This is a genomic window from Ligilactobacillus faecis, from assembly GCF_029889745.1.
Taxonomy (GTDB): Bacteria; Bacillota; Bacilli; order Lactobacillales; family Lactobacillaceae; genus Ligilactobacillus; species Ligilactobacillus faecis.
Window position 1 is genome coordinate 1,809,453 of the sequence record NZ_CP123639.1, and the last position, 57,671, is coordinate 1,867,123.

Sequence of the window (57,671 nt, forward strand, 5' to 3'; positions counted from 1 at the left end):
AAGGTTCGGGTAAGGCTATTGAGACGTATACCAAAAAAATTCAAAAACATAAAGATAAGATTGTTGAATTGGAAGCAGCAGTCAAAAATGGAACTAAGAGTGGAAAAGCAGCTGCTAGCGCCATCAAGAGCCAACAAGATGCTATTCGGGATCTAGAAGGTGAAGTAGAAACTGCCAAAAATACCAACAATGGATCTGTGTTAGATCAAATTGGTCTTAAACGTTCAGATATCGTTGATTCCAAAGGAAACTTCAGAGATTTGACTACTATCATGAAAAAGCTGAATGAAGTAACTAAAGGAATGGGTAAAGAAAAGAAGGCAGCCGTCTTTAATTCTTTATTTGGTACGACGGGGCAACAATCTGGCGAAATTTTAGCTGAGAATAGTAAGTATTTAGGTGAACTTACCAAAAAGGTTGAAGAGGCCGGCAAAAAAGGCAATTACGTTCAAGAATTAGCCGCTAAGAATGCTAAGACGGCTGAAAACTCAACTAAACGTTTCAAAGAAGCTTGGAGTGCTCTAGAAATTGAATTTGGTGCTAAACTCTTACCATATATGACGGACGCCGCCAACCAGCTGACCAAGCTATTTGATCAAAAGGACTTTCAAAACGGAGTTAAGGTAGCAGCTGAAGGTATTGGCAAAGTTGCCGGTGGTATTTTGCAAGTTGGTAAATTAGCTGTTGAACACACTAAGACTGTTGCTGTTTTTGGTGGTGCCTTGGCTGGTTTATGGGCTGTCAGCAAGGTTGCTATTTTTATCAAAAAAGTAAAAGAACTCAAATCGCTTTTTGGTAAGAATAAAGCTTTGACAGATGAACAACTTGAAGTGGCTACATTGACAAAACAATATCAAAACTTAGCACTTGCAAAAGAACAAGCGAGTGGTGCTTATTCTAATACACCAGTTGCTGGTGGCAGTAGTAAAGCATCTAAAACGTCTAAAGTAGCTAATACAGTCTCACAAGTTGGAAATACTGCGCTGGATGTTGGAGATATAGCAGAAACTGCACTAGGCACGACAACCAAGGGTGGTACTATGTCCAAGGGTGCCAAGATCTTAACTCTTGGTAAATCTATTGGTGCTAAACTGGGTACAGCAATTGGTTTGGGTATTAGTGCGTATGATGTTGGATCATCTATTTATAGTGCTGTAAAGTCTAATAAAGCAGAAGCTAAATATCAAGCTGCCGGTAAAACTGCAGGCACGTTGATCGGTGGCGGGATCGGTTTTGCTTTAGGTGGTCCAGCTGGCGCAGCGATCGGTGCTAGTTTAGGTGATCAGATCGGTGGGTCAAAAGTAGTAAGTAACATAGTTGGTAAGTTCGTAAAATCTTGGAATAAGGCGATCAAAGGAACGAAGATCAAAGCGCCTAAGATGAGTCAAAAAGAAGCGCATAATGAACTTCTAAAAGAGCAAAAAGATTACTATAAGAAAAAACAAAAGCAAGACTTAGATGATCTTAAAACGCTCAAAAAGAACGGGCTGATCAGTAACGAAGAGTATAAAAAGCGTGTTGCTGATGCTAAAAAGCATTACAAAGATCTGGAAAAAACAGCACGGAAGTCAGGATCTGCTCAATCAGCTATCGATAAATATTATGCTATCCAACGGCAAAAGATCGACACGGACTACAACAAGCAAAAGAAAAAGATCCACGATAAATATGATCTTGAAGTGTTAAATGCACAACAAACTTTTGGAAAGCGGTCTGAACAGTATAAGAAAGCTGTAGCTAAGCGTGATAGAGCTTTAGATGAAGCTAGTTCTAAACATAAAAAGAAGATCTATGATCTAAATGTCAAATATGCCACAACTGACATGACAAAAGAAGCTAAAGCGCATGTAACGTTGACTGGTAAGATCAAGACTGAGTCAGATAAACAAGGTAAGATCTTAGAAAAATTGACAACTAAAAAAGGCAAATTGAGCAATAAGCAGCTGCAAGATGCTGTCAATGATGCGCAAAAAGAATATCAAAAGGTCTACGATCTATCGACTAAAAAGTTTAATGGCGTAGCTAAAAATGCAGATAAACAGCTTAATAAAGTTAGGGATGCAGCTGATCGCCAACGCAAGTCAGCTATCAAAGCGGCTGAAGATCAGTATAAAAAAGTCGTTGAAGCTTCTGAGCGTCAATATCAAGGTAATTCTAAGTGGGCCAAGGAACAACGCGCACGTGTCAAAGAAGAAGCAGAAAAGCAAAGAGATGCTGCTAAAAACGCTGCTGAAGATCAATATCGAAAAGTTACAGAAAAAGCTCAAAAGCAACATGATGAGACAGTCGATAAGGCTGATCAACAGTATCAAAAGACTTTAGAATTAGCTAATAAACAACAAAAAGACATTGTCTCACAGGCTAAAGAGCAATCAAAAGGTGTTGTAACGCATGCTGTAAATCAAGCAAATAGCTCGATGGATGCCAACTCAAAGCAAGCTAAAGGATCATCAAATATTTTCAGTAGTTTACACAACTTTTTTAACTCGATCGCTAAGCTTTTTGGCAAGGAAGACAAAAGCTCAGCCAAAAAGCAAGACTATAGTTATACGCCAGTTACGATGCACGGTGGTTATGCGACTGGTGGTCACGTAAATTACCAAGGTAAAGCGCTTGTTGGTGAAGCTGGACCGGAATTGATCTATCGACCATATAGCGGTAAGGTCAGTGTTGCCGGCCAACGTGGACCACAATTCATCGATGTCAACCCAGGCGATCGGATCTTAAACGCCAACGATACAGCCAAGGTCATGTCTGGCTCGTATGTCGGTAGTTTACCAGGATATGCAACGGGCAATTCATCGCTTGGCGACTTCTTTAAAAAAGTCAGAGATGGCGCAGAAGATATCTTTGATGATCTGACAGACGGGGCAACTGAGATCTTAGAAAAGATCACTGATCCTAAAAAGACATTAGAAGATATGACTAAAAAAGTTTTTAATTTGGATAGTGTACCTGACGCCGGTCGACTTCTAGTTGATAGTTCAAAAGGGATGGTCAATCAAGTTACTGACGGCTTTGCTGGCATTATCAAAAAGTTGAAAGATCAGCTTTTTGGAGACGATAGTGGCGGTGGCGGTAGTGCAAGTTCGCCAAACGGTAAGATGAGCAAGAGTGAATTTGCTAAGGTCGCACATCGAGCTGCCGGCTTGATGCATCAAAAATTATCAGCCAGAGACATCGATCATTTATATTGGCAAGCGTTTGTTGAATCAGGCGTAAATCCTGCGACTGGTGGTGGTTATGACGACCATGACGGTACTGGTTTACCAGTTGGGTTGTTTCAGTACAAGTTAGGAACTTGGAATGCTTGGGCTGTCAAAGGTCACAGAAATATTCATTCTGCCTTAGATCAGATCATGGCAGTCTTGAACGATTCGACTTGGCGCCGGGACTTTGCACCTATAGGCGTTCGGCGTGGTTGGGGTCCACTTGGACATAAGATGATGGCAAATGGTGGGCTCGTCACGCAAAATCAGATGGTCGAAGTCGCAGAAGGTAACTTACCTGAAATGGTCGTACCGTTAGATCTCTCTAAGCGTTCAAGGGCTTATCAGTTAATGCAACAGTCACTTGACTATTTTGCGCAAACTGATAACCGAGCGGGGCACTCGCAAAGTAGTAATGACGATATTATCAAGGATCTATCTGCCACTGTTAAAGATCTCAAGAACTTAGTCTCGATGTTATTAAACGTTAACGGTCTACAGCTTGATGCGATCAAGAACGTAAACGGCTACGATAAGAACAAAGTTTATCGAGAAATGGCGAGTGATCAACGTATAGCTAATTTTCAACAACTTGGATTGTAGGTGATAAAGTGGAAATTTATGGCAATCACTTTCGCTATCCTAAGCTTTGGATCAAGCGAGGTGATGAGGACGAGATAGATATTGAATCTATTACACCCAATTTACGGTATCGCGGAGATGACGAAGATCCGATCGTAACTAATAGTTACACAACTAACTTAGGGTCTGACGGTAGCTTTTTTACTGGCAGTACGATCGATAAAAATGTGATCAACGCTAAATTTTATTTTAAATTTGGCGATTGGTGGGACTACAAGCTTGCCAAACACGACATCTATAAATATTTTTCAAGCAAAGATGTTTATCGCTTACGCACTGACGGCGAACCAGGGATCGTTAAGTATGTGCGAGCTGGAAATTTTACGATCGCACCAATGGAGACGTACTCCAATGTGGCGACGTTTACGATCCCGTTTGATAACCCGAGCGGATATAAGTACAGCCTAACGACCTCAGACCAGCTTATGCGCTACGATCAAGAAGCATGGCCATTATATGGTGGGAATATCCCAAACGGTGAAGATCCGGCATACCACTTCATAGACAAACAGTCATTTAGAGTGTATAACGCCAGCGATATCGCAGTTGATCCATACTTTCAACGCCATGAATTGAATATCATTATGCAACACTTTGGGCCTGGCTTTAAGTTGATCAATAATACTAATCAAACAAGTTGGACCTATAAAGGGACGCTTGGAAGTAACGATCGCCTTATTTTGGAAGGTATCAATACCTTTAAAAATGGGCAGTTAGACAACAATAACACTGATTTTGGTTATATCAAGCTTGAACCAGGCTGGAACGAGTTTTCCGTATCTGGTGCTAACGATCTTGATATAACCTTTTCTTTTCCCTTTATTTACGTAGGTTAGGAGCTGAGCTGAGTGGATATTTTAAAAGCTTTACAAAATAATAAATTCGTCTATTTTGGCTTTGATCCAAGTGGTGAGACCAAAAATGATCCGTGGCGTGCGCTACCAAACATCAGCATTTCAAGTGATGCTAAAAATTGGTCAAGTGTGCTCAACTTTCCTAAATTAGAGGGGCTAAGAGACGGCTTTATTTGTCGCGTTGGTGATGTCTATTATCTATTGGGTACTTTAGCGATGTATAAGACGTCTGATTTTAAGGTCTTTGAAGCGCTCAACATCGATCTGATCAAACAAGCAAGTGGGTATACAGATATCTGGGCGCCAGAGATGTTTGTAGATAAAGAGGGTAAATATCACATTGTCTATAGTGCCACCAAGAACGGTCAGCGTGGTATTTATGTTGCCGATTTTGACGTCATAACTGATAAGGTGTCGAATGCCTATCAAACTGTCGATGTTGACGTTAAGAGCTCGATCGACCCTAATGTCACATACTTAGACGGTAAGTATTACCTATGGCTCTCAAGTGCTAGACTTTTTGTTTCGGATAATTATCTAGGACACTATACCGAGGTCGCCACTAATATCATCAATGATCCAAGCGCTAAATGGTACGAAGCCCCTGAGATGTTGGTTGCAGGTGACTACTTATATCTCTATCAAGATAAGATCGATAGCCATGTTGAGGGTGTTTCAGACTCGGGATATATGGTCTATCGACGGGCCAAGCGCATCAATCCGATCATTTGGAGCGATGAACGACCAGTCAAAGGTTCTTTTAATATGCGACACGGTAGTTTTTTGTATAACGATACGATATTTGTTCGTGAACCTACTTATGAGCTACCGACAAGTAATTTTGATGAGGTCGTTACTGTTAAAGCGATCGGCATCGAACAGACGATGCCTTTGAACTGTATCTTGTGGTCGACTTTTGCCGTACAATGGGCTCAAAACAGCACATATCAACTAACATTTACAGCATTTGATGATGGCAGTGCTAGTTTTAAAATGCTGCTGAGTGCTGAGAGTATTGTCACTTTTGACGATCAACAATATGTGGTCAAGCAAGTAGCGCCTAATCTACAAGGTTCAACCAGTCAAGTTCAGATCACGGCGACACACATCTATAATGACATTGCAAGAGTTCGTCAGTACGACACACGCAATGGTACACTGACGTATTTGCCACAGGATATTTTGGAGTTCTATCTGGGAGCTAAGAATAATGACAACGTAGGCTATACGTATTCTGTCTATGGTAGCTTTGACAAGCAACAGATCCAAAACTTAGGTGATTCTAGTGGCAAGGATATGTTAAGCAAGATCTTGAGTACGTGGCCGTCATCGATCATTTACCCAAACAATAAAGAGATCGGCGTTTATAGCCCAGAGGCATTCAAGAAATCATTTGGGCAACGGATCGATTACCGAAACAATACGCAAGACATCAAAATAACGATCGACAGTACTAACTTGAGCAACAAAGTCAAATGCTTTGGTAAGCAAAAAGAAAACAGTACCGACAATGCAAAGGTTGAATATTATTTTCAACCCTTTTTTGTTGAAGACGAGCAATCTATTAAAGTTTGGGGCGTGCATCCCATGGATAACATCTCTGATGAACGCTTCACAGATAAGCAGAACATGGAAAACTACGCCCGATCACAACTGCAAAAAGAGCCGATAATCAGCTTAGAAGTTACAGCAAGTACGAACTTCAAACCGATCGCTGGTGAAGTCAGACATTTAACGATCACTGAAAATGGGTTTGAAACAGATGTAACGCTTATCGGCTATACATGGTACCCGTACAATAAGACACAGGCGACTGTTTTGCAGTATGAGAACTTGCCAGCAAGTATTTTAAATACGCAGTCGCTGATAAATAATCGGATCAATAACATCAACGAGCTAGCGCAAAAAGCTTTAAATAAAGCGACAACAGCGACAACAACGTACTACTCAAAAGACGATCCAACAAAATATAACATGGTGCGTGTTGGTGATATTTGGGTGCGTCCATTAGATGAAGGAGGGTAAAACTTGAATGAAGTAACAAATAAACATATCGATCCAGACCCCAATTTAATGGAGAAAGTACCGGCTCAAATGATGATCTACGATGGTAGTAAATGGCTCGAGATCAGCAATCAACAAACGATCAACTCGCTCAATGATACGACGGTTGATCTGCAACAAGAAGCAAAAGAAGTCAGAACGTATGTTGATAACGTTGATAGTGACTTCAAAAAAGCTCAAAAAGCTATCAACGATACGATCGCAACTGAGACCACTCGCTTAGATAAGTCGATTTCAGATGCAAAACTAGACACTAAGTCAGTTAACGATCGTCTGACTCAGATCAATGCAGATAGTCAAAAGACAATATCTGAGATCCAGACAAATCTGTCTAATATCGATATCAACGTTACAGAGATTGATAAAAAAATAGACAACGCCACGGCTGAAAGTCAAAAGCTGATCGAAGATCTACAAAAACAAGCAAGCGACTTGAAGTTGAATGTTGCTGATCAATTTGACCAGAAGAGCATTGAAATTCAAACGGCAAAACAACAAGCGATCGCTAATGCAGATCAAGCTTTAAAAGAATATCAGACACAAGTTCAAACGCAATTTAGTAGTGTTGACGGTAAGATAAGTCAAACGGTGCGTAAAACTGATTATGATCAACTCTCAAAGCTCGTTACTGCAAATGAAACAAGATCTATTCAAAACCAAAATGCAATAGAGCTAAAAGCAGATAAGACAAGTGTTGATGCTGCAAATACTAAGATCACTGATCTTGAGAGCTCATTAAGTGTTGCAAACGATGCGATCAAAGCAAGAGCAAAACAAACAGATATTGATAAGCTAACCGATCGGGTCAGTTCGGCCGAAGCTTCTTTAACAGTCAACGCCAACAATATTAGTTTGAAAGCAGATAAAGCAAGTGTCGATAACTTAGATCAGCAGGTCAAAAATATTAGTAGCGCGATGCTGACTGTTGATAGTGATCAGATCAAAAGTTTAGTAAATTCAACGAATGCTAACAGTGGTCAAATAGCAGTTTTGAGTACGCAAACACAGCAAAACAAAGATACGATCAAGACGTTAGCTTCTAAAACTGACTTGGATCTTTTGACAAATACTGTAAATCAAGCTAAAAGTGAATGGACACAGTCGTCAGATGGTATCAAAGCCAGTATATCGGCTGTCGGTAGCAAGCTTACTAACTTATCTTTTGGAGGCCGAAACTTACTCAAGCAATCACAACTTGGTTCAAATTATAAACATGATGCGTGGTATGAGACATTTGGCGGAGTCACTTGGAATAGCGACACAGTTGAGCTTAATATTGGTGATAAAGACTGCGTACAAATTGAGCAACGTGTATACGATATTGAACCAGATACCGATTATGTGTTTAGCTTTGATCTAAATTACGCTGATGGACAACATCTTGATAAGCAAGGGTTCATTTTTTGGGAGTTTACCGCTAATGACTTTAAACAAAATACTAAAGTCTATAAAGATAATTGGAATATTGCTAATATGTCAAATTTTCCTAATACTCCTGGACGAGTAGGTAAAAAACTTGTGCTCCATACGCAACCTGATACCCATGCGCTCATATTTATGGTCAGATCAGTAAAGGGCGCAAAACAACCTTTTAGGATCAGTAAAGTCAAGTTTGAAAAAGGTAACGTGGCAACAGATTGGACACCAGCACCTGAAGATATTGATAGTCAATTGAACAGTGTAAATAACACGTTAACGACATACAAAACTGACTTTGATTTACTTAAAGATGGAATGACCTTAAGAGTAGCTGAGATCAGTAAACTCAATGATCAGATAAACGGGCTCAAAGTTGGTGGTCGAAACTATTTGCAAGGATCCTTAGATTTTACGTGGCCAACAGGTATTGGTCAAAATAACGTTACTCCTACATTTGAAATGCAGGGCGAAACTAAGGTAGCGCATCTAAACAGTCAATACTTTGGTGGTATATACACTAAATGGGGTGGCGCATTTCCAAATGGAGAACTGCAAGTCGGTGACGATTACACGTTATCGTTTGATGCCAAAGGAACAGGCGTATTTAAAACTGTAAAAAACGAAAGCGAGGCTAGCGACGGATCTTTATCTGGAACTAGTCTCACTTCAAACTGGAAACGATATAGCGTATCTGGAAAGATCAATAGTCTTAACAAGGCATATGTCATCTATTTTAATGCTGGATATGACGCATACATTAGACATGTAAAAATTGAAAAGGGCAATAAGCCAACCGACTATACACGAGCCCCGGAGGATATTACCAATGATATCAACAGCAAATATGCTAGTTTAAACGTCAGAATAGATAGTATCAACTCGACAGTTGCGACGAAGGCCGATAAATCATATGTTGATCAAACAGCAACAAATATAACTAACGTAGTGGCTAATAAAGCTGATAAAAGTTATGTAGAGCAAACAGCCAAAGCCATTACAAATGTTGTGTCGACTAAGGCAGATACGTCCTACGTAAATCAAAAAGCTGATCAATGGCAATTAGCTTTACAAAATGCTCAAAATGATCTATCTGGAAAAATCACGGCCACTAAAAATGATCTATCGACTTTGTACAACTCAGATACTTACAAAGGGATGCAAAAGATCGTTCAAAATTCTGCTTTTTTACAAAATGCAAATGGATTCACTAGTCAAGTTCAGCAGCTTATCGGCGATCAGCTAAAGCAGGCTAATTTAGTCTATAACTCGGAGTTTATCGCTGGTACAGATAGTGTGATCGATGGTTGGACGACAAATTTTGGGCTGAAACGTGGTACAAATCGGTATGACAATTATAACGGCAGTACAACACTTGGGATGGACGCAAGCGGAAATGCTGATGATCGTTGGGTTAACGGATGGTCATCATTTATCGCTGTCGAGCCGGGTGAAACAGTCTCAGCTAGTGTAGTTGTATTTTACACGGGTAATGTTCCTCATTCGGGTATTTGTGGGCTGGAGTTAGAATTTTGGGCCAATGCAAGCGATCAATATCGTAAATCAAATAAAATGACAACTGTTAATGTGTCAGATGTACCGTATGATCATGCTAAATTACTCAAATTAGAAAATATTACGATACCGAATGGAATCAATCAAGTGAGGGTTAGCCTTATCATTAGAGGTAAAGGTAACGTAATGTTTGCTCATCCGATGTTTGTAAAAGGCTCAAGTGTCGGTGTATATCAAGCGTCTACAGTGGGCCAATTTAGTAAGCTTACTCAAACGATCGCAGGACTTAAAGCAGAAGTGCATGATAACAGTAATAATTCTGTGATCGCTCAAACTGCTAGAATGATCGCCCTTCAAGTTTCAGGTGATAAAAACAAGATTATCTCACAGATCAATGCTTCGACTGAAGGAGTGATGATTGACGGCAAACATGTGATGATCAATGGGAATACACGGATCCAAGGGACGCTCATGGTCAATGATGTCGTGATGCGCTCACAAAACAATGCTGTGAAATTCAGCCCAAGTAGCTTAGATATGGTTGGCGCTAATTCAATGCTAAAGTTGCAAAATGATTCTATTCATCTAGGGTCGACATCTAGCGATCCTAGACAACAGTGGGGAATGAAACTTAGTGATGATGGACTCGAGTTAAGTGTGCCAGCTAAAAAATTAGGTGCTACGACAAATAATCCAAGCGACTATAACCATGAGATCCAAGGTTACATCAAAGGTGGTGGTTGGGATTATCGCAAGATGGATACGGTTGGTAATGGGGCCTCAGGAATAGAAATGGGGTTGATGACTAAGCAAGTCTGGGGCGCGCCTTATGGTGGAGATTACATTGCTATTGGTCAGTACATCCCTTCAAGTAGCGGTGGAAAAATTTTACAACCTGCGATCTCATATTCAGAGACTGGTTTCGGATGGGCTCCTAAAGATTTGCATATCTATAAACCTACGTATTTTGGAAGTGAAGTCCATTTTGGTGCTGGTAGTGCTCAGAATGGAATTAGAACCGCTTGGGTTTCGTGGTCTGATTGGAATAACGAAAAATATCCTTGCTTTGTAAATGATAATGGTAATTGGGGCGGTATTGCATTTCCTCAGAATGGGAATGTTGTTTTATTTAACCATGCTGGTAAACGCTATAATATTTACGAAACAAAAGATAACAAACTTTATAACAATTACGGAGGATATTAACATGGAATTCAATAAGACGATCATTTTATCTGGCGACGTTCAAAACGACGCTGGCAAAACTTTTGCTCAGATGCAAACAGTTTTGAAAGGAGATGGGTCAACACCAGTTGTTATGACGATGGGGACTAATGAGATCCAAGGCTTTGATGACACTGGAAAGCCTATCTTTGCTGAAATCGACGAAGATAAACTTAAACAAGCGCAAAAAGAGATGCAGGCAGAAGCTATCAGGCAACAAAAAGAATTATGTGTTGAGAATGGTGTGGATCCTGAGCTTGTAAATATTATCAATGCAGAAAAGAAGGTGAAGTAAATTGGATAAGATGACAACGATCTTAAGCAAGTTGACAATGAATTTAGCTAATAAAGAATTGCAGATCGCTAGCTTAGAAGCTGATAAAGAAGAACTCGAACAAAAAGTAAAACAACTTGAAGAAGAACAGCAAAAGTTGCAAACAGTAGAAACAAACAAAGAATAAGAGAGGGGTAATAATTATGGCACTGGTAAAAAACAAAGACATCACGTTAACAGCATTTTCAAAAGTTGGAGATGATAAAAAAGATGCTTTGCGCATGACAGCGTCGCTTTCAACAAATGATACAAGTAATGACGCAGTTAACCAATATGTGATCGATAGCGAACTTTACATGGCTCACAAAGCAGAGGTGCGTAAGGATATCGCAGCGTTTCAACAATATGTCTATGAACAAGAAGATCAACTTGCAACAGAAGTCGCTGAAGACGAAAAAACACAAGCATAAATAATTATTGGAAATAAAATAGTAAACAGGATGTGATTTTATGGTAATGACACATATAGACCCACCAAGCCTTGATATTTGGGATGAACCGATGTCGTTTGCAGATCGGAATGCACGTAACCAAAAAAATCATAACTGGTATGTATTACGACAATACGGTGCTGATCTAGGTTTATGGATCAAAGGTTATATGGATGGCTATGATACACGTTTTGATAATTTGATCACGAGTGTAAAGCAACCTGATGAAGTCGTTGATGCTCGTGTAGATCGGTTTAATGTAGTTTATCCTACTCTCAAAAAGAGGCTCGATGCTTTGCAGTTAGATAAAGCAAGTAAGATCGATAGCTTTGATGTTGATGATTTGCGAACAGTGATGTTACGTGATATTTCTAACTCGAGCAGACCACTTCGGATAGGCAATACACAGTCAATTGGGGATAGTGGTACTAATCAAACTAACCAAGGCTTGATAGTTTGTTCCATTGGTCGTTTGTCACTTACGGAGGTGATCAAGATTGACTAAAGCAGTAAAGCTTGTATTTGAAAATGAGTTTGGTGACCAAGTACAAATGTATCCAGAAACGCACGCAGATGCTATTTATGGTCTGCGTGCGTTTTTAGATGAATATTTATCAAGCACCATTCAAGTCAAGGCTGGCACGGATCTAAATACTCTAACATCAGGTAATTATCAAGGATCCAAGACGTTTGTTATTAATGGTGTATCAGTGAAGAATGCTCCAGTCATGTTTAATAACTGGGGATCACTGACAGTCAATGACATTAATGGTAATACGTGTACACAAATTTTGATTTCAAGTAATGGTAAGCGTTGGACAAGGGGCGCCGGTGGCCAAGATAAAATTTTTAATGAATGGAGGGCTTTTTAATGGGAAGTTATATTGCAGATATTAAGGATGGGGCAAACAATAGCATTCGACCACAAACAGTTTGGGAAGCGATCCTTAATGCTCCTGATTTTGCTGGACAGATCCAAGCTGCTAAAGACATCGCAAACGGTAAGATCGATAAGGGACAAGCTTTAGCTTATTTTGGAAATGATATCAATGGGGATACTGATTTAGATACAGTTGTAAAAAATGGGATCCACATGATATATGCAACCGGGGGTAATCGTGCTGGAACACATTTTCCAGGGCGCAATAACCAAGCTTCAACGAACGGAGCTTGGGGCGTATTGCTTGTAATGGGAAATTTTGGTAAAAATGCTGATGGTGGGCTTGGAGTTCAAGTTGCGTTTATGGTGCCAGGTGACATCTATATCAGATCGCATGACGGAGCAGGTACAGGACACTGGGAAGATTGGCGTCACTGTAGCTTTACTGTGACACCGTAAAGTTAAAGTTGCGGTGGGCGGAATTTAAAGAGAAAAGAAGGGGTGTAATGCAATTACACGAAGTTGTAGAGCTACTATGTAGCCTTTTTGGTACTGGTTTTCTTGGCTGGGGGGTCAGGGAATTGGCAATCTACTTAGAACATAAAAAACAGGATCGAGAATTATCGGCAGAAAGTTTGCACGAAACCGACAGACTTTTGAAAAATGGTGTGATAGCAATGCTACATCATGAGTTATACGATAACTGCACCCAATATATCAGTAATGGATATGTTACTCCAGGTCAACTTAATGATCTGGAGTATATTTTTAGCAGTTATAAGGATCTCGGTGGAAATGGTACAGGCGAGATCTTATATAACAAAGTCAAAGCGTTAGATGTAAAGGATGATTAGGAGGGAATATATATGACTTTAACGGATATGATCGTAACGATTTTAACAGCGATCATCACAGCGGTGATTGGATATTGTGGTAGCTATTTTGTCAAAAACAGTCGAGCTTTAAGCATGCTTCGGGCATTAGAATCACTGGCTAAAGATGCAGTGATCGCAGCGCAAAAGTTAGGTGTCACAGAGTATCTAACAGGATCCATGAAGAAAAATCACGCTGTCCAAGCTGTTGTTCAAGCGCTCTTAGACGCAGGGTTAACGGTCAAGGATAAGCAAGTGGTGATCAATGCAGTTGAGAAAGCCTATGCTCAACAAGCAGAGCTACTCAAAAATTACCCACAAGCGCCAAAGCCAACTCCGACAGATGAAGAGTTAGAAAAAGCTAAAGAAGTAGTGGCACAAAAAGAAGCTGAGTTAGTAGAAGCTAAAGCAAAGGTAGCAAATCTAAACGCTTAGGAGGTACACATGAAAAAAAGATATATCGTTGGGGCCGTCTTAGCTACGGCTCTTTGTTGTGCAGTCGTAACCGATCCACATACAACACAAGATGTAGAAGCCGCTCGTACTGATATGGTTGATGTGTCAAATCACAACGACTATATGACAGTGGGTAATTTCACCGCTATGCGTGATCAATATGGTGTTAAGTCAGTCGTGACTAAAATTAGTGAAGGGACATACTATCATGATTGGACAGCGAAAAATAACATCAGCACGGCACAGCAATCAGGCTTGTACATCAATGGCTATCATTTTGCAAGATGGTCCAGTGTTGGCGGGGCGCAAGCCGAAGCTAATTATGCTGTGGCAATGGCTAAAGCAGATGGCTTACCGATCAACGCTGTTTTAGTTGCTGACGTTGAAGCTGATCAACAACAATCGATACCTAAGAATATTAATGATCTAGCAGTGATGGAATTTAAGCGAATCGTTGAACAAGCAGGTTATCGTTATGATATCTATACTTCTCAAAGCTGGAAGAATAACGTTGTCAGTGTACCAGCCGGGACTGGGTGGATCGCACAATATCCATATAATGTGACTGCTGATCGACATACGCAACACCATGCTTGGCAGTGGGCAAGTGACGCGGTATTCAATGGCTCTTACGGACATTTTGATGTTTCGCAACTCTATGATAACTACTATACTGGTGGCCAAGATAAAAATGCTGTGATCAGCAACAGCGATACGCACCACGTAGATAATCAAAGTCAAGCTAAGCAAGAGCAACCAGTACAAACTTCAACCAAAGATGAAGACTATACGCAGACTGGCGTGTTTACAGCTAATACTAAGCTTAACGTGCGTACAGCCCCAAACACTAGCGCACAGATCGTAGCCCAATACGATCCGGGCGAAAGCCTGACGTATGATCACGTCTACATCAAAGGTGGATATGTCTGGGCACGGTATATGAGTTATAGCGGTAGTTATCACTATGTAGCAATGGGGGTGATGGGTGGTCAAGAATACGGTACACGACGTCAAGTTGCACCGAAACAACAAGTGAGAAGTTATCAGGTCAGATCTGGTGATACACTTGGAGCGATCGGGCGAAAATTAGGTACATCAGTATCACACCTACAAAGCGCCAACGGGATCAGAAATGCCAACTTGATCTATCCGGGACAAACATTAAGATATTAGAATAATGCGACAAGCGCCACACTCGAAAAAAATCGGGTGTGGCGCTTTTGTGTTATACTAGCATTGATAGGCTAGTCACCCTCTGGACCGTCTACGGGCGAGGGGGCTTTTTTGTGCAAAAAATTACCCTCTGACAGGAAGTTAGAAGGTGAGACGGTTGTAAGTGACAGGTTGAAAGAGAGGTGCTAGCTGTCAACTTAAATAAAAAGGACGTATCCGAAGTTACTCGAATACATCCTTTTGAAACTTTGTTGTCCAAATGTTGTCCAAAACAGCTGGAAACCTTGCTACATCAAGTATATATAAGGAGAGTACAGGATTTGAACCTGCGCGCCGGTATTAACCGGTTCGCCGGATTTCGAGTCCGGTGCATTACCACTCTGCCAACTCTCCAACAACAAAAAATATTATAGCAATTATCATAAAAAGTTGCAACACTTAATTTAAAAAAGAGACCAGAAAAAGGTCTCTTTTGCTTATTTGATAAGTTGAAACATTAAGATCCCAGCCGCAACAGCGACATTGAGCGATTCGGCTTGACCTTTGATCGGAATATATAAGTTTAAAGATGTTTGAGCGAGTAGTTCTTGACTCATCCCATTACCTTCATTGCCCATGATCAAAGCGAAGTTTTCATGTTGGCCAACTTGATCGTAGCTTCGGGCATCTTGATTCAATTCGCTTCCAAAGACAGGGGCGTTAGCTGCTTTAAAAGCTTGGATCCAAGGTAAGAGGTCGCTAGAAACTAGTTTTAAGTGGAATTGGCTTCCTTGCATTGAACGGACAACTTTAGGGTGGTACATGTCAGCAGTTTTATCTCCAAAGACGACTCCAGAAAAACCAGCTGCATCGGCAGTTCGGACCATTGTACCGATATTACCGGGATCTTGAACACCGTCTAAGAAAAGCCAAGCCCCACGAGCCATAGTTGGCTCAAAGGAGAGCTTGGGGATCTTGACCTCAGCAAAGATCCCTTGAGGTGTCTTTGTTTCACTAAGCTGGGTTGCGATCGCAGGGCTGATCTTGATCAATTCGATATCTGTAAGTTTGGTGAGTTCTTCAAGATATTTGAAATTTGGTGCGATCAAAATGTTATCGATCGCTTCATTCGCTAATAAAGCTTCTTTAACTAAATGCCAGCCTTCAAGCAAATAAGTTTGTGTTTTTTTGCGTCCTTTTTTATCAGCTAATTTTTTCCAAGTTTTAACTTGAGGATTGGCAGTCGATGTAATTTCTTTCATGATAAAATCTTCGTTCCTCTACTTTCAATATGTAATAAAAGTATATCATATCAAGTAAAGCAACTACTGCCAAGAAACGATATTAGTTCAGAAAAATAACTAAAAAAATTTTCAAATACTTTTGTGAATGAAAAGAGTATAATCAAACCAGCAGGATGTCAGTGGGGGCAGAAATTTAATATAATGAGGTCGATAACTTATGGTAGAACTATTAGACAAAGTATATTTAAACGCTCTCGACCAAACGACGCTGATCATCAAGACCCGACGGGATCTACATAAAGCTTCATATGTTGTTGATCAAGATGGTAAAAAGTTTGAGATCGTAAAATTGAAACTTCAAGATTTGTGGTCATATCGCAAAGGGATCATGGCGCTTACTGTTGCTGGAGAATATGTTAGTGATGCGATCACTTTAGTAAAATAATCAGTTGAACTATGCTAAAATATCTCTAAAAGCTAGGCTAGAAAGAATGCACGAAGATTCGTGTTTTGAGGTATATTAGATGATGAAAACTGAACTTGAGACAAGATGGACCGATCTCCGGCGTAAAATGCAAGATGCAAGTGTTGATGCGTACTTGGTGACTGATCCAGATAATATTTATTACTTAAGTGGTTTTACTGGAGATGATGGTCTTTTTTTAGTCACCGAAACTGCGACTTATTTGATTACAGACGCACGTTTTGAAACGCAATTAGCAAAAGAAAATCCAGAATTAACAGCTGTGATCACTCGCCAATATTTAGAAAAAGCCTTGGAGATCTGTCAGCAAGAAAAAATCGTGGCACTTGCATTTGAAGAAAGCATAACATATGCGATGTACGATAAATTAGATGAATTGGCACTCTGTGATATCGTTGCCTTGGGAGGTGTGATCGAAGAATTACGTGAGATCAAGACACCTTCAGAGATCGAAAAGATCAAGCAAGCTTGTAAGCTAGCGGCTTTAGGTTATCGTTTCGTGTTAGAAACAGCAAAAGTCGGGATGAAAGAAACTGATTTAGCTAACGAATTAGACTTTTTTATGAAAAAGAACGGCGCTAGCAATGCATCTTTTGAAACGATCGTCGCTTCGGGGGAACGTTCAGCCTTACCGCATGGTGTTGCCTCGCCAAAGCGTTTAGGGGCAAACGAATTAGTTACATTAGATTATGGTTACTATTTAGATCATTACACGTCTGATGTGACCCGAACTTTTGCATTGGGAAAAGTCAGTCCTGAATTAGAAAAGATCTATGCGCTCGTGTTAGAAGCTAAACAGCGTGTGATCGAGGCGATCAGACCGGGAGCAGATCTAAGAGAACTCGATGCGATCGGACGCCAATATATCACTAAAGCTGGCTACGGAAAATATTTTGAACATGGCACAGGCCACGGGATCGGTCTAAATGTTCATGAAGGTCCATATATCGGGAAAACAGCTCGTGGAGCTTTACAAGCTGGGCAAATCATCACGGTTGAACCTGGGATCTATTTGCCTGGTTTAGGTGGTGTTCGGCTCGAAGATGATATTTTAGTAACAACGACGGGTCATGAAAATCTAACTGATTTTACTACAGAGTATTTAACACTCTAGTTACAGGTAAACGTTCTCGTAAGCTTGCAATGATAGTAATGATTTTGCTATTATTAAATGTATGAATTATATTTGAATAAGTGGGTGTATAAACTAGTTAGCGCCCATGCGATCAATTTAGGAGGACTAATATGATTTCAGTAAATGATTTTAAAAATGGTTTGACGATCACAGTCGACGGAGAATTATGGCGGGTCGTTGAATTCCAACATGTTAAACCAGGTAAAGGTTCTGCTTTTGTGCGTTCTAAATTAAAAAATTTGCGTAACGGTGCTGTGCAAGAAAAGACTTTCCGTGCTGGTGAAAAAGTAGAGCAAGCACAGATCGATCGCAAAAAAATGCAATATCTATATGCTGATGGTAATAACTACGTTTTCATGGATACAGATACTTACGAACAATTAGAGTTGCCAGGTGAAAACTTGACAGAAGAATTGAAGTACTTAAAAGAAAACATGGTCGTTAGTGTGATCATGTATGGTACTGAAACTTTAGGGGTCGAATTGCCAAACACAGTTGATTTGACTGTTGCAGAAACAGAACCAGGGATCAAAGGTGATACAGCTTCTGGTGGTTCAAAACCAGCAACGATGGAAACAGGCGTTGTTGTGCAAGTACCATTCTTTGTTAACGAAGGTGACGTTTTAACGATCAACACCACTGATGGCACATATATCTCACGTGCCTAATTAAGTAGACAGATCGTTTCGCCAAGAACGATCGGATCTGAGATAGTCTGCGTAAGAAAGTCAATATGGAAACGCAGGAGGCAACTATTTAAAAATAGGCTAAACTATCAAGCAAGCATTCCTTATGAGAATATGGGAACTAACTGTTATAATAGCGGTAAGTAGATCTAGGAAAGGAAATATATAATCTTTCTGGGAATGAAGCTTTTCATTTCTCCATATTTTATATAACGGGTTTAAGTATGTCTGAAGATAATAACATTGTTTTAACTAGTCAAGAACCAAGTTTAGGTGAAGTGCGTTTAGCGCCTGAAGTGATCGAAGTGATCATTGGGATCGCTGCTAGCCAAGTTGATGGGGTTTATTCAATGCGGGGCTCGATCGCAAACAGTTTTTCAGAATTGTTAGGACGTCAGATCCGAGGAAAAGGTGTTAAAGTCAATAAAGATGATAACGAGCTTAAAGTCGATGTTTACGTCTTTTTGAACTACGGTGTTTCCGTACCTAACGTAGCTGCTAAGATCCAAGAAAAAGTGCGTCAACAAGTTTTATTCATGACAGGGCTTGAGATCTCAGGTGTTGATGTACATGTTCAAGGCGTTATCCCTGAAAAACAAGAACAAACGATTGATCCAAATAATTTATTTGGTGAAGAGAATGGTGAAGAATAGTGAACATTAGTAGACATGATACGCGCAAACTGGCATTTCAAACACTCTATGCATTGAATAGTAATATTGATGCAACGCCAAGCGACGTGTATGCAACACTTTTAGAAGATAAAGTGCCTGCAGGTGATGATATTGTTCCTCCTTACTTAACTGAATTAGTGGATGGTGTCTTGACTCATCAAGCACAGATCGATGAAAAGATCATGGAACATTTGAGCGCAAATTGGTCACTTGCCCGCTTAAATAAAACTGATCTTTTGATCTTGCGGTTAGCGATCTATGAGATGCTTTATGTAGACGGAGTACCTGCTAAAGTTGCGCTGAATGAGGCATTACAGCTTGCAAAAGAATTTAGCGATGATAAATCACGGCGCTTTATCAACGGTGTTTTATCAAACTTACTCTAATAGAGTTGATACCTGTATCGGGACTTAGTTCTGATACAGGTATTTTTTTGAATATTTGAAAATTTATGGTGTGAATATGCTAAAATACTAGTGAGTATAAATAAACGATAAGGTTGTGATTTTATGACAGTGATGATCGACGGAAAAAAGACTGCCAACCAGATCCAAAGTGAGTTAGTCAACAAGGCTCAAGCTTTAAAAAAAGCGGGTTTGACTCCTTGTTTAGCTGTTGTTTTAGTTGGGGATGATCCTGCAAGTCAAGTTTATGTCAGAAATAAGCATCGCGCTGCCCAAAAGATCGGGATCAAAACAAAGGATATCCACCTACCTAAAGAAACAAGTCAAACGGAATTATTAAAATTGATCACAGAACTGAATAGTGATCCAACTGTGCATGCGATCTTAGTTCAAATGCCATTGCCAGCCCAGATCGATGCAGAAGCTGTGATCAATACGATCGCACCAGAAAAAGATGCTGATGGATTGAATCCTACGAATATCGGACATTTGTTTATGGATGATCCACGAGCACTTGCTTGTACCCCACGAGGGATCATGACGTTATTAGAAAAATATCAGATCGAAGTGGCAGGTAAAGAAGTTGTGATCATTGGCCGTAGCAATTTAGTTGGGCGTCCTTTAGCAGCTTTGATGTTGAATGCTGATGCCACTGTGACCATAGCGCACAGTAAAACAAAAGATCTAAAAAAAATTGCACGTCAGGCAGATATTTTAGTAGTTGCAACAGGGCGGGCAGAAATGATCACCAAAGATCATATCAAAGAAGGAGCTGTTGTGATCGATGTTGGGATCAATCGTTTGGCAGATGGACGTTTAGTAGGAGATGTAGCACAAGGTGATCTAGACGGATATGTCAGTTACTTGACTCCTGTTCCCGGTGGAGTCGGACCGATGACGATCGCGATGTTGATGCAACAAACTTTAGAATTAGCGGAAAAGAGCCGATAAGTGGATGGAAAAAGAACAATATTTGACGGTCAGTGCCCTAACAAAATATCTACACAAAAAGTTCACAGTTGACCCTTATCTCCAGCGAGTTTACCTGACAGGTGAGATCTCAAATTTTCGCTTGCGACCACGTCACCAGTATTTCAGTTTAAAAGACGATGGGGCAAAGATCGATGCTGTTATGTTCCAATCGGCTTTTTCTCGTTTGAAATTTGAAGTAGAAGACGGAATGAAAGTCTTAGTGGTCGGGAGGATCGATCTTTATGAACCATCTGGAAACTATCAGATCACGATCGAAAGAATGGAACCAGATGGAGTCGGGGCTCTTTATCAAGCTTATGAACAGCTCAAAGCCAAATTAGAGGCGGAAGGACTTTTTAGTGCTCCTAAGCAAAACTTGCCACTTTTTCCTAAGCGGATCGCAGTGATCACAAGCCCTTCTGGCGCAGTGATCCGTGATATCATCACGACAACAAGAAGACGCTATCCGATCGCTCAACTCGTGTTATTTCCAGCAGTCGTTCAAGGCGAAAAGGCTGCTGACTCACTTGTAGGACGTTTAAAAGAAGTCAATGCTCGGGGAGATTTTGATACGGTGATCATTGGTCGTGGTGGTGGGTCGATCGAAGATCTGTGGCCATTCAATGAAGAAAAAGTCGCGCGGGCGATCTTTGCAAGCCAGATCCCGATCATCTCTTCGGTCGGGCATGAGACTGATACGACGATCGCTGATCTAGTCGCTGATGTTCGTGCAGCTACGCCAACGGCAGCGGCAGAGTTAGCGACACCTGTTTTGGCTGATGAGATCTTGCGGATCCGCCAAGATCGGTTGCGACTTATTAAAGCTTATCAGGCTAAATTGCGGTTTGAACGGCAACGCTTGAATAAATTGCAAGGCTCATATGTTTTTTTACAACCAGAACGGTTATATGAAGGCTATTTGCAAAAATTAGACAATTTAAATATCAAGTTGCGTCAAGCGTTCCGAGAAGAACAGACAAAAAAACGACGGACTTTACAGTTGTTGACTAAACGTTTGCTAGCAGTCTCACCTAAAGAAAGATTGCAAAGCGTCAGTCAACAACGGACTCAACTTGAAAAAGATCTGACCCATGCGATCACAAATTATCTTGGAAAAAGAGAACAGCAATTATTACAAGCAACGAATGCGCTTGATATGTTGAGCCCTTTACGGGTCATGGGACGAGGCTTTTCGTATGTGACAGTGGCTGAAAAAATCGTGAAAAAAGCAACTGATCTTAAAGTAGGTGAAATAGTCCAATTGCATTTAGCAGATGGAAGTGCACAAGCAAAAGTAACGAAAGTGATGGGAAGTAAGGAAAATGACAGAAAATAATTTAAGCTTTGAACAAGAACTTCAAATGTTAGAAGCGATCGTTTCGAAATTAGAACAAGGGGATGTTCCGCTCGAAGAAGCACTTGATCAATTTCAAAAAGGGGTCGCTTTAAGTAAAAAACTCCAAACGACTTTACAAAACGCAGAAGATACTTTAACAAAAGTTATCAATGAAGAAGGACAAGAAGTTCCTTTTGAAGAAAAAAATGAATAATGGAAGGAAAGAACAGCAGTTTGAACTGTGGTGCAAATGAACGAAAAAAATAGTTTACAAGCTTTTCAAGCTAAGTACCTCCCCCAACTTGAAGAGCAGATGTTAAATAAATTAGAGACTTATGCTAGTCATAAAGTTCTTAAAGAAGCAATGCAGTACTCGGTCGAAGCTGGTGGAAAACGGATCCGCCCTCTCTTAGTACTCCTTGTATGTCAAGCAGGTGGACGACCGATCGAGCAAAATGCACTTCAAGTAGCAGGAAGTTTAGAGTTTATGCACACGTATTCGCTGATCCACGATGATCTTCCAGAGATGGATAATGATGATCTACGTCGAGGAAAACCAACGAATCACAAAGTTTTTGGTCAAGATATCGCCGTTTTAGCAGGCGATGCGCTCTTAACAGAGTCTTTAGGATGGTTGACTGAAACAACGCTTTTACCAGAAACAAAAGTCACCTTGATAAATGCTTTAGCTAAAGCTGCTGGAGCTAACGGAATGGTCGCAGGCCAAGCGGGAGACATTTTAGGTGAAAAACAAAAGTTGACTTTAGAGCAGTTGATCAAAGTCCACCAAAATAAAACAGGACGTTTGCTAGAATATGCATGTTTTGCAGGGGGTATTTTAGCTAACGGTACGTCACGAGCTTGTGCGATTTTAGCTGACTTTGGAGCGAAATTTGGGCTTGCGTTTCAGATCTATGATGATATTTTAGATGTGACAGCTACGACTGCGGAACTTGGAAAAGCAGTCCATAAAGATCAAGACCATAATAAAAATACGTATCCTCTCATCTTAGGATTGGATAAAGCCAAGATCGCATTAATAACGCTGGTGAGTGAACTTGAATCTAAGTTAGAGGAATTGGCTTCAGAAGGATTTGAGACTTCTCTTTTGCGTCAACTATTAGACTATTTTAAAATAAGGAAGTAAGTATGAAAAAAGAACGTGTAGATGTGTTATTAGTCAAACAAGGGCTCTTTGATACACGCGAGCAAGCTAAGCGCGCTGTGATGGCAGGTGAGATCCTAGGCGAAAATGAAGAGCGTCTAGATAAACCAGGAGAAAAGATCGCTCCAACTGTCAAATTGCATTTTAAAGGTAAAAAGATGCCCTATGTCAGTCGGGGAGGCCTAAAACTTGAAAAAGCGCTTAAAGTCTTTAAGATCAGTCCTAAAGATAAAACAGTTTTAGATATCGGGTCTTCGACCGGTGGTTTTACCGATGTTGTTTTGCAAAAAAGAGCCCGTCTAAGTTATGCGCTAGATGTTGGAACAAACCAACTAGCTTGGAAATTACGCCAAGATGAACGGGTAGTCGTAATGGAAAATACTAATTTCCGATATAGCAAGTTAGAAGATTTTACGCAAGGACGACCTGAATTTGCAACGATCGATGTTTCGTTTATCTCATTACATTTGATCTTACCTACTTTGCATGAGATCATCGCCCCTGAAGGTCAAGTTGTGGCTTTGATCAAGCCTCAATTTGAAGCAGGACGTGAAAAAGTTGGTAAGCATGGGATCGTACGCGATCAAAAAGTGCATTTAGAAGTTGTTGCAGATATCATGGAATTTGCAAAAGAAAGTGGCTACGACGTGTTAGGTTTAGATTTTTCGCCGATCACAGGTGGAGAAGGCAATATTGAATTTTTGATCTATCTCAAAGCTAGTACCGAAAAAGGAACGGTCAGTCCAACGATCGAACCACTCGAGGTGATCAAAAAAGCACATCAGACGTTGCAACAATAAAAGTTTGGAAAGGATGATCGTTTGTGAAAAAGCAAGAAAGACAGCGGATCGTCAGAAAGATCATTCAAGATAATGAGGTTTATCGTCAAGAAGATCTAGTTGAGCGTTTATTAGAACTGGGGATCGAAGTTACTCAAGCAACAGTCTCGCGTGATGTTAAAGAACTTCAGTTGATAAAGGTCCCGACAAAACAAGGCTCGTATCGTTATAGTTTGCCAACAGCTAAAAACGATAATATCGAGAAAAAATTGAAAAAATTATTATCCGATGCCTATCTTGGCTCAAAAACTCACCGCGACATGTGTATGCTCAAAGTTTCACCTGGAAACGGTCCTGTCTTGGCGAGTTTGATTTCACAGATGAAATATACTGAGGTCTTTTCTACTTTAGGGGATGATGACACGGTGATGCTTTTTGCGTATTCTGATGAAGCAGCAAAGCAGATCGAAGAAAAATTACTATTGATGCTCCAAGTTGATGATTAGAAAGGAAAAGCGCTATGTGCTTTAGGGTGAGATGAGTTTTGTTACAAGAGTTGATGATCCAGGATTTTGCTATTATTGATCACTTAGAGGTCGAATTTAGCTCACAGATGACGGTTTTGACAGGGGAGACTGGGGCAGGTAAGTCGATCATCATTGATGCTTTAGGGTTATTAGCAGGTGGACGAGGTTCAAGTGATTTTATTCGTAAAGGAGCGGCCAAATCTTTACTTCAAGGCCAATTCAGTTTGATGCAAGACACAAAAACAGTTGAGCTCTTAGCTGATTTGGGGATCGAATGTGATGATGGTATTTTGATCTTACAACGAGATCTATATCGAAATGGTAAAAATGTCTGTCGAATAAACGGCGTTTTAGTAAATCTGACAACTTTACGCCAGATCGGAAAAACATTGATCGATATCCATGGACAAAATGAACATCAAGAATTGATGCATCCTGAACGTCATTTGGCTTTAGTTGACGGTTATAATAAAGAAATCACTGACAAGCTTACAGTCTACCAAAGAGCTTATCATGAATATCGCAAACTTCAAACAGCGCTTGAAAAACGTGAAAAAAATGCTCACGAATGGGCGCAACGTCTCGATATGCTTCAATTTCAAGTCAATGAGATCGAAGAAGCAGATCTCAGAAGTGGTGAAGAAGAAGAATTGCAAGAGCAAAAATTACAACTAGATAATTTCCAGACGATCAATCATGCTTTAGAAGCTGGATATCAAGCTTTGAATGGCGAAGAATTAGATGTGATGGGGGTTCTTGGCAATGTGATGGATGAGCTTGAAGAGATCTCAGACTTAAATTCAGATCTAAATGAGATCTATGAAAAAGTTTCTGGAGCTTATTATGAATTACAAGATGCAGCCCATGAGATCTCAGGTCAGTTGAGTGACCTTGAGTGGGATGAAGAGCTCCTCAATTCGATCGAGGAGCGTCTAGAAACGATCAGTCGCTTAAAGCGCAAATATGGTGATTCGATCGAGCATATCTTAACGTACTATGATGAGATCCGGGCTGAGTTAGACCAAATGCAACTTAGTGATGAAGATCTTGAGCAACAAGTCGAACAAGTCGCAAAGGCTAAAGAAACAGCACGCAAACTGGCAACTGAATTGACGGATTTACGTAAACAGACAGCTAAAAGGTTAGAAAATGAGATCCACCGACAATTGAGTGAGCTTTACATGGATAAAGCTGTGTTTGAAGTTCGTTTTTTACCTGAGACAGGTGAGTTGATGGAAACTGGTGCCGATCGCGTTGAATTTTATATCCAAACGAATCCAGGTGAAGAGATGGGAGCGTTAGCTAAGATCGCTTCAGGTGGTGAGCTTTCGCGGATCATGCTAGCCTTAAAAACGATCTTTGCACAAAATAAAGGTGTTACGAGTATTATTTTCGATGAGGTCGACACTGGTGTGAGCGGTCGTGTTGCGCAAGCAATCGCAGAAAAGATCAGTCAGATCGCGCAACATTCACAAGTTTTATGTATAACACATTTACCACAAGTCGCAGCAGTAGCTGATCATCATTATTTCATTTCCAAACATATCACAGCGGGGCGGACTGAGACAGCCCTTAAAGTTTTGAGTGAAGAAGAACGGATCGAAGAACTAGCTCGAATGCTTTCAGGATCAGCGATCACAGCTTTGACGCTCGAGCATGCCCGAGAACTATTAGCCTTAGCCAAAAATGATTAAGTGAGGCTTGGGGAGAAAATAATGGGTATTCGTCAACTGATATGGATATTCCTACAAACACTTCCTACAATAGAATTGATATGATTCCCCTAGAGTGGACACGGAAATTTATGGCAATGGATCGCTTTTAATTTAAGGTCAGGTCTTTGGTGAAATATTTTTGTGAAAGCTCAGCGATTTTTTCGGTAGAGCGCAACTCATTGATCGCTTTCGTTAAAGTTTCGTTTATCTTGGGATGATCATGAGTGATCAGACTCAAAGACAGGGCTAAGACGTTAGGATCTGAGATGCGATGTAAAACAGCATTTTTTTCAGCCTTAGTAGCTGTGGTCGGGACTTTAGCTAATGTGGGCTCAGCTTTTAAGAGGGCATGGTAGCTGTAGTCGCTTAGGATCCCAGCTGATATTTGTGACTTTTCAAGGGCTTCTAGCAGTTCAGTTGGATCAGCGAAAACGACGGGTTTTAAACCAAGTTCTTTTAGGAGAGCTTGTTGTTGGCCACTTTTTAGCAGACCAACTTTTTTATGCAACATTTTATCTAGTTTTTTTGTCTTAGAATCATGGCGGGTAAAGAGAATATTTTTAGGGTAGAGAAAAGCTTTGGTACTTTGATAACTCTTAGAAAAATTAGCTTTATCACCCAAGATGAAGTCGATCTGCCCATTTTTTAAAGCAGTCTGCATTTTTTCTTGGCTCGAATAAGCTTTGAAGTTTATCTTGGTGTCAGTTACCTCTTCTAATTGATGGGCTAATTCGATAGAAAAGCCTTGCCAATTTTGATCATTTTTATAGCTGTAGGGCTTATCATTTTCCAAGATCCCCATGGTAAAAGAAGAGCGTGCTACAACTACATTTGATCTTAAATTTAGGCAAAATAAGCCTAGGAAAGTGCTAAGCAGTAGTAGGTAGAATTTTTTTTGCTTTGACATTTGAGCCACCTCATGTTTTTTAGAAAATACCTAGTGTTCATGGTTAATATTATAGCAGAATGGTAGCGTTTAAAACATATTAAGGTAAAACTGGCTCAAAAACTTGCTGAAATATTCTGATATATGGTAATTTAACAGCAGGATGAAAGGATTTTAGAAAAAATTAATTATTTTAACTTAAGTTTTGTAGCAATTTATTCTGTGGGTCATGAAGGGAGAAAATTATGTCTAAGTCAAACCGCTCGAAGTGGCAGATGGGTGAGCAAAAACAGCGATTTGCGATCAGAAAATTCTCACAGGGAGTTTTTTCTGTTTTAGTTGGGACGATGTTTGTTTTCGGGACTCCTGCAGTTATCAAAGGAGATGAAATAGCAGCTGCTCATATCGGAACAAAGAAAAAAGAACAGTATCAGATCAAATTTCAGCATGTAACTGAGGCTAGTTTAACTTCAGAACAAAGAGCAAAAGTTATTTATGATAATCCACCTAAGACTAAAGTCGGCAGTGATCAAGTCTATTATCTAATTTATCGCCCAGTGGCAACGCAGGATTTGCCACAAACAGGAGAAGGTGCAATGCCTTGGGAACTAGGGGCGTTTGGAGCTAGTGCACTGATCATGGGGCTAGGAATACTTCCGAGCCGAGGACGTAAATATCGCTTTTTGACAGCTATCATTGTGGCTTCGACTGTAGTAGGAGTAGGAAGCTCAGTGGCTAGTGCTAGTCCAAGTTTTGCTGAGTTAAGCAATTATGACCGAGCTTATTTGGTAGCAGAAGATGAAGAGCTACCAGAAATAGCAACACAACATGTTGGTTATCAATATATTGGCTATCTTCTAGTTAGTGATATCAAGCATCATGAAGAGTCAGTACCGACTACACGACCGGTTACAGAAAAATTAGTTCCAAATAGTGATAAAAGATCGAACACTGACTCACCAGTAACTGGAATGGATAAACCAGAAATTCCTGAAGAAACAACACAAACAGTGGTCAAAGAAACCAAGACTGAGCCAGTCAGATACGAAACCCAATATGTGGCAGATCCAGAGTTACTTGAAGGAACAACAAGTGTACGAACGCCGGGTCAAGCAGGCGAGCGCACAATCGTGTATGAAGTGACACGTGATGCCACAGGAAAAGAAATAAGCCGGGTAGAAAAAAGTAACACTATAACCAAAGTGCCAGTAACAGAGGTGATCGCCCGAGGTACAAAAGTCAAAGAACCTGAAGAACCGAAAGTAACGGTAAGCGAAGAAAGCAAAGTTGAGTCAGTGGGCTATGAGACCCAATATGTGGCAGATCCAAATATGGACAGTGGGACAACCGCGGTCAAAATTCCGGGTCAAGCGGGCGAGCGCACGATCGTGTATGAAGTGACACGTGATGCCACAGGAAAAGAAATAAGTCGGGTAGAAAAAAGTAACACCATAACCAAAGCGCCAGTAACAGAAGTGATCGCCCGAGGCACAAAAGTCAAAGAACCTGAAGAACCAAAAGTAACGGTAAGCGAAGAAAGCAAAGTTGAGTCAGTCGGCTATGAAACACAATATATAGAAGATCCAAATATGGACAGTGGGACAACCGCGGTCAAAATGCCGGGTCAAGCGGGCGAGCGCACGATCGTGTATGAAGTGACACGTGATGCCACAGGAAAAGAAATAAGTCGCGTAGAAAAAAGTAACACCATAACCAAAGCGCCAGTAACAGAAGTAATCGCCCGAGGCACAAAAGTCAAAGAACCTGAAGAACCGAAAGTAACGGTAAGCGAAGAAAGCAAAGTTGAGTCAGTGGGCTATGAGACCCAATATGTGGCAGATCCAAATATGGACAGTGGGACAACCGCGGTCAAAATTCCGGGTCAAGCGGGCGAGCGCACGATCGTGTATGAAGTGACACGTGATGCCACAGGAAAAGAAATAAGTCGGGTAGAAAAAAGTAACACCATAACCAAAGCGCCAGTAACAGAAGTGATCGCCCGAGGCACAAAAGTCAAAGAACCTGAAGAACCAAAAGTAACGGTAAGCGAAGAAAGCAAAGTTGAGTCAGTCGGCTATGAAACACAATATATAGAAGATCCAAATATGGACAGTGGGACAACCGCGGTCAAAATGCCGGGTCAAGCGGGCGAGCGCACGATCGTGTATGAAGTGACACGTGATGCCACAGGAAAAGAAATAAGTCGCGTAGAAAAAAGTAACACCATAACCAAAGCGCCAGTAACAGAAGTAATCGCCCGAGGCACAAAAGTCAAAGAACCTGAAGAACCGAAAGTAACGGTAAGCGAAGAAAGCAAAGTTGAGTCAGTCAGATACGAAACCCAATATGTGGCAGATCCAGAGTTACTTGAAGGAACGACAAGCGTACGAACGCCAGGTCAAGCAGGCGAGCGCACGATCGTGTATGAAGTGACACGCGATGCCACAGGAAAAGAAATAAGTCGCGTAGAAAAAAGTAACACTATAACGAAAGCGCCAGTAACAGAAGTGATCGCCCAAGGTACAAAAGTCAAAGAACCTGAAGAACCGAAAGTAACGGTAAGCGAAGAAAGCAAAGTTGAGTCAGTGGGCTATGAGACCCAATATGTGGCAGATCCAGAGTTACTTGAAGGAACAACAAGTGTACGAACGCCGGGTCAAGCAGGCGAGCGCACGATCGTGTATGAAGTGACACGTGATGCCACAGGAAAAGAAATAAGCCGGGTAGAAAAAAGTAACACTATAACCAAAGTGCCAGTAACAGAGGTGATCGCCCGAGGTACAAAAGTCAAAGAACCTGAAGAACCAAAAGTAACGGTAAGCGAAGAAAGCAAAGTTGAGTCAGTGGGCTATGAGACCCAATATGTGGCAGATCCAGAGTTACTTGAAGGAACAACAAGTGTACGAACGCCAGGTCAAGCGGGCGAGCGCACGATCGTGTATGAAGTGACACGTGATGCCACAGGAAAAGAAATAAGTCGCGTAGAAAAAAGTAACACCATAACCAAAGCGCCAGTAACAGAAGTGATCGCCCGAGGCACAAAAGTCAAAGAACCTGAAGAACCGAAAGTAACGGTAAGCGAAGAAAGCAAAGTCGAGTCAGTGGGCTATGAGACCCAGTATGTGGCTGATCCAAATATGGACAGTGGGACAACCGCGGTCAAAACGCCAGGCCAGGCAGGTGAGCGCACGATCGTGTATGAAGTAACTCGTGATGCCACAGGAAAAGAAATAAGCCGGGTAGAAAAAAGTAACACTATAACCAAAGTGCCAGTAACAGAGGTGATCGCCCGAGGTACAAAAGTCAAAGAACCTGAAGAACCGAAAGTAACGGTAAGCGAAGAAAGCAAAGTTGAGTCAGTCGGCTATGAAACACAATATATAGAAGATCCAAATATGGACAGTGGGACAACCGCGGTCAAAATGCCGGGTCAAGCGGGCGAGCGCACGATCGTGTATGAAGTGACACGTGATGCCACAGGAAAAGAAATAAGTCGGGTAGAAAAAAGTAACACTATAACCAAAGTGCCAGTAACAGAAGTAATCGCCCGAGGCACAAAAGTCAAAGAACCTGAAGAACCGAAAGTAACGGTAAGCGAAGAAACCAAAGTTGAGTCAGTGGGCTATGAGACCCAATATGTGGCAGATCCAGAGTTACTTGAAGGAACGACAAGCGTACGAACGCCAGGTCAAGCAGGCGAGCGCACGATAGTGTATGAAGTGACACGTGACGTCACAGGAAAAGAAATAAGTCGGGTAGAAAAAAGCAACACTATAACCAAAGCGCCAGTGACAGAAGTGATCGTCCAAGGTACAAAAGTCAAAGAACCAGAAGTAACGGTAAGCGAAGAAAGCCAAGTTGAGTCAGTGGGCTATGAGACCCAGTATGTAGCAGATCCAGAGTTACTTGAAGGAACGACAAGCGTACGAACGCCGGGTCAAGCAGGCGAGCGTACGATCGTGTATGAAGTGACACGTGACGCCACAGGAAAAGAAATAAGTCGGGTAGAAAAAAGTAACACCATAACCAAAGCGCCAGTAACAGAAGTGATCGCCCGAGGTACAAAAGTCAAAGAACCAGAAGTAACGGTAAGCGAAGAAAGCCAAGTCGAGTCAGTGGGCTATGAGACCCAATATGTGGCAGATCCAGAGTTACTTGAAGGAACAACAAGTGTACGAACGCCAGGTCAAGCAGGCGAGCGTACGATCGTGTATGAAGTGACACGTGACGCCACAGGAAAAGAAATAAGTCGGGTAGAAAAGAGCAACACTATAACCAAAGCGCCAGTGACAGAGGTGATCGCACAAGGGACTAAGCCAAAAACCACAGTGACAGAAGAAGTTTTAGTAGAGAAGATCCCTTATACGAGTGAGATCCAAAGTGATCCCGAACTTTTTGTTGGAACAACAGTCGTTAAAACAGCAGGCCAAGCAGGCGAGCGCACGATTGTATATGAAGTGACACGCGATACTAATGGAAAAGAGCTTGCACGTGTAGAAAAGAGTGATGAGATCACCAAAGTACCAGTAAATGAGGTCGTTGCTAAAGGAACTAAGTTATATGCTAAGCCATTAGTCGAGCTCGTTAGGACAGACGAGTCTGCTGATAATAGAGTAGCCGCTGTTAGCTACACTGTAACTGATCCTAATAAGAAATTACAGGCTATAAAAGTAAGTTTGTACAAAGAAAACGAAAAAATAACTGAAAAATTAGTTGATCTAGCTACCTTAACGACGACTTTTGCTGATCTAGCTTACAATACGAATTATCGACTCGAAACAGAGTACACTTATGATATTGGTCAAGGTGATCAGACTGAGAACTTAAAACCGATCACGGTGGAATTGACACCTAAAAAAGTTGAGCTGAAAAATGTTGATAATATCAGCTTATACCAATTAGGGACCAATGGTGGACTAGAGTTAGTCTCTAGTTTAGCTGAGTTACCAACTGATCCTAATAAATATGTTGCCAAGATCGTGTCACGCCAACAAAAAGATTGGTATTTACCGGTCGCTTCATTTGAAGAGATCAAACTAGGTGAAAAGACTAAGTATCAAGCTACGATCGCGACCCCAGAATTGGTGACTTATCAAGCTGACAAACGTGATTTTTCTACGGGACACACTTTTTTGATCGATAAGACAGAAGTTTCAAATGAATACACCAACTTTGCTGAGTTGATCAAGGCGATAAAAGCTGATCCAACGGGTGATTTTATCCTCGCAGCCGATCTGAATGCTCTTGGCTTTGCTGGGACAGATGCCAATTATATCACTGAGACATTTAGCGGGACTTTGCGCAGTAAAGCTGGTAATTCCTATACGATCTCCAATTTGAATAAACCACTGTTTAATGTGGTCAAGGGTGCAACGATAGCAAATATCTTGTTAGAAAATGTTGAGATCAATGATAATATTGCTAACACTGGGAGTTTAGCTCGTGTCTTAGATGGAGCTTTGATCAGCAATGTCAATATAAAAGGTACGATCGCTTCGACGCAAACAACTGGTGGCCTAGCAGCGCGGATCAAAAATAATACGCAGATCTCACGAGCATCATTTACCGGTACGATCACCCTAACAGGTAATGCTTATGATCAAGGTGGTGGCTTAGTCGGATATGCTGAAAATTCTAGGATCGCGCGCAGCTTTGCAGATGTTTATCTGACGGCTAAGGTCTATAATACCAATGATAATGTTGGTGGCTTAGTTGGACGTTTGGCAAGTGGTGTGGTCGAAAAGAGTTATGCTACAGGGACGATAAAAAATGATGGTCTAGTAAAACGTGCTGGTGGTCTGATCGGAAGTGCTTGGACAAACGGGCGCGTTGTTGATGCGATAAGTGCAGTTAAGATGGAAAATGGTTATATTTTCCACGGTGATGTTGATTTCAAAAGGCCCCCTCATCAAAAGACGTACTATGTTTCTGAGGTCGCAAGTGGTCTGACTAATGATTATCCGACTGCGATCACTGAAGCGACCGCCAAGGAAATGATCCAAAATTGGCAAGTCGCTGCTCCAACGTGGAAAGCTGCGACCGTAGCTCAAATTATCGATTATTCGCAACTACCAAACTATCAAGCTGAGCGCGAATTAGCTTACAGAAATATGGAAAAATTACTGCCATTTTATGATCGGTATACTATTTTGAAATATGGAAATAAAGTTTTGCCAAGCGATAAACTTTATACGACCGCGTTGACGGCAGTTGTCCCAATGAAAGCTGGAAAAGTGGTAGGTGATTCGGTCGTAGAGCCGGGGCAATTGACGAGCCTATTGCTCCATTTTGCTGATGAAACGGTAACTAAAGTAGCACTTGAGTCCTTAGGTGAGTATAAACAAACTAATATCAGTGAGTATCAGTTCGCTAATGGACTGCTCTATACACCATATCAATTGGGCGGAGAATGGGATCAATTGCTCACAGAAGTCGTTACTGCTTACCAAACATTGAACTATTATGCTACAGAAACAACGGCAAGTTTGGCTCTACAACCAGCAGAAGATAGTTTGAAGAAGGCTAAAAAAACAGCCCTTGAAAATTATCAAAAAATGCATCCAGCTGAAGTGTTGACAGCTGAAAAAACTGCTGCGATCGAAGCTAAGGCGGTAGAACAATTGCGGATCGAACAGCTAAATGAGCTGTATCTCCAAGATGCATTTGCCAAAGTCCAAAAAGACATCAAAGCTCAACTGGGTTCTTTGACGACTTCAATGGCTGTTGTTGACCTAAATTCTGCGGTGATCCGTGAAGATCTCAAGCAGAGATTAGAAGCTAAGAAACTAGAATTGACACTAGCGTTGGCGTATCTGGAACGGTTATATCACATCAATTATGGTGAGTTAGATCTGCATGCGATCGCGGCTTATTATCCAGATTTTTATGGTAAGAAAGTAGATATTTTGTCATGGTTAAGTGACTTTTCTAAGCAGGGAACAAAATTAGCGGTCAAAAATAATTATGCGACATATGCAGCCCTCTTTAGTCAGCTGACAGGTGATCAAGATGTCGTTACCTATTTAGAGCATAATCGCCGTTTGTTTGCCCCACAGTTAGATGACAACACGTGGTTCAAGGGGGCAACTAAAGCGTATGTTTATGAAGCAGCATCTAAACAAGTGCCTGATGCCACAGTTCAGATATATGATCGGCTGAAGGGCAGAAATCGTTTGGAATATCTAAACTACCTCTTACCGCTCCTCAACTTGAGTGAGAAAAATATGTTTATGTTCACGACGATGACAACCGTCTCATTTGGTATCTATGAGCGTTATATCGATGAAGCACTTAAAAGTGCCCCGACTGTGTATGCGGCTAAACAAGCCAATATTGACCGAGCTGTCGATAAGTATGCACAGGTCATGGCGGATTATTATGATACTTGGTATCGTATCGTCGATGATAAAGTGAAAAATCAATTGCTCACACGCGATATTCCGATCTGGGATGGATATTGGATCATTGATAATACTAAAACAGGCAGTTGGAAGAATCGCTGGGTCGATAAGTTCGATAAATCAGTGTCTGGAGTTTATGAATTCTTTGCTCCAGTTGGTAAGATGTATGCTCCTAATGGGGTCGGGGCCTATGCAACTGGTTCATTAGTCAATTTTGTAGTCGATGGTCAGTTGAGTGATTACGGTGTGGCTGTAAGTTCTCATGAAATGACGCATAATCTAGATGGGGCTGTTTATTTTAACGGCTATGATCGTCGTCAAGAAATGGGAGCTGAGACTTTTGCGATGGGGCTATTAGAAGTGCCATCTACTCCAGATCAGAGTCAATATGGCTTGAACTTGGCTTTTGATTGGTCAAATAAAAAGAATTTAACACAAGCAAGTAGTTTTAGTGATTTTACTTCGAGTGCCGACCTCAAACGCTATATGAAAGGCGTCTTTGATGTTACCTATTTGTTAGATTATGCGGAAGCCCAAGCGATCGTAGCGATGAGTAATGCCGATCGGCGCCAGTATCTACGGCAGATCACTTATGATACGAATGCTAAACAAGATAAGATCACTAATAGTGGTCTGACTTATGCTGAAGGTATCAAACTGACGAGTTGGGAAAGTCTGATCGATAACAACATCGTAGTTGCACGCAGTCTTAGTGGTGGAAGTTATGGCAAGAACGCCTATATGACAGTGCCATTGTACGCTCCGATCTATGCTGGGCTTCAAAATGATAACGGCAGTGTTGGGGGCTTGCTCTTTAGAAAGACAGCTTTTGAACTCTTAGCAGATCGTGGTTGGGAAGAAGGCTTTATCCCATACGTCTCCAATCAATATAAAAATCAGGCTAAAGCTGAAGGCGAAGTCTTTGGTGATGCCTATATCTTTAAACAGATCTGGGGTACAGAGTATGCAAATTATGCTGAATTCAAAAAAGCGATGTTCAATGAACGGATCGCTAAAAAAGATAATTTAAGAGCGATCACGATCACGTACAACAAGAAACAAGAAACGATCGATTCGTTTGCTAAGTTACAGACGTTGATGGACCAAGCAAGTGCAGCTGATATGTTATTGATGCGTGCGGGTAAGCGAGCTGTCAACGTAGATAATCTAAAGAAGGCGATCATGGTCGAATATCATTCTCTGACTGATAGTTTTAAGACTTCGATCTTTAACTGAGAAAGTCTGAGAGATCAGGCTTTTTTAGTATAAAAGTTGAAGTGGCCCCCCTAAGTTGGCCAAAAGGATCTAGCTTAGGGGGACCACTTCATTTTGAGTGTGGAATTTTTTATTTTAGTAGACCGAATTCTTCTGCTAGGAAGAAATTTTACCTGAAAATACCTGGCGAGTCAGTCTAATATGCAATCACGATCACGCACCAAAGCCCAAATCGTTGATATATAAAGACTCTTCAAAGTAACTTTGAATGATATAATATTTAATTTGGAAAGAAGATCAAGTAGTCAAGCAACCGCGAGGCGTAACTCTTGTTTGTCTTGAGTTCTTGGTAAACTTGTTTAGCTTCAGTGACATTATCAGTAATTACTCCATCAACGTCTAAAAACGCTGCTTCTTTAAAACTCTCTTCATCATTGACTGTCCAAGAATAGACTTTTTTCAAACTGAGTTTAGCTTGGGTGACAAAAGTCGAGTTAAGGGTCGTTTTTTCCATTGTATATCCGTTGGCAGGTGTTTGAGGAAAAATAAAATTGTAAGGTAAAATGTAATAAGTTGCTAATTTTGGTGTATATTTTTTAGCTGCTGTAATAACCGCATAATCTAATGATTGAAGTTGCGCATTTTGTTGGAGCAGTTTAGGTCCATATTCTTTAAAGAAATTAGGCAACATTTGTTTAGAATCACGAGCAGTCGTCTTGATCTCGACTAAAAGTTTTTGATGATAACGAGCAGCAGCTTTGAGATATTCATCCAAACTAGGGATCTTAGCTGTATATCCATTTTCTTGTACTGTTAAAGCAGTCAGTTGTGCTAGAGTCAATTCTTGGGGACTGACATCGCGTCCTGTTAGTTCTTTGAGATTTTCATCATGCATAACGACAAAGCGCTGGTCTTTTGTCTCTTGGACATCGATCTCAACATAATCTGGCTTTGATTTTGCTGTTTTTCGTAAAGCAGGCAATGTATTTTGGACACCATTTTCATTATCAACGCCACGGTGTGAGATGATCAAAGGCATGTTTCCGATATTTACTAAATAAAATCCGTTACTTAAGAGAGTGAGCCCGCTGAATAAAAAGACTAGCAGACGAGCTGAACGTTCTAGACGACTTCTTTTCGTGCTCTTATATGCAGAGAGCTCAAATTCATGTGGTAAGAGTAGCCGAAAGAGCGTAACACTTACCCAGATCGTGATCAAAAAGCTTCCGAGTTGTAATAAAGTGACGTTGAGGCTTCCTGCGCTTAGTGCCAACCAGGCTGAACGTTGATCAAACCAAGTTTGAAGTAGGTATAAGCCACCAAGTAAGAGAAAATTACCACTAAAGGCGAGTAAGGAGAGCTTAAGTAATTTTAAACTAAAAAAGACAAAACGTCCTTTAGTCAACTGAAAACTCGTTGCTACAGCTTTTTTAAGTGATTGTTTTTTTAAAAGGAGGACAGGTAAAACATAAAGCAGGCGGATACTTATGATAAAAACAATTAAATAAAAGAGCGTGATCAAGCTTGCATAGAGCGGTTTTTTGAAGAGAAATTCGAGAATAAATTCAGGGACGACGACCTTACTTAACAGTGGACTTTTTAAAAATATACCACTAAATGGAACGATCAGTAAGAAATAGAAAGTAAAAAAGATCATTCCCAATGGATCGAGATGTTTAAATTGTGAGAAGGTATCATAAAAGAGTGCAGTGAAACTAAATTGTTTTTTTTCGATCCGAGCAACTCCGTTTAAGATAAAGGCAAACTGGATGAATACACAAGCGATCAAGCAGAGTAGCTCAAGAAAAAGACTTAGGGTGACAAAAGGGTGAGCCGTGATGACTTGGAAAGCATTAGTGTACGAAAGATAGGGGATCTTGCCTAAATGGAGCAGTAAGGAAGTCAAACTGTTGAACAAAGGGACAACAAGTAGTTCGAGAAAGAGGTCGACACTCAAAAAAAGTACTAGGTACTGCTTCCAATGAAGGCGAAAGTCACGGATAGAATGCATAGTTATTTGACTATATCAATGTAAGATCATCTGATCAGAAAGAAAGATAGTTTCTCCTTTACAAAAAAATTTAGTAAGTGGACTCTGGTTACATTTTAACTTTCTCCAGAGATCAAAATTATAGTTTTCTTAACTATATTGTACCCAACCGAATTGTGTGAGACAACAAAAAATCTCCTAAAGATAAAAAGCGATATTTTATCTTTAGGAGACTAATAATAATTTTTTGGCTCAGATCATATCCCGATAAAGACCGATAACTTTACCTAAGATCGTAACTTGTTGTAAGATGATCGGTTCCATCGTCTCATTTTCTGGTTGAAGCCGAAAATGATCGACTTCTTTGAAAAAACGTTTACATGTTGCTTCATCGTCTTCAGTCATAGCGATCACGATGTCGCCATTATCAGCGCTAGCTTGTTTTCTGACGATAACTAAGTCACCATCATATATCCCAGCATCGATCATACTTTCACCACGGATATTGAGCATGAAAAGGTCACTTGCGTCTTTTAAGTTAGGTGGAAGTGGGAAGTAATCTGTTGTCTCTTCGACTGTTAATATCGGAACACCGGCAGTAACAGTGCCCACGATCGGGATCTGATCGTGCTCTTCTTCGATCCCTAAAGCTTCAAGACCAGCTTGAGTGACTTCCATTGCACGGGGCTTAGTAGGATCGCGTTTGAGCAAACCTTTTTTTGTCAGCCGAGCTAAGTGTCCGTGGACAGTTGAAGTTGAGGAAAGTGAGACTGCACGCCCGATCTCACGCACCGTTGGGGGATATCCTTTACTTTCGACCATATTATAGATGAAACGCAAAATGTTCATTTGTCTTGTCTCGGATGATTTTGTCATTTTGAACACCTCGTTGCATATTTATAAATAGAGTATAGCATAGAAGTTGATTTGTGACAAACGGATGTTTGTTTTTGTAGAGGGAATAGGTGACTTTTAAAGGGATTTGAGCTAAAATATAGTTGTATATCAGCTGTGAAAAGAGGAATTATGATGTCAGAAAAAGAAGAAAAAGAATTAGAAGCTGTTGAAGAACAAAAGAAGGGTGCGATCCCACAAGAATTGATCGATCGGATCAATGAACTTGCCAAGAAGAAAAAAGAAGGAACTTTAACAGACGAAGAGGCAAAAGAACAACAAGAATTGCGCAAAACATATTTAGCGATGTTTCGTGAAAACTTCCGTAGCCACGTTGAAATGCTTCAAATCTATGACAAAGATGGAAAAGAAGTTACGCCAGAAAAAGTTAAAAAGATCCAACGTGAACGGGGCTTGCGTGATAACTGAGTAAAATCGCGCTCAGGCTTTATTTTTAAGGGCTAGTTGTGTAGAATAAGATATTGAATGAATTCTTAATAAAGGGGGTGCAATGATGTCGACAGGAATTTGGGTAGTGATCGTGATCGTAGCTCTGATCCTTGGTTTTGTTGGGGGCTTTTTTGCCGCTCGGAGATACATGGAAGATTATTTGAAGAAAAATCCTCCGATCAATGAACAAATGCTTCGAACAATGATGATCCAAATGGGTCAAAAACCTTCAGAAAAGAAATTGCATCAGATGATGGCCTCCATGCGATCAAATATGTCAAAGAAATAAGCGAAAGCTTACTAAAAAAGCAGACCTTTAAGAGTCTGCTTTTTTAGTAAGCTGAATACTGCATTATTTAATGATCGAGGCCAAGTCACTTATTATTTTGGCTAGGATCGATATATTTGAAATTTGGATCGAGCGCTGTATCAAGTTCATGAAAAGCCTTTTCCATCTCAGCGATCACTTTGGCTTGATTTTCATCATTGATCTTCATTTTGCGATCGACGTAAAATGGTTTACCAAAGCTGACAGTTGCTTTTTTTCGACTAAATAAGGCTTTGAAAGTCAAAGGACCTTGGTAAACTGCTGGAACGATCGGCACCCCAGTCATTTTAGCGATCAAAACGACGCCACCTTTCATTTCTTGTGAATGTCGTGTTCCAGATGGAAACATGATCAAAGAAAGATCACTTTTCTTTAATAATTTGACAGGTGTTTTGATCACTGAAGGTCCTGGATTTTTACGATCTACTGGAAAAGCGTTGGCATGTCTTAAAATAAAACGCAAGATCGGATTTTTAAAGAGCTCCTCTTTAGCCATAAAACTGAATTTTTTAGGTGAAGCAGCTAAGGCAAAATAGAGGGGATCAAACCAAGTTCGGTGTGGCCCAACTAAAATGTAGTTACCTGTGGGCAAGTTTTCTTTACCAACGTATCGTGGCTTACCGTTGATCAAAACGACGAGACCATGGACTAGCGCACGAATGAATGAATAAAACACAAGACTTTCCCCTTTCATCTAAAAAAAGTAAGTGAGTGCTGTTATTAAGCGCCAAACTTACTATTTAACATGCTCTATATTATACTACATCGTGCATTGTTTGCAAAACGCGCACGTTGATTTTTGACAAGCTACTGAGCATAGTATACATTGGAAAGTAAAACTGGTTTTTGCTTTTTGACCAGTGAAGTTAAATTTGACGAAGAAGGTGTCTATATGACTGATTTTGCACTGACGGCAGATGAACGGATCGATCAATTATACGCAAATGATATCAAGATAATCCAAAGCCCAAGTGTTTTTTCATTCTCGCTGGATGCAGTCTTACTAGCACATTTTGCTGCACCACCGTTAAAGAGCCAAGCTAAGATCGTGGATCTTTGTGCGGGTAATGGAGCAGTGGGGTTGTTTTTGACTGCTAAGACTAAAGCTCAGATCATTGAGATCGAATTACAAGAACGCTTAGCTCAGATGGCTCAACGCAGTGTCTATTTAAATCAGCTTGAAGATCAGGTCGCTGTTTTGAATATCGATCTAAATGATACATTCAAATATTTGAACAAAGATACTTATGACGTAGTGACTTGTAATCCGCCATATTTTTCTGATCTTCCTAAAAGTAAAAAGAACCCCAACCAGTATTTAGCCATCGCACGCCATGAGATCACAGTAACTTTAGAAGAGACGCTCCAAGTAACAAGTGGTCTTTTAAAAACACGTGGTAAAACATATTTTGTCCATCGCCCAGAGCGTTTATTTGAGATCACAGAATTGATGAAAAAACATCGCCTAGCGCCTAAAAAGATCCAACTTGTTTATCCTAAAGCTGGTCGAGAAGCTAATATGGTCTTGATCGAAGCAATAAAAGATGGGCGTACGGGAGGTGTGCGTTTCTTGCCACCGATCACTGTATATGATGAAAATGATGAGTACTTGCCTTTTATCAAAGAGGTCCTATATGGAAAAAAAGACTAAATGCTACTATTTTTATGTTTTGCAATGTTGCGATCAAACTTTATACAGTGGTTTTACTGTTGACCTTGCCAAGCGACTCAAAGTGCATAATCAAGGTAAAGGTGCTAAATATACGCGAGCGCGACGCCCTGTTAAGTTGATCTACCACGAATGTTTTTCGACTAAGCGCGCAGCACTGCAAAAAGAGTATGCTTTTAAACAGTTAAAGCGTAAGCAAAAACTCAAATATTTGTGCGAGCAAGGGATCGTAATTGAATAAAAGGTCTTTAGTATTTTAGACTAACGGTCAGTGAAAAAATTTTGTTAAAATAAGATCAGTGGTCTATTCTAATAGATCTGGCTTTGATATCACCAGAAGGAACAAAAATGTGACAAGATATCAGGTATAAAAACTAAGTTAAAGCAGTTTATCGTATTTAGGATAACTGCCAATAAAATTTGTGAAAGGAAATCTATAAGCTTTCTAGTCAGTCACATCTTATAGAATTTAGTTTTATGAAATTTATTGCATATAACGTACGCCAAGACGAACAAAATTATTTTGAAAAATGGGCAAAAGAAAATGCTGTCCCAGTCAAATTAGTCACTGAAGAGTTGACTGATGAGAATCTTCCGCTAGCCAAAGGGTATAATGCTGTGATCAGTTTTCAGACTGGAGTCTATCCAAGTGATCTCTTTGACAAACTTGCTAGCTATGGAGTAAAAGATATTTCGATCAGAAATGTCGGTGTCGATAATCTAGATCTAGCTTCAGCTAAGGCAAATAAGATCGCAGTAACTAATGTTCCCGCTTATTCGCCAAATGCGATCGCTGAATTTTCCGTTGCAACGTTACTGCAACTTTTACGTAATCAAAATATTTATCGTAAGCGGATGGCTAAAAACGATTATCGTTGGGCACCTTTTGTAGGTAAAGAGATCCGCGCTTTGACGATCGGCTTGGTCGGAACTGGTCGGATCGGCAAAGCTGCACTTGAGATCTATCGTGGTTTTGGAGCTAAAGTGATCGCTTATGATCCTTATCATGACCCAAAACTTGAAGCACAGGGGCTTTATGTCGATACATTAGAAGAACTAGTATCCCAAGCAGACGTTGTGACACTTCATATGCCAGGGTCAGAAGGCTATTTGATCGATGAAGCTTTGATCAAAAAAATGAAACCAGGAGCTTATATTATCAATACAGCTCGGGGCTCTTTGATCGATTCGAAAGCTTTACTGGAAGCTTTAAAAGCTGGACGTCTTGGAGGAGCTGCTTTAGACACGTATGAATATGAAACACCGATCTTTAATCATGATCTAGAAGATATTGGTGTCAAAGACGAACTCTTTAATGAACTAGTAGCGCTTGATAATGTGGTCATGACACCGCATATCGCTTTTTATACAGAAACTGCGGTCGAAAATATGGTGACGATCGCGCTTGATTCGGCCAAAGCAGTACTTGAGACAGGGACTGCGCCGACTTTAGTTGAATGATCAAAAAGTAATTAAATATTTTACTACTTAATTATTGCAAATGTGTAGTTATTACTTTATAATGTTAGAAGTGCCTCTTGAGGTACAATTCACACTCTATGCGATGGATAAAAGAGTGCTCGGAGCTGAGTTTTTTATTCGTTGAACATAGGGGAGGATAATAAAACTATTTTGGAGGTTAATTGTAATGGCTGTTATTTCCATGAAACAATTACTTGAAGCTGGTGTACATTTCGGTCACCAAACACGTCGTTGGAATCCTAAGATGAAGAAATATATCTTCACAGAACGTAATGGGATCTACATCATCGACTTACAAAAAACGGTTAAGTTGATCGATGAAGCTTATGACTTCATGAAAGATGCTGCTGCAAACGACGGCGTTATCTTATTTGTTGGTACAAAGAAACAAGCACAAGATGCGATCGAAGAAGAAGCAAAACGTGCAGGTCAATACTACGTAAACCATCGTTGGTTAGGTGGTACATTGACAAACTGGAACACGATCCAAACACGTATCAAGCGTTTGAAAGAGATCAAAGCGATGGAAGAAGATGGTACATTTGAAGTGCTACCTAAGAAAGAAGTTGCTTTATTGATCAAAGAACGTGATCGTCTTCAAAAATTCCTTGGTGGTATCGAAGATATGCCACGCATCCCAGATGTATTGTTCATCGTTGACCCACGCAAGGAACGTATCGCAGTTAAGGAAGCTCAAAAACTTAACATTCCTATCGTTGCTATGGTCGACACAAATGCTGATCCAGATGAGATCGATGTTAAGATCCCATCAAACGATGACGCTATCCGTGCCGTTCGTTTGATCACATCTAAGATGGCAGATGCAATCATCGAAGGTCGTCAAGGTGAAGATGATGCTCCTGTTTCAGAAGAAACATTCAACGCTAACGATGAAGAAGTAGAATCAATCGAAGAGATCGTTGAAGTTGTTGAAGGTAACAACGATACAGATGCTGAATAGTTAATAAACTTAGGCTGTCTCAGGTTAGGTAGGCATTTTGGCCTTAGTCCTTGAGACAGTCTTTTTTAAAATAATATTACTTTAAGGAGGCCACTAGGCTATGGCAAAAGTTACTGCTGCTCAAGTAAAAGAATTACGTGAAAAAACTGGCGTTGGTATGATGGACGCTAAGAAAGCTTTAGTTGCTGTTGATGGTGACATGGACAAAGCTATTGATTTCTTACGTGAAAAAGGGATGGCAAAGGCTGCTAAGAAGAGCGACCGTGTTGCAGCTGAAGGCTTAGCAGACGTTGAGATCGTTGGTAACACAGCGGCTGTCGTTGAGATCAATGCTGAAACTGACTTCGTTGCTCAAAACCAACAATTCAAAGATCTTGTTAAGCGTATCGCTAAATTGATCGCTGAAAACAAGCCAGCTGACCTTGAAGCTGCTTTAGCTATCAAGACAGACAAAGGGACAGTGCAAGATGAGATCATCGAAGCAACACAAGTTATCGGTGAAAAGATCACTTTACGCCGTTTTGAATTAGTTGACAAAGCTGACAACGAAAACTTTGGTGCATACTTACACATGGGTGGTAAGATCGCTGTGTTAACAGTTGTTGAAGGTGCTGACGAAGCTGTTGCTAAAGACGTTGCAATGCACGTTGCTGCGATCAACCCTAAATATGTAAACCGCGATGAAGTTCCTGCTAGTGAAGTAGAACATGAAAAAGCAGTTTTGACTGAAGAAGCTAAAAACGAAGGTAAGCCAGAAAACATCATCGAAAAGATGGTTGCTGGCCGTTTGAACAAATTCTTTGCTGAAGTTGCTTTAGATGACCAAGCATTTGTCAAAGATCCAGACTTGACAGTTGCAAAATTCGTTGCTTCTAAAGACGGTAAAGTCAAATCATTTATCCGTTACGAAGTTGGTGAAGGTATCGAAAAGAAAGCCGACAACTTTGTTGAAGAAGTTATGTCACAAGTTAAATAATTGTCAAGAGCCCTTGCATGTGCGAGGGCTTTTTTTTGAGGCTGTGATATAAGTAAAAAGACATCTTCAAATTTCGAATGTTAGAATTTTGAAGATGCCTTTCTTTATTCTGAAAATACTAGTTTTAGGACTTTACAGGACCAAGTAACAACTAAACAACGAATAGTAATTCTTTAGCGGTAGTTTTTATTAATATATATGATACTAAAAACTACTTATGTCACAGCCTCTTTTTTTACTTTATTCAAATTCAAGTTCGATCACGGCTTCACTTAGTTGATCTAAGATCTCATAACTTTCGATATATTCAAGCCATTTTTCTTCGCTTTTACCTTTGAGCGCTCCGTTGAGCTTATCATAGATGTTTGCAGAAAAAGTTGCTAGCATATCTTCTGTCGCCCGTTCGACACGACGTTCATTCCAACGGCGAGCGGCGGGACGGTCGTCGTTTTTAGCTGTTTGATAAGCAAAAGCTTTGTCATAAAACTTAGTTAAAATGTCGCTATTTTCTTCGATATACGCTAAAAGTTCATTTTTATCCATAAGTACATTGATCCTTTCGAATGTATGTTCTACTAAATTATAGCACATTTGTTCGCTTAAGAGCTATTACTTTCCATAAAAATTGCTTTTTTTAAATTTGTATTTAATTTTACGGATTTCTGAGTACAAAGATTGCTTTTATGGTATAAAATAGTAATATTAAAGGTGAGAAGAAGTTTTTTAGCTCATGTCAAATCAGTAAAGGAAGGGATCCAGCGTAGATGAAAAGAGACCTATGGCAAAATGATGAAGAGTATATGAGTTATGTCGGTGAGTTATTGGAAAAACCAGAAGTAAAACGCTTGGCGGACTATACCCAACACCATTTTTCAACTCGACTGGAACATTGTATCGCTGTGTCCTATGAAAGCTATTTGATCGCTAAAAGATTTCATTTGGACGCAAAGGCAACAGCTCGAGCTGGACTTTTGCATGACTTATTTTATTATGACTGGCGTGTGACAAAGTTTGATCGGGGGACGCATGCGTGGATCCATCCACGGATTGCTGTGCGAAACGCTGAAAAGTTAACGACATTGACACCAAAAGAAAAAGATATCATCATCAAGCATATGTGGGGGGCAACGACTTGTCCACCAAAGTATGCTGAAGGTTATATCGTCACGCTTGTTGATAAGCAACTTGCAACAGAGGAGTATAGTCACCATCTCTCACTCAAACTTTTAAGTTCGCTAAAACAAGTTCTAGGCTTTGCTAAAGTAAGTGAATAGTGTAAAATAGTGGTGAGCACTATGATTGCATAGTATATGACCCGCATTTCATCAGTGCGGGTCTTTTTAGTAATATTTTTTAGAAGAGGGGTAGAGACTAGTGAGTGAAACAAAGGTAAGTTTTAAAGTCTGTCCTAAGTTTCAAAAAACATTTGGGATCTTAGGCAAAAAATGGAATGGTTTGATCATTGAAGTTTTATTAAATGAAGGACCACAGCGCTTTAAGGAATTAGCACAAAAAGTCGAAAAGTGTAGCGATCGTGTGTTAGTTGAACGCTTAAAAGAGCTTGAAAAAGAAGATCTTGTTGAAAGGATCACACCAGAAAATAGTGCTCGGGCTGTTTATCAATTAACAGTTCGAGGTGAAGATCTAAGGGATATTATGCAAGATATCCATATTTGGTCAGAAAAGTGGTATTCTTTAGAAGATTGTAATTAACGCTTGACTAATCTTTAGGCTACGCTTAAACTGAACTGTATAGTTAATAAAGACGTAGACGGAAAATAGTAGGTCAGCAAACGAGTCAGGGAAGAGCTGGTAACTGGAAAAGCTCGCTCGCTTTGATGATTGAATTTCACTTCCTGAGTTGCTGTTGGGATTCTAGTAAGATGAATAACAGATCGGTTCATGACCGTTTTATCATGGAAAAGTGCTGTTAGATCAACAGAACAAGGGTGGTACCGCGAAGCCTCGTCCCTTTTTAGGGAGGGGCTTTTTATTTTGCGTTGAAAATAAGTTAAGCTCGAAAGGAACGATGACTGTGAACCTGAAGGAAAAACTTGAAGAGATCAAGAAGAATGGTCTAGAAGAGATCAAACAGGCTGAAAATAGCAACCACATCAACGATGTCCGGGTCAAATTATTAGGAAAAAAAGGCTCGATCACTGAAGTTTTACGTGGTATGCGCGATCTAAGTGCCGAAGAACGCCCGAAAGTTGGGAGTTTTGCTAATAAGATCAGAGATGAGTTGACAGAAGCGATCACTAAAAAACACGAAGAACTGGAAGAAAAGAAATTAGCTAAACGTTTAGCAAGTGAGACACTTGATGTGACCTTGCCGGCAACAGAAGTAAAGTTAGGCACACCACATGTTTTAGTTCAAGTGATCGATGAGATCGAAAAGCTCTTTTTAGGGATGGGCTTCCAAGTTGTCGATGGTCCTGAAGTTGAAGAAGATCACTATAATTTTGAAATGCTGAACCTACCTGCTGATCACCCTGCACGGGATATGCAAGATACATTTTATATCACTAAACAACTTTTGATGCGGACGCAAACTTCGCCTGTCCAAGCACGGACGATGGAAGTTCATGATTTTGCTCAAGGCCCGCTCAAAATGATCTCGCCAGGGAAAGTTTACCGACGCGATACGGATGATGCTACACACTCGCATCAATTTCACCAGATCGAAGGCCTTGTGATCGATAAAAATATTACGATGGGCGATCTGAAAGGAACCCTTGAATTGATCGCGAAAAAAGTCTTTGGGGCTGAACGTGAGATCCGTTTGCGTCCAAGTTATTTCCCGTTTACTGAACCATCCGTTGAAGTTGATGTTTCTTGTTTTAAATGTGGTGGAGCAGGTTGTTATGTCTGCAAAAACTCAGGGTGGATCGAAGTTCTTGGAGCAGGGATGGTCCATCCAAATGTCTTAAAGATGGCAGGGATCGATCCCGAAGTTTATGGAGGCTTTGCCTTTGGTCTAGGACCAGACCGCTTTGCGATGTTAAAATATGGCGTTGATGACATTCGCGAGTTTTACTTGAACGATGTGCGCTTTTTAGAACAATTTTCTCAGAAAGGATAGTAATCCATGAAAGTTTCAACAAAATGGTTAAATGAATATGTTCCGGTAGCAGATCTTGATCCGATCGCACTATCAGAAAAAATCGAAAGGACAGCAGTCGAAGTTGCTAGTACGACACGCTTAGCTGACGGGCTAAAGAAGATCGTAGTTGGCCACACACTAGAAGTAAAAGATCACCCTAATTCTGATCATTTGCATATTTGCCAAGTTGATGTTGGGGAAGAAGAACCGCTTCAGATCGTCTGTGGTGCTCCAAATATCAAAGCTGATCAAAAGGTGATCGTTGCTTTACCAAATTCACGGATCGCAGGAAATGTTAAGATCAAGCGCGGAAAAATGCGTGGTGAAGTTTCCGAAGGTATGATCTGTGCTTTACAAGAATTAGGTTTTTCTGAAAGTGTCGTTCCAAAAGAATTTGCTGATGGGATCTACGTTCTACCAGCTGATGCTAAGCCAGGAGATGCTGTCTTTGATTATCTTGGCATGGATGAGACTGTGATCGATCTAGATATTACACCAAACCGTGGTGATCTTTTGAGCATGCGTGGTGCTGCACATGAGATCGCTGCGATCTATGATCGCGAAGTGACTTTGACGCATCCGACCGTAATAGAAGATCAAACAACGACTGTAACTGATGAATTAACTGTTACAGCTGATCCAGCTTTAGCACCAACGTATTTGATCAGAACGATCAAAAATGTCACAGTCAAAGAAAGCCCGCTTTGGTTACAGACTCGTTTATGGAATGCAGGGATCCGTCCGATCAATAATATCGTTGACGTGACAAATTATATTTTATTAGATTATGGACAACCATTACATGCTTTTGATCAAGCTAAACTTCCTGCTAAAGAACTAACAGTGCGCTTAGCGCGAGCAGGTGAAGTTTTAACGACTTTAGATGGTGAAAAGCGCACGTTACAAACAGAAGATATCGTGATCACAAGTAATGATGTTCCAGTTGCCTTAGCTGGAACGATGGGTGGGCTTGAGACCGAGATCAGTGAACAGACGACGACAGTTGCTTTGGAAGCTGCCGTTTTTAATGGACACCATATTCGGAAAACATCACGCCGTGAAAATCTCCACTCAGAAGCTTCGATGCGTTTTGAACGTGGGATCGATCAAGGCGCAGTTCAAGAGGCTTTAGACGCTGCCGCACAAATGATCGCCGACTTAGGTGAAGGGCAAGTTGTTAGTGGAACTGCTATTGGAGCTGAAACTAAACCGAAAGAAGTTACGATCAAAACGAGTTCTGCACATATCAATAAAGTCTTAGGAACAGAGTTGACGCCAGAGGATATTTGTCAGATCTTTGCACGTTTAGGTTTTGAGACAAAAGCAAAAGAAGCTGATATTCTTGTTTTAGTTCCGACTCGACGCTGGGATATCACGATCGAAGCAGATCTAGTCGAGGAAGTTGCGCGGATCTATGGTTATGATAATTTACCAACAACTTTACCAGCTGGGAAAGCCACGCCAGGAAGTTATACGCCAGCTCAAAAGCTGATTCGAGATGCACGCCAGATCTTAGAGGCAAGTGGTTTAGATCAGGCGATCTCGTATAGCTTGACGACGACCGAAAAAGCAACACGTTTTGCTTTGGAAAAAGGGCGACCAACTAAATTAGATCTACCAATGAGTAGTGAACATACGACTGCACGGATGAATTTAGTTTCAGGTCTCTTAGACGATGTTTTTTATAATGCTTCACGGAGTGTAAACGATGTTTTCCTTTATGAACAAGGCCGTGTTTTTGTACGCAAAGACGATGAGGTTCGTCCAACTGAGATCGAGCATTTAGCTGGAGTTTTAACGGGACTTGTGCGTCCGCAAGCTTGGAACGAAGCGAAGGTGGTCGTTGATTTCTACTATGTTAAAGGGATCGTGGCCAACTTATTGGCAACGCTTGGTCTTAAAGATGTCACTTACAAGGCAACAACAACTTATCCTGAGATGCATCCAGGCAGAACAGCGGAGATCGTAGTCAATGGTGAAGTGATCGGCTTTTTAGGTGAGATCCACCCTGTGATCCAAAAAGAATATAAATTTAAGCAAAGAGTCTATGTCTTTGAATTAAACTTAACAAAAGTGATCGCTTTACCTAAACAAACTGAAGTTTATACGCCGATCTCAAAATACCCATCAGTCACGCGTGATATTGCCTTAGCTGTAGCTGATAGTGTAACAAATCAACAATTAATCGACTGCATCAAACAAAATGGTGGAAGCTACTTGACTGATGTCAAATTGTTTGACCTTTATGAGGGCGAACATATCACAGAAGGTTTCAAATCTTTAGCTTATACATTAGTTTACTCCGATCCAAATGGGACTTTACAAGATGAGGTCGTCACAAAAGCCTTTGAAAAAGTTCAAGCTAAATTGATCGAAGAATATAACGTTGATATTCGTTAATACTCAAAAAGACCGAGAAAATAGTATTCTTGGTCTTTTTTGTTATGAGAACGTGTTGCATTTAATGAACTAGACTTATATAATGGTAGGGATAGAGTTCAAGGAGTGATTAATAAAGAGCATATTATAAGTAAATTTAAGCGGATCTAAAATGCTAAAGTTATACATAAATAAGTTGGTGAGATGCTTTTAGATCGTTCGTAATAATTTAGGAAAGGAAGCTATATTCTTACATAGATCAGTTCGTCCAAGTAAGTCTATGCGAAAATATAGTAAGATAGGTGATATTTTGGATAAGAAAGATAACGATCAAAAGAAGCCTGTAGCTAAAAAGATCATTATTGGTGTGATCGCTTTGATCGCAGTGTTGGTCGTTTTAGTGGGGGCTTTTGGTTATAACTATGTTAAAACTGCTTTACAGCCTTTAGATAGAAACTCAAATAAGCAGATCGAGGTAAAGATCCCAGTCGGTAGTACAAATAAACAGATCGGGGCGATCCTTGAAGAAAAGAAAGTGATCAAAAGTGGTTTTGTCTTTGATTACTATGTCAGAACAAATAAGCTTGCCAGTTTTAAAGCGGGTTATTATGAATTAAAACCTTCGATGAGTTTAGCAACGATCGCCAAAGAACTGCAAAAAGGTGGTGCAAGTCAACCGCTGAGTTCAGGGAAAGTTCTAGTCAAAGAAGGGGTCACGATCGATGAGATCGGTGATGTGATCGCTCAAACGACAAAATTCAAAAAGCAAGATTTTTTAGCTTTAGTCAATGATGAAAGCTTTTTGAATGAATTAAAAGCGAAATATCCTGAACTTTTGACTTCAGCACTTGAGGCTAAAGATGTCCGATACCGTTTAGAAGGTTATCTTTACCCAGCTACGTATGCTGTCCAAAAAAATGAGACTTTAAAGCAATTAGTCGAACAGATGGTGGCTAAAACAAATGAAATGCTGACACCGTATTATACAAAGATCAAAGAAAAAAACTATACGGTCCAACAAGTATTGACACTTGCTTCGTTAGTTGAACGTGAAGGCGTGACTACTAAAGATCGTTATAAGATCGCAGGTGTTTTTGAGAATCGGTTAGAGAAGAATATGAAGATCCAGTCGGATATTTCAGTCTTATATGCGCTTGGAAAGCACAAACAAAATGTTACTTATAAGGATCTTGAAGTTGATTCGCCATATAATCTTTATAAAAATGAAGGCATGGGTCCTGGACCGTTCAATAATCCAAGTATCGCTTCCGTCAAAGCTGTGCTAGATCCTATTGATAAAGATAAAGGCTATCTTTACTTTATCGCCAATATGAAGACTGGCAAAGTTTACTTCTCAAAAACTTATGCTGAACACCAAGAACTAACTAAAGAACTTGAAAAAGATAATCAATAATTTTAAGGAGAATTACATTCATGGCACAAGCAAATAAACGTCCTCGTCCGATCATCATTGGAGTAACTGGAGGTTCAGGGAGCGGGAAAACTTCTGTTTCACGTGCGATCTTTGACCAATTGCACGGCCACTCTTTGATGATGTTGCAAGAAGATTCCTATTACAAAAGTCAAGATGATGTTCCATTTGAAGAACGCACAAAAGTCAACTACGATCACCCAAATGCATTTGATACAGATCTCTTGATCGAACAATTAGAAGATCTTTTAGAATGGAAAACGATCGAGATCCCTGTTTATGACTATGCGGCTCATACACGTAGTAAAGAAGTCGTTGTTCAAGAACCACGCGAAGTGATCATCGTTGAAGGGATCTTGACTTTAAATGATGCACGCTTGCGTGATCTAATGGATATCAAGATCTTTGTTGATACAGACGATGATATCCGGATCATTCGTCGGATCCAACGAGATATCGAAGAACGAGGACGGACTTTACAGTCAGTGATCGATCAATACTTAGATACGGTCAAACCGATGTATCATCAATTTATCGAACCGTCGAAGCGTTATGCTGATATTATTGTGCCTGAAGGTGGCGAAAACCAAGTTGCGATCGACCTTTTAGTTACAAAGGTCAGAGATATCATTCGCAAAAATGAAGCAAAATAGTCGGGCTGTGTTATAATTTAAACACAAGATCCAATAATTTTAATGGGGTGTAAGAATGGCTGAAGAAAAAACATTTCCAATGACATTGGAAGGTAAAGAAAAACTCGAAGTAGAATTAGAAGAATTACGTACAACTAAACGAGCAGAGATCATCGAACGTATCAAGATCGCACGTTCTTTTGGGGATCTTTCAGAAAATTCTGAATATGAAGCTGCTAAAAATGAACAGTCGATGCTTGAAGGACGGATCAAAGAAGTTACAAATATGTTGAACCATGCAGAGATCATCGATAACGGCTCGATCGCAGCAGATGAAGTTGCGATCGGTAAAACAGTTGTTTTCCAAGAAGATGACGATGAACCTGAGACTTATCAGATCGTTGGGGCAGCTGAAGCAGATCCGTTTGCAGGTAAGATCTCAAATGAATCTCCGATCGCGCAAAGTTTAGTGGGGCATAAAGTTGGTGACCTCGTCACAGTTGAAACACCTGGTGGCGAGATGCAAGTTAAGATCCTCGAAGTCAAATAATTAAGCCAAAAAGAGGCTGTGACATAAGTCTACAAAATAAAGCTGGATGTATGGAAACCTTCGTGTTTCATATATCCAGCTTTTGAATTATAATCAAAGAAAAAAGGTAGCCACGCCCGGCTACCTCACAATTACCCTCGAAAGGATAACATAAAATGATACACAGTCATTATAACATTAATCAGACTATTTTGAACATCTCTTTAGAATATATTCCTGAAAAAAATCATCCAGCTCTCTACATCAATGAACTTGTTGAAAGTTTAGAACTCAAGTATAACTATCAATTTGGACGCCCTCGTGAATATGATCTAGCTGCTATGCTAAAGCTCACTTTACTTGCTTATAGCTATGGTATCTTTAGTAGTCGAAAAATTGAGAGATTTGCTCGCGAAAATAAGCCTGCTGGTTGGTTGATCGCTGATCAAGTCCCTTCTTATCGAACTATTTGTCGTTTTCGGATCTCTGATGAGTTAGCTACCTTAACACAAGAGAGTTTAACTAAATTGACAGCTTTTCTAAAAAAACATAATCTGATTGATGACATTTCTTTCATTGACGGTACGAAGATCCTTGCGGATGCTAATAAGTATTCTTTTGTCTGGAAGAAAAATGTCGTTCGTTTTGATGAGCTCAATCGTCAAAAAGTTGTTGAACTTTTAGGCGAGCTCCACGAAGCTAAAGTTATCGGAAAGATCCCCAAAGGATCTGACCTGACTTTGGAAGCATTAGATGTAATAATTGCCAAGTTTGAAGATTATCTAGTTGCTTTAGATCAAAAAGTCGAAGAAACTAGACAAGTATCGCCGAACCCTGCGAAACAAGAACGTCGAAAATTAAAGGCAACCTACAAAAAACTATTAACGCGTAAAGAAAAAATGCAAAATCACCAAAAACAAAAAGACATCCTTAGAGAACGAAATAGTTACTCTAAAACTGACCATGATGCTACTTTTATGCGTGTAAAAGAAGATCCAATGTTAAACGGACAACTAAAACCTGCTTATAATCTTCAAATTGCTACTAGTAACCAGTTTATTACCGGGTATAAGTTATTTGCTAATCCAACTGATACAAGAACGCTTCCTACTTTTATTGACCATTTGAATGACAATGGCGTACTTGGTTCAACTATCGTTGCTGATGCTGGGTATGGTTCTGAGAGTAATTATCGTTTTTGTGACGATAATTACGGTGATCGCACCGTTTTGATCCCTTATGGGACAATGCTCAAAGAGAATAGTCGCAAATGGAAAACTGATGATCATAAAATCATGAATTGGTCTTATAATGAAAAAGATGACTATTATTTAGACCTTAACGGTGTTAGATTCAATTTTTCAAACTATTCTAAAAGAACTGATAAGTATGGATTTACTAGAGATTTTAAAGTATATACTGCTGAAAAATTTGATGATGATCATTTGATAGATCCCCGAGCCTTAACTAAAAGTGGACACGTAAGGAAGATCATGGTCAATAATGCCTGGGAATATTTTAAAGCACAACAACGAGCTTTACTTTCATCTTCTAATACTGGATCAATCTATGCACGGCGCAAAATTGATGTTGAACCTGTTTTTGGAAGATTGAAGGCTTCTTTGGGATTCAACCGATTCTCAGTTAGGGGGAGCGAAAGAGTCGAAAAGGAAATGGGCATTGTAGTTTTGGCAATGAATATCAACAAATTAGTCACAGTAGTGACCAAGATAAACAAAATACGTAAAGAAAAAGTATCTCAGAAATCAAATTTTCGATTTCTGAGATACTTTTCTCTTATAGAGACTACTTATGTCACAGCCTCTTTTTTTGTACTATGATCTCTGAATAAAATCTAAGTAAGCTGCTTGTTCACTTGTTTCAGTGATCGTACAGTTTTTTGAGGTAACATCGTTTTGATAGAGTGCTTGCTCATCGACATCGATCAGATGAGTGACAGTTGCATTTCCGATAAGTTGTAATTTATAAATTCCCTCTGTTTGGCTCACTTTTGTTTTGACCATCCCACCAGGATTAAAAACGGTGATCTCCTCGTTTAATGGGCAAAGTTCTGGAAAGCTAAGATGAAAGGCTAAACTTGTTGCTGACATACCTGTTCCACAAGCATTTGTAAAACCTACGCCACGTTCGTAAGTACGCACGAAAAGTTTTTTAGGGCCTAAGACCTCAGCAAAATTAACATTGACGCCATCAGTAAAATATGGGTTAGGACGGTTCAATTTCTGTCCGAGCTGTTCTAATAGAGTAGCTGATGCTTTGATATCAGGCACAAACCCGATCAAATGCGGATTAGGGACAGCTAAGATCGAAAAGCGGATCTTTGCGCTAGGGTCAAATTCTCGCAGGGGACGATCAATGATCTTGTCTGCCCCTAAGTTATCAAATGGAAGATAATGCTTCTCAAAATGGATCGGTGAGATCTCGACTCCAAAGGCTGGGACATCGGGGGCTAGTTCAGGTTCTTTACTAACAGCTAGGTCAGCTTGCAATGTCTCGACTAAAAAATGCTCGCGCTGATATTTGTCAGCTAAATAACGTGCGACAGTACGCAAACCATTGCCACACATCGATGCTTCACTACCATCTGTATTGATCACTCGCATTTTGGCAAGAGCATTTTTGCTTGTAGGCGCTTCGATGCATAAGACACCGTCAGCTCCGCCTAAGATCCCCGTATTCGTAGCAGTTAATTTCTTAGTTAATGCGATCAATTCTTGCTCAGTCAAAGGTTGCTTAAGCAAAGTTTGATCGAGAATAAAGAAACTATTTTGTGAACCATGAACTTTTTGAAGACGCATAAACTTCGTTCCTTTCGTTTAATTCTCATCTAACGTTTTTGTAAATTTTTTTATTAAATCAATACTAACAAAAGTCGATATTTAAGACAATCACTAAATAAAAAAATCTGGCTAAAGTTTTTTAACAAAATTTATTAGTATTCTTCGCTCGAAATGTGTTTCAAAAAAACATTAAAAATCCTTGACTATATTACCGAAAGATTATAATATTATGTTAAATCGAAGAGGCGCGACTGACAAGAGTACGGTGCTTTAGCTGCTATAACAGCATTTGAGGGCATTCTGAAAGGGAAAGTCGCCGAAGTTTAGATGATTTATAGATCATTTGAACTGGGGCGTAGTTTAAGAGACTACGGACTGTCGCAACTTAGTCAACAGTTGCGGAGTGCTATCGATCAAATTGAATTTTTGCACTTATTCAGCAAGGATCTTTTTAGGCGATAGGACTAAGAAGATCCTTTTTTAATACGAGAACAAGGTGGGGATTTTATGACGATCACGACAGGTAAGACAGGACATTTAACTATTGGAGGGGTTGATGCTGTGGCTTTAGCCCATAAATATCAAACGCCACTTGTCGTTTACGATGTCGCTTCGATCAAAGAGCAGATCAAACGTTTCAAACAAGTTTTTGAAGAACAAGGAGTAGCATACGAGGTGAGCTATGCAAGTAAAGCCTTTTGTGCACTGGCGATCTATCAAGTGATCGCAGAGTTAGATTGTCATACAGATGTTGTTTCTGGAGGCGAGCTAGCAACAGCTCTAAAAGCAGGTTTTCCGGCGGAAAAGATCAGTTTTCATGGGAATAATAAATCAATGGCAGAACTAGAATTTGCAGTCAAAGCTGGTGTTGGGGCCATCATCGTTGATAATTTTTATGAGATCGAACTTTTAAAGCAAGTCTTGCAAGAACAAAAGGCGACCGCTAAAGTTATTTTGCGAGTGACACCTGGGATCTCAGCACATACGCATGAATACGATCAAACTGGTCAAGTCGATAGTAAATTTGGCTTTGATCTTGCTTCTGGGCAAGCAGATCAAGCTTTAGAAGAACTCTTAAAACTTGAGCAGATCGAAGTTTTAGGACTTCATGCCCATATCGGTTCGCAGATCTTTGAAGTTGGTGGTTTTGAATTAGTTGGTCAAAAGCTGATGGAAGTTGCCCATGCTTGGACTCAAAAATACGGTTACGTTGCAAAAGTCATCAATGTTGGTGGTGGCTTTGGGATCAAGTATACAGCTGAAGATACGCCATTAGCCCCTGAAAAATTTGTTGAACAGATCGTAAAAGTGATCAAGCAAAAGGCGAACGAATTTCAAATGGAAGTGCCTGAAATCTGGATCGAGCCAGGACGTTCGATCGTAGGCCCAGCCGGGTATAGCTTATATACAGTTGGCTCACGCAAAGATCTTCCTGATCACTTATCATATCTTGCTGTTGATGGTGGGATGGGTGATAATATCCGACCTGCATTATATCAAGCTAAATATACAGCGGTCTTAGCTAATGATCCGTTAAAAACTGCGACAACGACAGTGCGTTTAGCTGGTAAATATTGCGAATCAGGTGATATTTTGGTAGCAAAAGCTGCGCTACCTGAAACAAAGCCAGGTGATATCGTCGCTTTACTTGCAACAGGGGCTTACGGGTATGCGATGGCTTCAAATTATAATCGTAATCCTCGTCCTGCAGTTGTTTTTGTAGAAGATGGAAAAGATAAGTTAGTGATCAAACGCGAAACGTATGCTGATCTACTAGCATTAGATCTTCCCTATAAATAATGAAATGAGGTTTTAAGGAAATGACAAATTTAAATGCCCAAGAGATCATTGATTTTATTGCAAATGCTGAAAAAAAGACGCCAGTCAAAGCTTATGTGAACGGTGACTTAGCGCAACTTGAACTTCCGCAAGATGTTAAAATGTTTGGCACTGATAAGAGTGCGATCTTATTTGGTGATTGGAAAGTTCTAGGGCCATTTTTGACAGCCAATCAAGCTCTGATCACAGAGCAAGAAGTTGAAGTCTTAGCGCGCAATTCGGCTGTACCATTATTAGACCAAAAAAACATCAATGCACGGATCGAACCAGGGGCATTGATCAGAGATCAAGTCGTGATCGGAGATAATGCAGTGATCATGATGGGTGCAGTGATCAATATCGGCGCTGAGATCGGAGCAGGCACAATGATCGATATGGGAGCGATCTTAGGAGGTCGTGCTTTAGTCGGCAAAAACTGTCATATCGGCGCAGGTACTGTTTTAGCTGGTGTCGTTGAGCCAGCTTCTGCCACACCAGTTGTGATCGAAGATGATGTTTTGATCGGCGCTAATGCAGTCGTTTTAGAAGGTGTCAG

Annotated in this window: 50 protein-coding genes, 1 tRNA gene, 1 riboswitch and 1 other annotated feature (2 of these 53 cut by a window edge); of the genes, 43 read left to right on the forward strand and 8 right to left on the reverse strand. The window is 40.3% G+C overall.

The genetic code is table 11. The features are described 5' to 3' along the window. The 13 genes in view from QFX10_RS08280 to QFX10_RS08340 are tightly spaced (at most 47 nt apart) and all read left to right on the forward strand, a layout consistent with a single transcriptional unit that may run on beyond the window. Positions 1-3,812, forward strand: the 3' portion of a protein-coding gene (locus tag QFX10_RS08280; RefSeq protein WP_280605768.1) for a phage tail tape measure protein. The gene continues 70 nt to the left of window position 1, outside the view; only the last 3,812 of its 3,882 coding nucleotides appear in the window; its start codon lies off the left edge, out of view; its stop codon occupies positions 3,810-3,812. Positions 3,813-3,820: 8 nt separating this feature from the next. Beyond that, on the forward strand, positions 3,821-4,687 hold the full coding sequence (locus QFX10_RS08285; protein ID WP_280605769.1) for a phage tail domain-containing protein: 867 nt from the start codon (positions 3,821-3,823) through the stop codon (positions 4,685-4,687). Between the two features lie 12 nt (positions 4,688-4,699). Next, on the forward strand, positions 4,700-6,730 hold the full coding sequence (locus QFX10_RS08290; RefSeq protein WP_280605770.1) for a phage tail protein: 2,031 nt from the start codon (positions 4,700-4,702) through the stop codon (positions 6,728-6,730). 3 nt (positions 6,731-6,733) lie between these two features. Then, on the forward strand, positions 6,734-10,906 hold the full coding sequence (locus tag QFX10_RS08295; protein WP_280605771.1) for a hypothetical protein: 4,173 nt from the start codon (positions 6,734-6,736) through the stop codon (positions 10,904-10,906). 1 nt (position 10,907) lies between these two features. Beyond that, positions 10,908-11,219, forward strand: a complete 312-nt coding sequence (locus tag QFX10_RS08300) for a hypothetical protein (protein ID WP_280605772.1) — start codon at positions 10,908-10,910, stop codon at positions 11,217-11,219. A 1-nt stretch (position 11,220) separates the two neighbouring features. Next, complete coding sequence (locus QFX10_RS08305) at positions 11,221-11,385, forward strand: hypothetical protein (RefSeq protein WP_280605773.1); 165 nt, start codon at positions 11,221-11,223, stop codon at positions 11,383-11,385. A 16-nt stretch (positions 11,386-11,401) separates the two neighbouring features. Next, on the forward strand, positions 11,402-11,668 hold the full coding sequence (locus QFX10_RS08310) for a hypothetical protein (protein ID WP_280605774.1): 267 nt from the start codon (positions 11,402-11,404) through the stop codon (positions 11,666-11,668). A 40-nt stretch (positions 11,669-11,708) separates the two neighbouring features. Beyond that, on the forward strand, positions 11,709-12,194 hold the full coding sequence (locus QFX10_RS08315) for a hypothetical protein (RefSeq protein WP_280605775.1): 486 nt from the start codon (positions 11,709-11,711) through the stop codon (positions 12,192-12,194). Beyond that, positions 12,187-12,561, forward strand: a complete 375-nt coding sequence (locus tag QFX10_RS08320) for a pyocin knob domain-containing protein (RefSeq protein WP_280605776.1) — start codon at positions 12,187-12,189, stop codon at positions 12,559-12,561. The genes QFX10_RS08315 and QFX10_RS08320 overlap by 8 nt, the downstream gene beginning before the upstream one ends. After that, on the forward strand, positions 12,561-13,028 hold the full coding sequence (locus QFX10_RS08325; RefSeq protein ID WP_280605777.1) for a pyocin knob domain-containing protein: 468 nt from the start codon (positions 12,561-12,563) through the stop codon (positions 13,026-13,028). The genes QFX10_RS08320 and QFX10_RS08325 overlap by 1 nt, the downstream gene beginning before the upstream one ends. Positions 13,029-13,075: 47 nt before the next feature. Continuing rightward, on the forward strand, positions 13,076-13,423 hold the full coding sequence (locus QFX10_RS08330) for a hypothetical protein (RefSeq protein ID WP_280605778.1): 348 nt from the start codon (positions 13,076-13,078) through the stop codon (positions 13,421-13,423). A 12-nt stretch (positions 13,424-13,435) separates the two neighbouring features. Next, positions 13,436-13,876 carry a phage holin, LLH family gene (locus QFX10_RS08335; RefSeq protein WP_280605779.1) on the forward strand — a complete coding sequence of 147 codons (441 nt, stop codon included), beginning with the start codon at positions 13,436-13,438 and terminating at the stop codon, positions 13,874-13,876. A gap of 9 nt (positions 13,877-13,885) precedes the next feature. Further along, the gene (locus QFX10_RS08340; RefSeq protein ID WP_280605780.1) at positions 13,886-15,070 is read left to right on the forward strand and encodes a GH25 family lysozyme; all 1,185 of its coding nucleotides are present in this window, start codon (positions 13,886-13,888) and stop codon (positions 15,068-15,070) included. 305 nt (positions 15,071-15,375) lie between these two features. Here the strand turns inward: QFX10_RS08340 and QFX10_RS08345 are convergent. Together QFX10_RS08345 and QFX10_RS08350 are read right to left on the reverse strand one after the other, a co-directional pair. Beyond that, positions 15,376-15,463, reverse strand: a tRNA-Ser gene (locus QFX10_RS08345). Between the two features lie 83 nt (positions 15,464-15,546). Then, the gene (locus QFX10_RS08350) at positions 15,547-16,311 is read right to left on the reverse strand and encodes a TrmH family RNA methyltransferase (protein WP_280605781.1); all 765 of its coding nucleotides are present in this window, start codon (positions 16,309-16,311) and stop codon (positions 15,547-15,549) included. A gap of 199 nt (positions 16,312-16,510) precedes the next feature. Here QFX10_RS08350 and QFX10_RS08355 point away from each other — a divergent pair, with 199 nt between their 5' ends. The 12 genes from QFX10_RS08355 (at position 16,511) to recN (ending at position 26,149) form a co-directional block, all read left to right on the forward strand. Then, complete coding sequence (locus tag QFX10_RS08355; protein WP_280605782.1) at positions 16,511-16,738, forward strand: hypothetical protein; 228 nt, start codon at positions 16,511-16,513, stop codon at positions 16,736-16,738. An 82-nt stretch (positions 16,739-16,820) separates the two neighbouring features. Beyond that, positions 16,821-17,891 carry a M24 family metallopeptidase gene (locus QFX10_RS08360; RefSeq protein ID WP_280607263.1) on the forward strand — a complete coding sequence of 357 codons (1,071 nt, stop codon included), beginning with the start codon at positions 16,821-16,823 and terminating at the stop codon, positions 17,889-17,891. Between the two features lie 131 nt (positions 17,892-18,022). Further along, positions 18,023-18,580, forward strand: a complete 558-nt coding sequence (gene efp, locus QFX10_RS08365) for an elongation factor P (protein ID WP_280605783.1) — start codon at positions 18,023-18,025, stop codon at positions 18,578-18,580. 242 nt (positions 18,581-18,822) lie between these two features. Further along, a complete protein-coding gene (locus QFX10_RS08370; RefSeq protein ID WP_280605784.1) occupies positions 18,823-19,251 on the forward strand; it encodes an Asp23/Gls24 family envelope stress response protein in 429 nt (142 codons plus the stop codon). Then, the gene (gene nusB, locus QFX10_RS08375) at positions 19,251-19,658 is read left to right on the forward strand and encodes a transcription antitermination factor NusB (RefSeq protein ID WP_280605785.1); all 408 of its coding nucleotides are present in this window, start codon (positions 19,251-19,253) and stop codon (positions 19,656-19,658) included. Before QFX10_RS08370 ends, nusB begins: the two co-directional genes overlap by 1 nt. Positions 19,659-19,781: 123 nt before the next feature. Continuing rightward, complete coding sequence (gene folD, locus QFX10_RS08380) at positions 19,782-20,627, forward strand: bifunctional methylenetetrahydrofolate dehydrogenase/methenyltetrahydrofolate cyclohydrolase FolD (RefSeq protein WP_280605786.1); 846 nt, start codon at positions 19,782-19,784, stop codon at positions 20,625-20,627. A 4-nt stretch (positions 20,628-20,631) separates the two neighbouring features. Further along, entirely contained in the window at positions 20,632-21,984 is a 1,353-nt protein-coding gene (gene xseA, locus QFX10_RS08385; RefSeq protein WP_280605787.1) for an exodeoxyribonuclease VII large subunit, read from the forward strand. Continuing rightward, complete coding sequence (locus QFX10_RS08390; RefSeq protein WP_280605788.1) at positions 21,971-22,198, forward strand: exodeoxyribonuclease VII small subunit; 228 nt, start codon at positions 21,971-21,973, stop codon at positions 22,196-22,198. The genes xseA and QFX10_RS08390 overlap by 14 nt, the downstream gene beginning before the upstream one ends. A gap of 36 nt (positions 22,199-22,234) precedes the next feature. Next, positions 22,235-23,131: a polyprenyl synthetase family protein gene (locus tag QFX10_RS08395; RefSeq protein ID WP_280607264.1), complete on the forward strand. Its 897-nt coding sequence runs from the start codon at positions 22,235-22,237 to the stop codon at positions 23,129-23,131. A 2-nt stretch (positions 23,132-23,133) separates the two neighbouring features. After that, positions 23,134-23,949 (forward strand): TlyA family RNA methyltransferase, encoded by an 816-nt coding sequence (locus QFX10_RS08400; protein WP_280605789.1) that lies wholly within the window; start codon positions 23,134-23,136, stop codon positions 23,947-23,949. Positions 23,950-23,972: 23 nt separating this feature from the next. Beyond that, a complete protein-coding gene (locus QFX10_RS08405) occupies positions 23,973-24,434 on the forward strand; it encodes an arginine repressor (protein WP_280605790.1) in 462 nt (153 codons plus the stop codon). A gap of 38 nt (positions 24,435-24,472) precedes the next feature. Beyond that, a complete protein-coding gene (gene recN, locus QFX10_RS08410) occupies positions 24,473-26,149 on the forward strand; it encodes a DNA repair protein RecN (RefSeq protein ID WP_280605791.1) in 1,677 nt (558 codons plus the stop codon). Positions 26,150-26,276: 127 nt separating this feature from the next. Here the strand turns inward: recN and QFX10_RS08415 are convergent, their stop codons facing one another. After that, a complete protein-coding gene (locus QFX10_RS08415) occupies positions 26,277-27,077 on the reverse strand; it encodes a substrate-binding periplasmic protein (protein WP_056960187.1) in 801 nt (266 codons plus the stop codon). 224 nt (positions 27,078-27,301) lie between these two features. On the opposite strand from QFX10_RS08415, the gene QFX10_RS08420 reads away from it, so the two are divergent. Next, a complete protein-coding gene (locus tag QFX10_RS08420; RefSeq protein WP_280605792.1) occupies positions 27,302-35,692 on the forward strand; it encodes a G5 domain-containing protein in 8,391 nt (2,796 codons plus the stop codon). 259 nt (positions 35,693-35,951) lie between these two features. Here QFX10_RS08420 and QFX10_RS08425 read toward each other — a convergent pair whose 3' ends face one another. Continuing rightward, positions 35,952-37,682 carry a glycerophosphoryl diester phosphodiesterase membrane domain-containing protein gene (locus QFX10_RS08425; protein ID WP_280605793.1) on the reverse strand — a complete coding sequence of 577 codons (1,731 nt, stop codon included), beginning with the start codon at positions 37,680-37,682 and terminating at the stop codon, positions 35,952-35,954. A gap of 231 nt (positions 37,683-37,913) precedes the next feature. Beyond that, on the reverse strand, positions 37,914-38,537 hold the full coding sequence (gene lexA / locus QFX10_RS08430) for a transcriptional repressor LexA (RefSeq protein ID WP_280605794.1): 624 nt from the start codon (positions 38,535-38,537) through the stop codon (positions 37,914-37,916). Positions 38,538-38,690: 153 nt separating this feature from the next. Here lexA and QFX10_RS08435 point away from each other — a divergent pair, with 153 nt between their 5' ends. Continuing rightward, complete coding sequence (locus QFX10_RS08435; protein ID WP_369943310.1) at positions 38,691-38,984, forward strand: DUF896 domain-containing protein; 294 nt, start codon at positions 38,691-38,693, stop codon at positions 38,982-38,984. A gap of 85 nt (positions 38,985-39,069) precedes the next feature. After that, a complete protein-coding gene (locus tag QFX10_RS08440; RefSeq protein WP_280607265.1) occupies positions 39,070-39,294 on the forward strand; it encodes a YneF family protein in 225 nt (74 codons plus the stop codon). A gap of 85 nt (positions 39,295-39,379) precedes the next feature. On the opposite strand, the gene QFX10_RS08445 is transcribed toward QFX10_RS08440, so the two are convergent. Then, positions 39,380-40,009: a lysophospholipid acyltransferase family protein gene (locus QFX10_RS08445; RefSeq protein WP_280605796.1), complete on the reverse strand. Its 630-nt coding sequence runs from the start codon at positions 40,007-40,009 to the stop codon at positions 39,380-39,382. 216 nt (positions 40,010-40,225) lie between these two features. Here QFX10_RS08445 and QFX10_RS08450 point away from each other — a divergent pair, with 216 nt between their 5' ends. The 5 genes from QFX10_RS08450 to tsf all read left to right on the forward strand — a co-directional run bounded on the left by QFX10_RS08450 (position 40,226) and on the right by tsf (position 44,421). Then, complete coding sequence (locus QFX10_RS08450) at positions 40,226-40,984, forward strand: tRNA1(Val) (adenine(37)-N6)-methyltransferase (RefSeq protein ID WP_280605797.1); 759 nt, start codon at positions 40,226-40,228, stop codon at positions 40,982-40,984. Continuing rightward, positions 40,968-41,243, forward strand: a complete 276-nt coding sequence (locus QFX10_RS08455) for a GIY-YIG nuclease family protein (protein ID WP_280605798.1) — start codon at positions 40,968-40,970, stop codon at positions 41,241-41,243. The genes QFX10_RS08450 and QFX10_RS08455 overlap by 17 nt, the downstream gene beginning before the upstream one ends. Positions 41,244-41,479: 236 nt before the next feature. Next, positions 41,480-42,463: a D-2-hydroxyacid dehydrogenase gene (locus QFX10_RS08460; protein ID WP_280605799.1), complete on the forward strand. Its 984-nt coding sequence runs from the start codon at positions 41,480-41,482 to the stop codon at positions 42,461-42,463. A 187-nt stretch (positions 42,464-42,650) separates the two neighbouring features. Then, a complete protein-coding gene (rpsB, locus tag QFX10_RS08465) occupies positions 42,651-43,445 on the forward strand; it encodes a 30S ribosomal protein S2 (RefSeq protein WP_280605800.1) in 795 nt (264 codons plus the stop codon). Positions 43,446-43,545: 100 nt separating this feature from the next. Beyond that, positions 43,546-44,421 (forward strand): translation elongation factor Ts, encoded by an 876-nt coding sequence (gene tsf, locus QFX10_RS08470; protein ID WP_280605801.1) that lies wholly within the window; start codon positions 43,546-43,548, stop codon positions 44,419-44,421. Between the two features lie 240 nt (positions 44,422-44,661). On the opposite strand, the gene QFX10_RS08475 is transcribed toward tsf, so the two are convergent. Beyond that, a complete protein-coding gene (locus QFX10_RS08475) occupies positions 44,662-44,964 on the reverse strand; it encodes a hypothetical protein (RefSeq protein ID WP_280605802.1) in 303 nt (100 codons plus the stop codon). 221 nt (positions 44,965-45,185) lie between these two features. Between QFX10_RS08475 and QFX10_RS08480 the strand changes: the two genes are divergently transcribed. The 8 genes from QFX10_RS08480 to QFX10_RS08515 all read left to right on the forward strand — a co-directional run bounded on the left by QFX10_RS08480 (position 45,186) and on the right by QFX10_RS08515 (position 54,337). Then, on the forward strand, positions 45,186-45,695 hold the full coding sequence (locus QFX10_RS08480) for an HD domain-containing protein (protein ID WP_280605803.1): 510 nt from the start codon (positions 45,186-45,188) through the stop codon (positions 45,693-45,695). A gap of 100 nt (positions 45,696-45,795) precedes the next feature. Further along, on the forward strand, positions 45,796-46,134 hold the full coding sequence (locus QFX10_RS08485) for a winged helix-turn-helix transcriptional regulator (RefSeq protein WP_280605804.1): 339 nt from the start codon (positions 45,796-45,798) through the stop codon (positions 46,132-46,134). Positions 46,135-46,180: 46 nt separating this feature from the next. Beyond that, positions 46,181-46,397, forward strand: a binding site (T-box leader). 59 nt (positions 46,398-46,456) lie between these two features. Then, the gene (gene pheS, locus QFX10_RS08490) at positions 46,457-47,503 is read left to right on the forward strand and encodes a phenylalanine--tRNA ligase subunit alpha (protein WP_280607266.1); all 1,047 of its coding nucleotides are present in this window, start codon (positions 46,457-46,459) and stop codon (positions 47,501-47,503) included. 6 nt (positions 47,504-47,509) lie between these two features. After that, the gene (gene pheT / locus QFX10_RS08495) at positions 47,510-49,924 is read left to right on the forward strand and encodes a phenylalanine--tRNA ligase subunit beta (protein WP_280605805.1); all 2,415 of its coding nucleotides are present in this window, start codon (positions 47,510-47,512) and stop codon (positions 49,922-49,924) included. 259 nt (positions 49,925-50,183) lie between these two features. After that, positions 50,184-51,317, forward strand: coding sequence for an endolytic transglycosylase MltG (mltG, locus tag QFX10_RS08500; RefSeq protein WP_280605806.1), 1,134 nt, complete (start codon positions 50,184-50,186; stop codon positions 51,315-51,317). A gap of 20 nt (positions 51,318-51,337) precedes the next feature. Then, the gene (udk, locus tag QFX10_RS08505; RefSeq protein ID WP_280605807.1) at positions 51,338-51,988 is read left to right on the forward strand and encodes a uridine kinase; all 651 of its coding nucleotides are present in this window, start codon (positions 51,338-51,340) and stop codon (positions 51,986-51,988) included. A gap of 55 nt (positions 51,989-52,043) precedes the next feature. Further along, on the forward strand, positions 52,044-52,517 hold the full coding sequence (gene greA, locus QFX10_RS08510; protein WP_280605808.1) for a transcription elongation factor GreA: 474 nt from the start codon (positions 52,044-52,046) through the stop codon (positions 52,515-52,517). A gap of 158 nt (positions 52,518-52,675) precedes the next feature. After that, on the forward strand, positions 52,676-54,337 hold the full coding sequence (locus QFX10_RS08515; RefSeq protein ID WP_280607267.1) for an IS1182 family transposase: 1,662 nt from the start codon (positions 52,676-52,678) through the stop codon (positions 54,335-54,337). On the opposite strand, the gene dapF is transcribed toward QFX10_RS08515, so the two are convergent. Continuing rightward, on the reverse strand, positions 54,332-55,315 hold the full coding sequence (gene dapF / locus QFX10_RS08520; protein ID WP_280605809.1) for a diaminopimelate epimerase: 984 nt from the start codon (positions 55,313-55,315) through the stop codon (positions 54,332-54,334). The genes QFX10_RS08515 and dapF overlap by 6 nt on opposite strands. A 215-nt stretch (positions 55,316-55,530) precedes the next feature. Next, a riboswitch (Lysine riboswitch) is annotated at positions 55,531-55,714 on the forward strand. Positions 55,715-55,804: 90 nt separating this feature from the next. On the opposite strand from dapF, the gene lysA reads away from it, so the two are divergent. Then, a complete protein-coding gene (gene lysA, locus QFX10_RS08525) occupies positions 55,805-57,097 on the forward strand; it encodes a diaminopimelate decarboxylase (protein WP_280605810.1) in 1,293 nt (430 codons plus the stop codon). Between the two features lie 20 nt (positions 57,098-57,117). Further along, positions 57,118-57,671, forward strand: partial view of a 2,3,4,5-tetrahydropyridine-2,6-dicarboxylate N-acetyltransferase gene (dapD, locus tag QFX10_RS08530; RefSeq protein WP_280605811.1) — the 5' portion only. Its footprint extends 157 nt past the window's final position; 554 of the gene's 711 nt are visible here — the first part of the coding sequence; the start codon lies at positions 57,118-57,120; its stop codon lies off the right edge, out of view.

Coding starts and splice junctions, on each gene's coding strand:
- greA (WP_280605808.1), top strand. CDS start 52,044: ATGGCTGAAGAAAAAACATTTCCAATGACATTGGAAGGTAAAGAAAAA.
- QFX10_RS08325 (WP_280605777.1), top strand. CDS start 12,561: ATGGGAAGTTATATTGCAGATATTAAGGATGGGGCAAACAATAGCATT.
- QFX10_RS08335 (WP_280605779.1), top strand. CDS start 13,436: ATGACTTTAACGGATATGATCGTAACGATTTTAACAGCGATCATCACA.
- QFX10_RS08360 (WP_280607263.1), top strand. CDS start 16,821: ATGAAAACTGAACTTGAGACAAGATGGACCGATCTCCGGCGTAAAATG.
- rpsB (WP_280605800.1), top strand. CDS start 42,651: ATGGCTGTTATTTCCATGAAACAATTACTTGAAGCTGGTGTACATTTC.
- QFX10_RS08425 (WP_280605793.1), bottom strand. CDS start 37,682: ATGCATTCTATCCGTGACTTTCGCCTTCATTGGAAGCAGTACCTAGTA.
- QFX10_RS08460 (WP_280605799.1), top strand. CDS start 41,480: ATGAAATTTATTGCATATAACGTACGCCAAGACGAACAAAATTATTTT.
- QFX10_RS08415 (WP_056960187.1), bottom strand. CDS start 27,077: ATGTCAAAGCAAAAAAAATTCTACCTACTACTGCTTAGCACTTTCCTA.
- QFX10_RS08370 (WP_280605784.1), top strand. CDS start 18,823: ATGTCTGAAGATAATAACATTGTTTTAACTAGTCAAGAACCAAGTTTA.
- QFX10_RS08480 (WP_280605803.1), top strand. CDS start 45,186: ATGAAAAGAGACCTATGGCAAAATGATGAAGAGTATATGAGTTATGTC.
- QFX10_RS08340 (WP_280605780.1), top strand. CDS start 13,886: ATGAAAAAAAGATATATCGTTGGGGCCGTCTTAGCTACGGCTCTTTGT.
- QFX10_RS08300 (WP_280605772.1), top strand. CDS start 10,908: ATGGAATTCAATAAGACGATCATTTTATCTGGCGACGTTCAAAACGAC.
- QFX10_RS08315 (WP_280605775.1), top strand. CDS start 11,709: ATGGTAATGACACATATAGACCCACCAAGCCTTGATATTTGGGATGAA.
- xseA (WP_280605787.1), top strand. CDS start 20,632: ATGGAAAAAGAACAATATTTGACGGTCAGTGCCCTAACAAAATATCTA.
- pheT (WP_280605805.1), top strand. CDS start 47,510: ATGAAAGTTTCAACAAAATGGTTAAATGAATATGTTCCGGTAGCAGAT.
- QFX10_RS08310 (WP_280605774.1), top strand. CDS start 11,402: ATGGCACTGGTAAAAAACAAAGACATCACGTTAACAGCATTTTCAAAA.
- QFX10_RS08475 (WP_280605802.1), bottom strand. CDS start 44,964: ATGGATAAAAATGAACTTTTAGCGTATATCGAAGAAAATAGCGACATT.
- QFX10_RS08330 (WP_280605778.1), top strand. CDS start 13,076: ATGCAATTACACGAAGTTGTAGAGCTACTATGTAGCCTTTTTGGTACT.
- QFX10_RS08420 (WP_280605792.1), top strand. CDS start 27,302: ATGTCTAAGTCAAACCGCTCGAAGTGGCAGATGGGTGAGCAAAAACAG.
- QFX10_RS08440 (WP_280607265.1), top strand. CDS start 39,070: ATGTCGACAGGAATTTGGGTAGTGATCGTGATCGTAGCTCTGATCCTT.
- QFX10_RS08395 (WP_280607264.1), top strand. CDS start 22,235: ATGAACGAAAAAAATAGTTTACAAGCTTTTCAAGCTAAGTACCTCCCC.
- QFX10_RS08390 (WP_280605788.1), top strand. CDS start 21,971: ATGACAGAAAATAATTTAAGCTTTGAACAAGAACTTCAAATGTTAGAA.
- lexA (WP_280605794.1), bottom strand. CDS start 38,537: ATGACAAAATCATCCGAGACAAGACAAATGAACATTTTGCGTTTCATC.
- QFX10_RS08400 (WP_280605789.1), top strand. CDS start 23,134: ATGAAAAAAGAACGTGTAGATGTGTTATTAGTCAAACAAGGGCTCTTT.
- QFX10_RS08355 (WP_280605782.1), top strand. CDS start 16,511: ATGGTAGAACTATTAGACAAAGTATATTTAAACGCTCTCGACCAAACG.
- mltG (WP_280605806.1), top strand. CDS start 50,184: ATGCGAAAATATAGTAAGATAGGTGATATTTTGGATAAGAAAGATAAC.
- dapF (WP_280605809.1), bottom strand. CDS start 55,315: ATGCGTCTTCAAAAAGTTCATGGTTCACAAAATAGTTTCTTTATTCTC.
- QFX10_RS08435 (WP_369943310.1), top strand. CDS start 38,691: ATGTCAGAAAAAGAAGAAAAAGAATTAGAAGCTGTTGAAGAACAAAAG.
- QFX10_RS08455 (WP_280605798.1), top strand. CDS start 40,968: ATGGAAAAAAAGACTAAATGCTACTATTTTTATGTTTTGCAATGTTGC.
- folD (WP_280605786.1), top strand. CDS start 19,782: ATGACAGTGATGATCGACGGAAAAAAGACTGCCAACCAGATCCAAAGT.
- efp (WP_280605783.1), top strand. CDS start 18,023: ATGATTTCAGTAAATGATTTTAAAAATGGTTTGACGATCACAGTCGAC.
- QFX10_RS08450 (WP_280605797.1), top strand. CDS start 40,226: ATGACTGATTTTGCACTGACGGCAGATGAACGGATCGATCAATTATAC.
- tsf (WP_280605801.1), top strand. CDS start 43,546: ATGGCAAAAGTTACTGCTGCTCAAGTAAAAGAATTACGTGAAAAAACT.
- QFX10_RS08350 (WP_280605781.1), bottom strand. CDS start 16,311: ATGAAAGAAATTACATCGACTGCCAATCCTCAAGTTAAAACTTGGAAA.
- udk (WP_280605807.1), top strand. CDS start 51,338: ATGGCACAAGCAAATAAACGTCCTCGTCCGATCATCATTGGAGTAACT.
- lysA (WP_280605810.1), top strand. CDS start 55,805: ATGACGATCACGACAGGTAAGACAGGACATTTAACTATTGGAGGGGTT.